The following is a 56,879-nucleotide window of genomic DNA, read 5'->3' on the forward strand; positions in this document are numbered from 1 at the left end:
CGTCGGCGCAGCCGGAGCGGCGGCGCGGCGCGGCGCGGCGCGGCGCGTCAGCGCCACATGCGCATCGCGGCGCTCCGCACGAGCAGCTCGAGCTCGCGCTCGCGCCGCTCCCGGTCGAGCCGCTGACGGGTGGCGTGGTCGACCGACGGACGCACGTGGTGCGTCCGACGACTCCAGATGATCAGCGACATGCCGATCCGGAGGGCGATGCGGTCGGCGAGCGTGACCCGGCGGCGCACCGCGCGGGTGTCGGGGGGACGGACGTCGATGTCGTTCGACACGATGGTGCCTTTCGTGGGTGCCCGAGGGCATGACGGAGATCCCGACCGCCGACCGCGTGGATGCGTCGGGAACGGGTTCGCGAAGAACGCCCGGTGAATGCGGGCGAGAATGATCGGAAGGGCGCGCAGGAATGCGCGCGGCTGCATTGTCGGTGACCGATCGGGTCACCGAGTGGAATCGTCGGAGAGACGTCCGCCGCTCGCGGTCCGATCTCGATCCACCACGCCGCGCCCCCGGCCGCCGTCCGCAGGACGGGCGTCCGTCAACCGGACGGGCGTCCGTCAGCTGGACGGGCAGCCGTGGCCTGCACGGCGTGTGTGGTGCGGCACAGCGGGGCTGTGCGACGACGATCGGGACCGCACCACCGCGTGCTCAGGGCAGCGACGAGCGGGACCTCGGTCGGTCGAGGAGAACGGCTGGAGCGGGACGTCCCGCGTCAGTGCGAACGGAGCGGGGTGCCGCCAATCCCACGGATTCCACGGAACGGGTTCGTCATGGCGATCATCATTGTCGGCCCCCTCTCGGTCTCGTACAGCCGGTGATGCTCGTGAACACTATCGGCGTCGGGAATGCGAGCGCAACCCCTTTCTCGAACATTTCCGGAATTGCATCCGAGAACACACGAGGACGTCGCAGGACGCGGAACGGCCCCGGTACCGCTGGGGTGCCGGGGCCGTTCCGTGTGAGCGGGTCGGATCAGACCGTCGCCGGGGCTGACGCTCGGGCGACGAGCCGGCCGTCCTCGAGGTCGATTCGGACGGTGTCGCCGGCGTGCGCCTGCTCGTCGACCACCAGGGTCGCGATGCGGTCGTCGACCTCGCGCTGGATGAGTCGACGGAGCGGACGGGCGCCGTACTCGGGCTCGTACCCGTGCTCGGCGAGCCAGTCGGTCGCCGCCTCGGACACCGCCAGGGTCATCCCCTGGGTGAGGAGCCGGAGCGCGGTGTCCTGCAGCAGCAGGTCGACGATCGACCGCAGCTGCTCCTGCGACAGTTTGCGGAAGAGCACGATCTCGTCGATGCGGTTGATGAACTCGGGCCGCATCGACTCGCGCAGCCTGCCCATCACACGGGCGCGCAGGTCCTCCTCGGAGTAGCCGCCGTCCGCCGAGGCCGAGAACCCGAGCGCTCCGGAGCGCGATGCGAGGAACTCCGAGCCGATGTTCGACGTCATGATGACGACGGTGTTCCGGAAGTCGACCGTCCGTCCCTGTCCGTCGGTGAGGCGGCCGTCGTCGAGCACCTGCAGCAGCAGGTTGAAGACGTCCGGGTGCGCCTTCTCGACCTCGTCGAGCAGGACCACCGAGTACGGGTTGTGACGGACGCGCTCGGTGAGCTGCCCGGCCTCCTCGTGACCGACGTACCCGGGAGGGGCACGGACCAGGCGAGAGACGGTGTGCCGTTCGCCGAACTCGCTCATGTCGAACCGCAGCATGGCGGACTCGTCGCCGAAGAGCGATCCGGCCAGGGCCTTCGCGAGCTCGGTCTTGCCGACGCCCGTCGGGCCGAGGAACAGGAAGCTGCCCACGGGACGACGCGGGTCGCCCATGCCGGTCCGGCTGCGTCGGACGGCGGTCGCGATGGCGCGCACGGCGTCGTCCTGGCCGACGACGCGCTCGTGGAGTTCGTCCTCGAGCGCGGCGAGGCGCGAGCGGTCACCCTGCGAGATCCGGGTCGCCGGGATGCCGGTGGCACGCGACACGACCTCGGCGACGTCTGCCTCGGTGATCACGCGGTCGGCGGTCGACGGCCGGGAGGCACTGCTCGCGTCCCCCTGCGAGGCGGCGGTGATCTGCGCCTCCAGTCCGTCGATCTCGTCGCGCAGGCGCGACGCCTCCTCGTACAGCTCCTCGGCCACCGCGCGGTCCTTGTCGGCCTGCAGCTCCGCGACCTGGTCACGGAGCGCCTCGACGTCGACGTCGCCCGACAGGGCGAGACGGCGTCGTGCCCCGGCCTGGTCGATGAGGTCGATCGCCTTGTCCGGCAGGTGCCGGTCGGTCACGTACCGGTGCGAGAGCTCCACCGCGGCGCGCAGGGCGTCGTCGGTGTAGGTCACGTCGTGGTGCTCGGCGTAGCGCGGGGCGAGGCCGCCGAGGATCGCGACGGCGTCCTCGATGCTCGGCTCCCCCACCCGGACCGGCTGGAAGCGCCGCTCGAGCGCGGCGTCCTTCTCGATGCGGCGGTACTCGCGCAGCGTCGTCGCGCCGACCAGGTGCAGGTCGCCGCGGGCCAGGCGGGGCTTGAGGATGTTGCCGGCGTCCATCGAGCCGCCCTCGCCACCGCCCCCGGCGCCGACGACGGTGTGCAGTTCGTCGATGAAGACGATCAGCTCGTCCGCGTGCGCCGCGATCTCGTCCATCGCCGTCGTCAGGCGCTCCTCGAAGTCGCCGCGGTACCGGGTGCCGGAGAGCATGCCGGCGAGGTCGAGCGCGACCACCCGCTTGCCCCGGAGCAGCGCGGGCACGTCGCCGTCGGTGATCCGCTGCGCGAGCCCCTCGACGATCGCGGTCTTGCCGACCCCGGGCTCACCGATGAGGACCGGGTTGTTCTTCGTGCGGCGGAGCAGGATCTCGACGGTCTGCTCGATCTCGTCGGCGCGGCCGATCACCGGGTCGATGCGCCCGTCGCGGGCGCGTTCGGTGAGGTCGGTGCCGAACTGGTCGAGCGTCGGGGTGTCGCTCGTCGTGCCGTTCGCGGGGTCGGCGGTGGTCTCGGTGGCTCCGGGCATCGGGCGTCCCTCTCGTGCTGCTGCCGCGGCCTGCTGGGCGTGCTCCTGCAGGTGCTGCGGGGTGACTCCGGCGCTCGCGAGCAGCTGCCCGGTGACGGTGTCCTGGTCGGTGACGAGCGCGAAGAAGACGTGCTCGGGGTCGGTGTAGGTGCTGCCGAAGGCCTTGGCGGCCTGGGTCGCCTCGAGCAGGATCCGCTGCGCGGTCCCGGTCAGGGCGGGCTGCCCGGTGCGCCCGGGACGCGGGTCCGTCGGCACGGGGAGGCGCTGCTCGACCTCGGCGGCGAACTGCTCCGGGTCGACACCGGCGGTGCGCAGGACCGCGGTGAAGGGCTCGGTGCGCACGAGCACGTGCAGGACGTGCAGCGCGTCGATCTCGTGCTGGCCCTGTGCGACGGCGTACTCGGCGGTGTGCTGGAGCACCTCGTGGGTACGTCGGCTGAGGAGCCGCGTGATGTCGACCGGGCGTCCCAGCGGGACGGATCGCTGGGCACCGGACTGCTGGGCCGCGATGAGCCGCGCGAGGAACGCGTCGAACGCGTCGTCGCCACCGGTCGGGCCGAACGTTGCTGGCAAAGGGACCTCCTGGGAACTTGAGTGCCTTCGACTCAATGCAACGCTGGAGGACCCGCTCCATTCCCGGCGGGTGCAGAAACTTGCGTCAGACCGACTCAGGTCCTCGCGATGGCCGCCGTGGAGGCGCCGGTGACGCGGACCAGGTCGGCCGGCGCGACCTCGATGTCGAACCCGCGGCGCCCGCCGGAGACGAAGATGCTCGGGTGCTCGAGTGCCGTCTCGTCGACGACCGTCCGCAGGCTGGTCTTCTGTCCGACCGGACTGATCCCGCCCACCACGTACCCGGTCCGCTTCTCGGCGAGGGCAGGTTGGGCGAGCGTCGCCTTCTTGCCGCCGAGGGCAGCTGCGATGGCCTTGAGGTCCAGGCGGTTCGCGACCGGCACGACCGCCACGGCCAGCTGCCCGTCCACCGAGACGACGAGCGTCTTGAACACCTGGTCCTCACGGAGGCCCAGTGCCGCGGCGGCCTCCTCACCGAAGTTGGTCGCGGTCTCGTGGTGCTCGTAGACGTGCGGCGTGAACGGGATCCCCGCCCGCTCCAGGGCGAGGGTCGCTGGGGTGCTCGGCGATCCTGCGGTCATGCCTGCGATCCTGCCCGTCCGGGACTGCCGGTCCTCGACGGCACGCGGGGGTTACGCTGAACGGACCATGACCGTCGTCGAACTCCTGCTGCGCGCCCTCGCGGTGCTGCAGATCGGCGATGTCGGCCTGCTCGGTCCGTCGGGTTCCCCGGCGCCCCTGCTCGCCGTCGCCGCGCTCGGCCTCGCCGCCGTCGCTGTCACGGTGCTCGTCGTCCGGCTGCTCGCGACGGCGCTCGGTGTCGATCCGGGTGCCGAGGGCTCCGAGCGGACGGGCGCAGCGGTGGAGCGGCCGACCCGCATCGCGTGGAGCCACCCCGACGCCGACGGCCAGGTGCGGTCGCGAGCACCGGGAGCGCCGACCCCGGCCTGACCGCCCGCGGGTGGTCGGGTCACGTCGTCACGAACCCCTCCACTCGAACGGAACGTCATGGACATCACCACCCTGCCCGTCGTCGGCGACCTGCTGCGCGCCGGCGTCGACCTGCTCACCGCGCTCACCGCAGCCCTGTCCCCCGTCGCCGGTGGCGCCGCAGCGGCGCTCGCCGTCGTGGCGCTCACCCTGGGCGTGCGCATCGTGCTCGTCCCGCTCGCCGTCCTGCAGGTCCGGGCCGAGCGCGACCGGCGTCGACTCGCCCCGCAGCTCGCCGCCCTCCGCAGGCGCCACGGTGCGGACACGCGACGCCTCCAGGAGGCCGTGCAGCGCCTGTACACCTCCGAGCGCGTCTCCCCGCTGGCCGGGTGCCTCCCGGTGCTCGCGCAGGCTCCGGTCCTCTCGCTCGTGTACGCGCTCTTCACGCACGCGTCGGTCGCCGGTGCCGCGAACGCCCTGCTCGACGCGACACTGGTCGGGATCCCGCTCGGGCACACGCTCCTGGTGGCGCTCGCGTCGCCGCTGTGGAGCCACGCCTGGGTGGTGCTCGTGCTGCTCGTCGTGATGGCGGTGGTGGTCGAGGCGTCGCGCCGGGCCACCGTGCACTGGAACCCGACGGCGGAGCCGGCCGCCGGTACGCCCGGGGCCGGTCCCGCGGCTGCCCTGGCGCGCTGGGCGCCCTTCGCGTCGGTCGTCCTCGCCGCGGTCGTCCCGCTCGCCGCGACGCTCTACGTCGTCACGAGCGCCGCCTTTACCCTCGGGGAGCGCGCGGTGCTGCGGCGGATCGTCCGCTGAGCCGGGCAGGGGGCGCGGGGCGGCCGGTCTCAGCCGCCCTGGCCCTCCTGCTGGGGCCCCTGGTCGACGGGGTCGTACTCGGTGCCACGGCCCTGCTCCTCGTCGGGGGTCGGCACGTGCCGCTCGGTCCCGCTCCCGCCGGGGCTCGTCGCCACGTAGTCGGCCTCGCCGGACTGGGTGTCGTGGCTCAGGGGCTCGAGCGTCTCGGGATCGGCGTCGTGCCGGGTCTGGTCGTGGCCGGAGGCGTCGTGCGCGGTTCCTGCGTCGGTGCTCATGCCACCCGTCTACGCCTCGGGGACTGGACACCTCCCGCTCGGGGGGCGGACGTGCCGTCGTCCGGGTGGGAGCATGTGGGTGTCCGGTGCGTCCGGACCGGGAGTGTGCATGGCCGACGAGGACGTCACGGCGGAACGGGCACGACTCGAGGCCCTCGCGTGGGGAGCCGGGGTCGCGGCCGAGGACGCTGCGCGCGCCCGGCTCGAGCTCCGCGGGCTGCGGGACGGCAGCACCGTCGCGGGCGCGACACCGCCGGCCGGGACGACGACCGACGACGCACGTCCGGCGGCCCGCACGACGAGCGCGGCCGGACGGTCGTCCGTCGCTGCGTCGACCGCTGACCGACCGACACCGGCGGCGGGGCCGATCCGGACCGGGCCCGGCTCGGCCGGTGCGTCGGCGCCCGCCGACCCGGTCGGGCCGGAGGGCGAGCAGGAACCGGCCACGGGACCTGGTTCCGTCCGCGCCGGGGGCGGGGCGGACCTCCAGGCCGGGAGGCCCGCGTGGCGGACACGGGTGAGCGGACTGCTCTGGACCGCGCGGCCGCGCGCCTGGATCGCGCTCGGCGCGGCGGCGGTCGTCGGCCTGGCGTTCGCGGCGGGCACGCTGGTGGGCACGACCGACGGGCAGCTGGCCGCCGCGCCCAGCACGACACCGACACCCGGCGCGATCACCCTCGAGGAGCTGCTGGACATCCCGCAGACCTCCGCGGACCAGCTGCCGGGCCCGGTCGAGGCGCCCGTGAGCTTCCGCACGACCCGGCTCGTGTTCACGAACCGGGCCCTGGACGGCAGCGCCTTCGAGACCCCGTGGAACGTGTGGGCCGGGGTCGGGACCGACCGCGAGACCATCTGCCTGGTGGCGACCGCGAACCGGCTCGAGTCGACCACCGCCTGCTACCCGCGTGAGGACGCCCTGCACGGGAACGTCTCGCTCTCCGCCCAGTCGATGAGCGGCACGCTCACCGTCACCCTGCGCGGCGGCGGTGTGCAGGGCACGGTGACGAACGAGAACTGATCGGGAATGCTCGTCCGAGCATCTCGTTGGAGCGCTACAAGATTCTTCGGCGACCCCCTCGCGCGATCCGGATGCTCCGTGCAACACTGGATGTGCGCACTCGCCGTGGAGTCGTCACAACCCGACCGGGTCGTTCGACCCGGACCACACCCACCGCGAGCGCGCACCGCGCACCGCCGTCACGACGACCGGTCCGACGCGCGCTCCGGCGTTCCCCGGAGGAGGTCAGCAGCGTGTCCACCAACACCACCACCTCGGCCGTGTCGACGAGCACGCGGCCGATCACCGTCACCAACCGCTCGATCGTCGGCATCGCCGTGCTCGGGCTCGCCACCTTCTTCGCGATCACCACGGAGCTCATGCCGGTCGGGCTGCTCGGCACGATGAGCCGCGACCTCGGCGTCAGCGAGTCGACGATGGGCTTCGTCGTCACCGTCTACGCCGCAGCCGTGGCGATCCTCGCCCTCCCGCTGACGTCGCTCACCGCGCGGCTCCCCCGCAAGGCGGTCCTGGTGTCGACCCTGGTCGGCTACGCCGTCTCGAACGTGCTGGTCGCGGTCGCGCCGAGCTTCGCCGTCGTCTGCGCGGGTCGCGTCGTCGGCGGCGTCGCACACGCGCTCTTCTTCTCGGTCGCGTCGGCCTACGCGACGCGGATCGTGCCCCCGCGGCTGGCCGGACGCGCGATCGCCTTCGTCTACTCCGGCAGCTCGCTCGGCTTCGTCCTCGGCGTGCCGCTGGCCACCTGGGTCGCGCAGACGATCGGGTGGCGCCCCGCCGTCGGCTCCGTCGCGCTCGCCGCAGCCGTCCTCGCGCTGGTCGCGGTCGCGTTCCTGCCGGCGGTCAGCGGGACCGCGTCCCCGCACATCGGTTCACCCCGCGCGTGGGCCCGCACCGGACTGCTCTCCGTCGTCGTCGCCGACCTGCTGCTCTTCGCCGGGCACTACGTCGTCTACACCTACATCGGCCCGTACGCGATCGACGCCGGGCTCGACGCCGGCATGGTGAGCGGTGCGCTCCTGGTGCTCGGCGGGACCGGCATCGTGGGCCTCTGGCTCGCCGGCACCTTCGTCGACCGGGCACCGCGGCAGACGTTGATCGCCGCCGTCGCCGTGATGGCCGCCGCCTTCGCCGTGCTGCCGTTCGTGCACGGCTCGCTGTTCGGCACCATGGTGGTCGCCGGGGTCTGGATGGCGGCGAACGGCACGACCGGCACCCTCTTCATGGCCGCGGCGATCCGCACCGGTGGCGTCTCCCCCGACATCGCCGGCGCCCTCGTCAACGGCGCGTCGAACATCGGCATCGCGGGCGGGGCAGCCGTCGGCGGGCAGGCGCTCGGTGCGGTCGGCCTGCAGTACCTGCCGTTCGCCGGCGCCGTCGTGCTGATCGGCTCGCTCGGCGTCGTGCTCGCGGCGCGCCGCGGCTTCCCGGTGCACACGCACGCGCAGGAGCACCTGTCCACGACGTCGGTCGAGGCGATCACGTCCTCGCTCGCGGTCGTCACCAGCTCGGTGCCGGTCGTCAGCCGTGCGATCGCCACCATCACCGGGTCGATCGGCGTCGCCACCGGCACGGTGTCGACCGCGACGGGATCCGTGCGGACGCAGCGGCGGCGCTGAGCCCGGGACACGGGAGCGGGGCGGGCCGACCGGTGTCGACCCGCCCCGCTCCCGTCTCCCGGAGCCCGGAGCCCCGAGCCCGACGGCCGGGTGTGCGGTCAGTCCTGCGGGACCGACCGTCGACGACGTGCCGCGCGGACCGACAGCAACCCGCCGCCGGTCAGGAGCAGCAGCGCTGCGACGGCGACCGCGGGGGTGACGTCGGCTCCGGTGAAGGCCAGTCCGCCACCGGTCGGGCCACCACCGTTGCCCTGGCCGGTACCGCCCGCGACGGGTGCCGCGCTCGGGGTCGGGCCGTCGGTCGGCTGCGGCGTCACCGTCGGGGTGGGCTCCGGCGTGACGGCGACCTCGGCGAGGACGAGGCGCACGGGCTCCGGCGTGCCGCCGACCGCGGCGGTCGTGACCACCACCGGGTCCGACTGCTCGGAGCCGGTCCCGGCCGTGATCGTGTACTCGGTCAGCGGGCGGAGCCCCTCGAGCACGAAGGTGCCGTCGTCGCCGGTGGTCGTGCTGACCGGCTCGCCGTCGTCGTCACCGGTCAGCGTCGCCACGACCGGGACGGTCGCGGCGGGGGCGCCGTCCGCGTCGCTGACCGTGCCCGGCTGGTCGACGGTCGGCAGGGGCAGGACGAAGTCGACGGCGTCGGCGGCGGTCCCCGTGGCGGGCGTCGTGACCGTCCGGACGGGGGCCCCCTCGACGCTCACGGCGTACTCCGTCGACGGCGTCAACCCGGCGAGCGAGTACCCGCCGTCCGCGGTCGTCTCGACCGTGACCACGGCACCCGAACCGGCCTCGACCGGCCGTGCGGTGACGGTCGTGTCCACGACGGGCGTGCCGTCCTCGTAGCGGACGGAACCGGCCTGCCCGACCGTGACCGCCACCGGCGTCGTGAACGGGAAGTCCGCTCGGACCGTGCCGTCGGCGGTGACCTCGACCGTCAGCTCGGTCGGCTCCGGAGCACCGGCGACCGCGGCCTCGGTACGGACGGTGTAGGTGCCGGGCCGGAGCGCCAGACCGTACGTGCCGTCGGCGTCCGTCTCGACGGTGGCCACCACGCCACCGCCCTGCAGGACCTCCACGAGCGCGGGTGCGGCGGGGGCGCCGCCGTCGAGCGTCACGCGGCCCGTGATCGTCCCCACGCTGATCGGCAGGACGATCGGGTCGAGCGCAGCCACCGGGGCACCGTCGGCACCGGTCGAGCCCGACACCGGCGGGGCACCGCTCACCGTCGCGACGACCGCGGTGCCGGCCGGCAGGCCGACGGCACGCCAGCGCCCGTCCGCGTCCGTGACGACGGTGGCGAGGGGCAGCCCCGAGGTGTCCGTGACGGTCACCTCGGCGTCGGCGACGGGGCGGCCGTCGGCGTCGACCACCGAGCCGTCGAGGTCGACGGTCCCCGGGACCGTGCTGAGGACGAAGTCGGCGTCCGTGACGTCGGTCCGGAGGTCGACCACCGCGGGAGCGCGGTCGACCGCCGCGTTGTCCGGGGTCGCGATCGACACCCGGTACCCGTCGGCCTGGGTGAGCGCGGGGAAGGCGTACGCACCGTCGGGACCGGTGGTCGTCGTGTACTCGGTGCCGTTCGGAGCGGTCACGGTGACGAGTGTGTCCACCAGTGGTTCGCCGTCGAGTGCCGCAGTGCCGGAGAGGGACGAGGTCCGGTTCGCGAACCAGGTCTGGTAGACGGGGAGGCCACTGCGTTGCTGGTAGGCGATGGTCAGCGTCGCGAGCGACGCCGTCGGTGTGAACCATGCGCTCGCGCCGGCGGTGTCGTTCGCGGCGTCGTTGCCCCGCAGCACCCCCGTGGCCGGGTCCCAGGACGGCAGGTCCTGACCCGCCGCCACGCCTCCGGGATCGCGCGGGCAGCTCCACCCGCCGGGCGAGACGGTCGAGCACGAGTTGTACGAACCCGCGTAGCCGAGCTGGTCCACGGTGGCTGGGGTGCCGTCCGCGAGGGTCGCCGAGATCGTCGCCTGGTCGGCGTCGACGTCGCCCAGGACGAAGGACCAACCGCCGGCCCCTGGCGTCCCACCGTCGAACGTCCAGGTCGTGACGGCAGGGCTCCGCGCGTCGTCCGCCGCCGGCCGCTGGTTGAGGTACGTCGCACCGCGACTGGTGCCGTAGACCGTGCCGGGCGGAGTCGACGCCCCCTGCCACGTCGATGCGCCGGAGACGACCGTGGCCTGCCGGGAGGTGGACGTGAAGGTGGTGTCCGGGAACCCCGGGAGCGCGATCGAGCCGGTGTACGCACGACTCGTGCCGTCCACCGTGACGGTGGCCCAGTTCCCCGTGGTCGCGGCCGTCGCGCTCGTGACGCCGCTCACCGCCAGTCCTGCCCCGAGTGCGACGGCGATGCCGCCGGCGATGACGGTGCGCCATCTGCGCATGTGTGCTCCCCTGTGTCGGCGCCGACGAATACCCGACGCTTGCTCAGGCTATCCGGGCAGCGCGGACGAGGGACAGCCCCGGTGCGGGTCGCGGATCACCGGCCCTCCAGGGCCGCGAGCAGCCGGTCGAGCGCGACGACCTGGCCGGACACGAGCACCCCGCGCGCCTCCTCGATGCCGAACCAGCGGGCGTCGTCGACCTCGGGGACCGCGACGAACCGACCGGAACCGCGCGGGAGCTCGACCTGCACCGTGTTGCTCCGCACCTCGTCGACCTCGAAGTCGTCCGCCCGTGCCGCGAAGACCCGGACGCGCTTCCCGGAGGCCTGGCGGACCTCGCCGAGGTCGAGCACGGGTCCCGTCGGTGCGGGGACCCCGATCTCCTCGGCGAACTCGCGGCGCGCGGTGTCGAGTGCGTCCTCACCGTCCTCGACGAGCCCCTTCGGGATCGACCACGCGCGCGGGCGTCGACGCCAGAACGGTCCGCCCATGTGCGCGACGAAGACCTCCGGGATGCCGTCCACGGGCGACCGACGGTGCAGCAGGAGCCCCGCGCTGGTGACCACCGATCGACCCTACGACGAGCGGCCGTGCACGGCTCAGTCCGCGAGCCGGCGGAGCTCCGAGGCCACCTGCCCGGTCAACCACGCCACCCCGCGCCCGTTCGGGTGCAGGGCCCCGGGCACCATGTCGATGCGGCTCAGGTCGCCCGCCCCGGAGAGCGAGACACCCGCGACGTACGGGTCGTCGGTCGCGCAGGCCGAGTGCGCCTGCGACCGGGCGAACACGTCGACGAACGGGACGCCGGCCGCCTCGGCAGCGGACGCCGAGACCTCGTCGAGCGACTCCTGGACCCCGTGCAGGTACCGGACGTCGCCGTCGGTGAACGGGTAGGTGTCCCGCGGGAAGGACCCCACGAGCGAGCCGAGGTCGAGCGCCGAGCGGAAGCACCCCCGCGCCGGCGTGTGGGCCGCGTCCGGGAAGATCGCCGGGTAGCCGAGGAAGACCACGACCGCGTTCGGCGCGGCCCGGCGGACCGCGGCGAGCGTGTCCGCGATCCCGAGCGCGACCCGGGACCGGATGCGCACGTCGAGGTCGTCCACCCCGTCGTGCACGAGGGTGCTGCGGCACGACGGGGCGTCCCGACCGGAGAACACCGGGCCGCGGGAGGACAGCGCCAGGCAGGAGGCGGCGGTGCCGAACAGGTCGGCGTCGTTGCCGCCGATCGTCAGCGTGACCAGCCGGGTGTCCTCGGACAGTGCCCGGACCTGGGGCGGCACCCCGCGGAACTGGTACCCCGACACGACGTCACGACTGGTCGCCCCCGCGCACGTCACGTCGGTCAGGTCGAGTCCGAAGCGCGCCGCGAGCCGGTGGGGGTAGTCGCGCGCCGACTGCGCGCAGGCGCTCGTCGGAAGCCGGGTCGGGTCCCCCAGGCCGTAGCCGGCCGAGTAGGAGTCGCCGAGTGCGACGTACTCGCTGCCCGGCGGCAGGTCGGCGAGCGTCTCGGCCGGGTCGTCCGTGACCGGGTACGGCTCCGGGACCGGCCACATCGGCGCCGCGACGGCGCCGTCGGTCGGTGCGCCCGCGACCGGGCCCCACGGCGCGACGACGACCGCGGCGAGGACCGTGAGCACGAGGGCGACGGCGGTCGACCGCTTCGAGCGGGTGGTGCGCTGCAGGGGGTCCTCCGGGTGGACGCGACGACGGGACGGGCAAGGCTACCTGCCCGTCCCGGGTGCCGGTGTCAGCGTCGACCCAGGCGCCGTTCCCCGTTGCTGCCGGTCTGGTACTGCAGGCCGTAGTGCTCGTACAGCACGGGTTCGGTCGAGGCCTCGAGCTCACCGTCGGTCGGGATGGTCGGGGCGTCCTTGACGAGCTTCTTCGGGAACGTCACGAGCAGGTGCTTCGGCGCCACCGTCGCACCGACGAGCGGGACGAAGAGCAGCTTCTGGAACCCGGGCAGCCCGGTGGTGACGGCGCCGAAGGCGGGATCGGACGTCGCGGTGTCGTAGTAGATGCTCTCGAGCGTGCCGATCTTGTCCTCGGTCTCGTCGACGACGGGCAGGCCGATCCAGTCACGGATGTTGGCGGCTTCGAACACGGGGCGCTCCCTTCGAGCAGGACAGGTACGCCTCGACGCTACCGACGACCCCTCGGCGGGTTCACGGCGAAGTGACGGGGGCGACCGGGAGCGAGTCGACGGCGGCGAGCACGTCGTCCACGCCGACGGCCAGGAGCGCCGGGTCCGGGTCCTCCGCGAACACGTCCCCGCGGCGCACGGACGCGTCGGTGAGCACGACGTGCGGACCGGAGGCGGGCGGTCCCCAGGCCTCGGGCGGCGCCGGCCCGAACACCACGACGGACGGGATCCCGTAGGCGGAGGCGAGGTGGGCCGCCCCCGTGTCGACGGTCACGACGAGCGATGCCGATGCGATGACGCCGGCGAAGGCCTGCAGCTCCAGCGCGCCCGCGAGGACCGCCTCCGGCGGCAAGCCGGCCGACTGCGCGACGGCGGCGGCGCGCTCGACGTCGTCCGCGCCTCCCGTCAGGACCACGTCGAGGCCGCGCTCGCGGAGCCCTCGCACCACGGCTGCGAAGCGGTCGGTCGGCCAGTGCCGCGCACCGTGGAAGGCGCCGATGTGCACGACCGCGGCACCCGGCGCGGCGGACGGGGCGGCCGGGCGGGCGATGGCGACCTCGTCGGGGTCGGCGGGGATGCCGTGCCAGGTGAGCAGGTCCGCCCAGCGCTCCCGCTCGTGGACGTCGTCCGGCCACTCCGGGCCCTCGTACCCGTGGGTCGGGTCGGCGTGGCCGATCACCCGCCGGGCACCGAGTGCGGCGACGAGGTCGGACGACTCCGGCCCGGCACCGTGCAGGTTGACCGCGACGTCGACCGCTCCGGCGGGGGCGGCGATCGGGTGGTCGAGCCCGTGCTGCGCGAGGTGCACGTCGACGGGCAGCAGCTCGACGACCGGGGCGAGCCACGCGGTCGTCGCCAGGGTGATCCGGTGGCCGGGGAACGCCCGGCGGAGCGCGTGCAGTGCGGGGACGGCGACGAGCGCGTCCCCGAGCTTGATGGCGCGCAGGACGAGCAGGTCGGGGCGTCCGTCGGACGGGGGCAGGGCGGGGACGGCGGTCACGGTCCGACGCTATCCGGCCGCGCCTGGGCCGGTTCCCGGCCGGCGGACGGTACCAAGGAGCATGGCTCTCGCGAAGGACCGCGCCGTCCGCGGTCTGCTCTTCGACCGTGACGACACCCTCGTCATCGACGTCCCGTACAACGCCGACCCCCACAAGGTCGTCCCCGTGCCCGGCGCCCACCGCGCGGTCGAGCGCGCCCGGACCGCCGGTCTGCGCGTCGGGGTCGTGACGAACCAGTCGGCGATCGCGAAGGGCCTGGCGACCCGCGAGCAGGTCGACGCGACGAACGCCCGCGTGGACGAGCTGGTCGGCCCGTTCGACGTCTGGTGCGTCTGCCCGCACGACGCCGGCGACGGGTGTGCGTGCCGCAAGCCGCGTCCGGGGATGGTGCTCGACGCCGCGCGACGGCTCGGGCTCGACCCGTCCGAGATCGTGGTGGTCGGGGACATCGGCGCCGACGTCGGTGCGGCGGCGGCGGCGGGTGCGCAGGGCGTGCTGGTGCCGACGCCGCGGACGCGCGCCGAGGAGGTCGAGGCGGCGGAGACCGTCGCCGGCTCCCTCGACGACGCCGTCTCCCTCGTGCTGGCCCGGGTCCCGGCGGCCCGGGCGTGAGCCGCGCCGAGCAGCGCGGTCCCGAGGGTGCGGAGTCGACCACGGCCGACGAGCGGACCGGTCCGCGCGTCCTGGTCGTCCGGCTCGACTCGTTCGGCGACGTCCTGGTGGCCGGCCCCGCCGTGCGCGCCGTCGCCGCGGGGGCCGCGCACGTCACGATGCTCTGCGGCCCCCAGGGCTCCCCGGCCGCGGACCTGCTGCCCGGGGTCGACCGGGTGCGGGTCTGGGCAGCGCCCTGGGTGACCGAGACCGCGCGGCCGATCGACGACGCGCTGCTCGGCGAGTTCCGTGCGCTCGTCACCGAGGAACAGCCCGACGAGGCCGTCGTGCTCACCTCGTTCCACCAGTCGCCCCTGCCGGTCGCCCTGCTGCTCCGCCTGGCCGGGGTGCCCCGGGTCTCCGGTGCCTCGGTCGACCACCCCGGGTCGCTGCTCGACGTGCGGCTCCGCCCGGGCGAGGACCTGCCGGAGGACCTCCCGGAGCCGGAGCGCGCCCTCCGCATCGCCGAGGCCGCCGGGTTCGCCCTGCCGGCGGATGACGACGGGAGGCTCGTGGTGCGGATCGACGCCGTCGCACCACCCGAGGTGGCCGCCCTGGACCGCTACGTGGTCGTCCACCCCGGTGCGAGCGTCCCGGCGCGCTCCTGGCCGGAGGAGCACCACCGTGACCTCGTCGCGGCCTACGCCGAGCGCGGGATCCCCGTGGTCGTCACGGGCAGCCCCGGCGAGCGGGCGCTCACGGCCGCCGTCGCGGGCGACACCGCGGTCGACCTCGGCGGTCGGACGTCGCCCGCCGAGCTCGCCGCGGTCCTCGCCGGCGCCGAGGTCGTCGTCGTCGGCAACACCGGTCCGGCACACCTCGCCGCCGCGGTGGGGGCGCGCATCGTCAGCCTGTTCTCGCCGGTGGTGCCGGCGGTGAAGTGGGCCCCGTACGCACCCGAGGTGGAACTGCTCGGCGACCAGACCGCCGCCTGCCGCCTGAGCCGTGCCCGGGAGTGCCCGGTCCCGGGCCACCCGTGCCTGTCCGGAGTGCGCGTGCAGGACGTCCTCGACGCACACGGACGCCTGCTGGCGCGCGGCACCGGACCCGGCGCCGTCGCGGACGGCAGTGCGCTCAGCGGATGAAGCAGGAGAAGCTGCGAGGAGGACCAGCAGTGCTCCCGTAGCGTGCGCCACTGCTCCTCCTGCTCCTCTTCCCGGCACCCGCGCAGCGCGCGCGAGCGCCGGCGGGGCAGCTGTCCGGAGGGGCACCGAACCGTCGAAAGGCCCTGCATGCGGATCCTCGTGTGGCACGTGCACGGCGGCTGGTTGGACGCCTTCGTCCGCGGCCCCCACGAGTACCTCATCCCCACCACACCGGCCCGCGACGGCTGGGGGCTCGGGCGGGGCGGCCGCGACTGGCCGGCGAACGCGATCGAGATCGACCCGGCCGACGTCGCCGACGCCGAGGTCGACGTGGTCGTCCTGCAGCGCACCGAGGAGCTCGAGGAGGCCCGTCGCCTGCTCCGCGGCCGCGAGGTCCCCGTGGTCTTCGTCGAGCACAACGCCCCGCGCGTCGACGTCCCGAGCAGCCTGCACCCGATGCGCGACCGCGACGACCTGGTGATCGCGCACGTCACGCACTGGAACGCCCTCATGTGGGACTGCGGCACGACCCGCACGACGGTGGTCGAGCACGGCGTCGTCGACCCGGGCCCGCTCTACACCGGCGCGCTCGAGCGCTTCGGTGTCGTCATCAACGAACCGGTCCGCCGGGGCCGCGTGGTCGGCACGGACCTGCTCCCCCGCTTCGCCGAGGTCGCACCCGTCGACCTCTGGGGCATGGGCACCGACCGGCTCCCCGAACTCGGGTTCGGCGACCGCGTCGTCGCCCTCGGCGACGTCCCCGCAGACCCCATGCACGCCGCACTCGCGCAACGACGCGCGTACGTGCACCCGAACCGCTGGACGTCGCTCGGCCTGTCGCTGATCGAGTCGATGCACATGGCGATGCCGGTCCTCGTGCTCGCGACGACCGACGCACCACGGACCGTGCCCGCCGAGGCCGGCGCGATCGCGACCGACGTCGACGAGCTGGTCCGTGCCTCCAGGACGCTCCTGGAGGACCCCGAGGAGGCCCGTCGCCGCGGTGCCGTCGCCCGAGAGGCCGCGCTCGAGCGGCACGCGCTCGGCCGGTACCTGGCGGACTGGGACGACCTCCTCGACGACGCCGTCGCGCGTGGTGCGCGACGCGGACGCGCGGCGGACGCCGCGCTGGAAGGGAGCCTCCGATGAAGATCGCGATGGTGTCCGAGCACGCGAGCCCGCTCGCGGTGCTCGGCGGAGTCGACGCCGGTGGACAGAACGTGCACGTCGCCGAGCTGTCCGCGGCCCTCGCGGACCGCGGCCACCAGGTGACCGTGTACACGCGGCGCGACGACGCCGACCAGCCCGTCCGCGTGCTGCTGCGCCCGGGCGTCGAGGTCGTGCAGGTCGACGCCGGGCCCGCCCGCCACGTCCCGAAGGACGACCTGTTCCCGTTCATGGACACGTTCGCCTCGGTGCTCGCGGCGGAGTGGTTCGTCGACCGCCCCGACGTGGTGCACGGGCACTTCTGGATGTCCGGGTACGCCGCGCTCGAGGCCGTCAAGCAGGTCCACGCCCGCACCGGTGGCGTCCGGATCCCGGTCGTGCAGACCTTCCACGCGCTGGGCGTCGTGAAGCGTCGCCACCAGGGCCCCGCCGACACGAGCCCCGCGGAGCGCGAGTGGATCGAGCCCGCCGTGGGCCGGAGCGTCGACCAGGTCGTCGCGACCTGCTCCGACGAGGCCTTCGAGCTCAAGACCCTCGGCGTGCCGCTGCACGCCATCTCCGTGGTGCCGTGCGGTGTGGACACCGAGCTCTTCCGGCCCGACGGCCCCGTCGAGGAGCGTGGGCGCCCCTTCCGGGTGCTCACCGCGTCGCGCCTGGTGCGCCGGAAGGGTGTCGGCACGACCATCGCCGCGCTCGCGAAGCTGCTCGACGAGGGCCGCGAGGCCGAGCTCGTGGTGGTCGGCGGAGCCGGCACGGCCGGAGCCGACCTCGCCGACGACCCGGAGTACCAGCGCCTCGACGCCCTGGCCCGGTCCCTCGGGGTGCGCGAGCACGTGACCTTCCGCGGCCAGCTCGGGCAGCACGACATGCCCGCCGTCTACCGCAGCGCCGACGTCGTCGTGTGCGCCCCTTGGTACGAGCCCTTCGGCATCGTGCCGCTCGAGGCCATGGCGTGCGGTCGTCCCGTCGTCGCGTCGAGCGTCGGCGGACTCATCGACACCGTCGTGGAGGACGCCACCGGCCTGCACGTCCCGCCCCGCGACGAGGAGGCCGTGGCCGCCGCCGTGGGCGCGCTGCTCGACGACCGCGAGCGGCGCGACGCGTACGGACGCGCGGGTCGCGAGCGCGCCGAGTCCCGGTACACCTGGCACAAGGTCGCCGCCGAGAGCGAGCGCGTGTACGAGCGCCTCGTCGCCGGCGCCGCGAACGGCCTCGCCGCGCCCGCCGTCGCGGCGACCGGGACCGACACGGCACCCGTGTCGAACGACCCCGTCGGGATCACCCCCGCCACGACCATCCCGGGCGCCCGTCCCGGACGCGCCGGACGGACCGCCCGCCCGACGCCCGCGGTGCTGCCGCACCCGACGGAGAGGACCGCACGATGACCATCGAGCAGCAGACCGGCACGCGTGAGCCGGAGACCGAGAGCGCCAGCGTCCGGACCGTCGTCGACCACATCGCCGCCTCGGTGCCCGTGATCGCCTCGCTCGTCGACCACAAGGACCACATCGCGGCGTGGGCGGACGACATCGCCGCGCGGCTCGTCGCCGGCCGTCGGCTGCTCGCCGCGGGCAACGGCGGCTCGGCGGCGGAGGCCCAGCACCTCACCTCCGAGCTGACCGGCCGCTTCGACGGGGACCGTCCGGCGTACTCGGCGATCTCCCTGCACGCCGAGAGCTCCGCCGTCACCGCGATCGGGAACGACTACGGCTACGACCAGGTCTTCGCCCGCCAGGTGACGGCGCACGCGCGCGCCGGTGACGTCGTCGTGCTGCTCAGCACGAGCGGCAAGAGCCCGAACCTGCTCCGCGCGGCCGAGGCCGCTCGGGCCGTCGGTGCACGCTCGATCGCGATGACCGGCCCCGGGCCGAACCCGCTCGCCGACGCGGTCGACGACGCGATCCGCATCGAGGGCCCCTCGGCCAACGTGCAGGAGGCGCAGCTCGTCCTCGTGCACGCCCTCTGCCGTGCGATGGAGCCGGCCCTCCGCCGCGGCGGCCGCCGGTGAGCGGCACGGAGCGCACCGCCAGCGCGACGCCGGGCTCCGGCGACGGCACCCGGCGTCGCATCGTCGTCGTCGGCGACACCCTGCTCGACGTCGACGTCTCGGGCACGAGCGAACGGCTCAGCCCGGACGCCCCCGTCCCGGTCGTCGACGTCCGGACCGACGACCGTCGTGCCGGTGGCGCCGGCCTGGTCGCCTCGATGCTCGTACGCGACGGCCACGACGTGACGCTCGTCACCGTGCTGAGCGACGACGACCGTGCCGACGAGATCCGCGCCCTGCTGCCCGACGTGCACGTCGTCGCCGGTCCGTCCGGTGCGCCGACCCCGGTGAAGACCCGCGTCCGCGTGGTCGACCACGCGCTCGTCCGCATCGACGAGGGGTGCGCCACCCCGCCCGTCCCCGGCACGACCGCCGAGATGACCGCGGCGCTCGAGGGCGCCGACGCGATCGTCGTCGCCGACTACGGCCGTGGCGTCGCGGCCGCCGACGGGCTCCGTACCGCCCTCGCCGCCGTGGCCCGCACGACGCCCGTGGTCTGGGACCCGCACCCGAAGGGTGCCTCCCCCGTCGCGGGCACCGCGGTCGTGACCCCGAACACCAGCGAGGCCCGGCGCTTCACCGACCTGTCCGGCGAGGGCGTGCCCTTCGCCACGGACGCCGCGGCCGAGCTCGTCCGGACCTGGGACGTCGACGCCGTCGCCGTCACGATGGGCGACCGCGGCGCACTCGTCGCCTCGCGCCGCAGCGGGGACGGCACCCGGCCGGCCGCGCTGGACAGCCGGTTCGTCCCGGCCCCGTCCGTCACCGCCGGCGACCCGTGCGGCGCCGGTGACCGCCTCGCCGCGGGCGTCGCCATCGCCCTCGCCGAGGGTGCTGACGTCGCCGAGGCCGTCGCCGCGGGCGTGCTCGCTGCCTCGGAGTACCTCGCGGCCGGCGGCGTGACCGCGTTGTTCGCCGACGACGGCCCGGCCCCGGTGCCCGTCCCCGGCGTGGACCGCGACGCGCTGCGCGTCGTGCACGACGTCCGCAGCGCCGGTGGGACCGTCGTCGCCACCGGCGGCTGCTTCGACCTGCTCCACGCCGGGCACGCCCGCACGCTCTCCGCAGCGCGGGCGCTCGGCGACTGCCTGGTGGTCTGCCTCAACTCGGACGACTCGGTGCGCGCCCTCAAGGGGCCGGAGCGCCCGATCATGACGCAGGACGACCGGGTCGAGCTGCTGCTCGCGCTCGACTGCGTCGACGCCGTGGTCGTCTTCGACGAGCACACCCCGGACGAGGCCCTCCGCCGCTTCCGCCCGGACGTCTGGGCGAAGGGCGGCGACTACGCCGCGAGCGAGCTCCCCGAGGCGGCGACGCTCGCCGAGTGGGGCGGTCGGGTCGTCACCGTCCCGTTCCACCCCGGTCGGTCCACCACGCGGCTCGCCGCGGCACTCGCCGCGGTCGGCTGAGGACCCACCCCGACCACACGTCGGACGGGAGGCACGGCGCACCGCCGCCACGGGCCTCCCGTCCGTCACCGGTCACCACACACGTCCCGTCGGCACCGCCGACGGACCGGCACCACGCCACTCCCGGAAGGAAGTCCATGCCCGTCCCCACCACCCCCATCGGTCGCGTCCTCGTCACCGGCGGCGCCTCCGGTCTCGGCGCGGCCGTCGTCGCCGCGGTCGTCGAGGCCGGCGGCACCCCCATCGTCCTCGACCTGCGCGTCGACGGCGTCCCGGAGGGCACCGACGCCGTCGCCGTGGACGTCACGGACACCGAGGCGACCGAGCGCGCCGTCCGCGAGGCCGCGGAGCGCCACGGCGGACTCGACGCCGTCGTCACCGCCGCTGGCATCGACAAGCCCGCGCCGATCGGCGGGATCTCGTCGGGCGACTGGGAGCGCATCGTCGGGGTCAACCTGCTCGGCACCGCCGCCGTGGTGCGCGCCGCGCTGCCCGCCCTCGAGGCGACGCACGGCCGCGTCGTGACGATCTCGTCGTCGCTCGCGCTCAAGGGCGTCGGCGACGGCACGGCCTACTCGGCGTCGAAGTTCGGCGTGCGCGGCTTCTCGCAGGCGCTGGCCGCCGAGACCGCCGGGCGCATCGGTGTGACGAACATCATCCCCGCCGGCATGCGCACCGCGTTCTTCGAGGGCCGGACCGAGCAGTACAAGCCGGGCCCGGACGCGCAGCTCATCGAGCCGGAGTACGTGGCGAACTCGATCCTGTTCGCGCTGTCGCAGCCGGCCGGCTGCGAGATCCGCGAGCTGTCGATCATGCCCGCGACGGAGCCCAGCTGGCCGTAGGCCCCGCTGACGACGCAACGGGAGGCGCGGTGCCGGTCGGTACCGCGCCTCCCGCCGTTCGGTCCAGCTGCCCGGCTGTCCGCTCGGTCTGCCCGCTCGGTCTGCCCGCTGGGTCTGTCCGCTCGGTTCTCCGAGCGGGCCCGATCCGTCACGCTCGGCGCCGCCCGGCGACGGATCGCGCCCGCTCGGCGCAGTGCGCGTGGCACGTCCCGCCCGATCGCGCGGTTCTCCACGGGGCCGGAGCCGGCGTCCGGGTGCACTCCAGCGCCGGCTCAGACGACCGGTGCGGCCGTTCGCTCCCGGGGTCGCACGGTCGCGAGGAGGTCCTCGACGTCGGTGAGCACGGCCTCGGGCTGCACCTCGTCGACGTACGACGGGTCGTGCTCGCAGCGCTCCGCGGTCCACCCGACCTGGGTCACGTCGATGCCGCACACCGGGCAGCGCGTGACGAAGGACATGTGCACCCGGTGCCGTCCGCGGTCGATCGGGCCCGCGTTCACCACGTTGCCGAACCAGAACACGCCGACCGTGGGGGTGCCGACCGCGACGGCGAGGTGCCGCGGGCCGGAGTCGTCACCGACCATGACGTCAGCGGCCGCGAGCACCGCGGGGAGCTCCGCGAGCGGCAGGGCGTCGGTCAGGTCGTGGAGACGGTCGCGCAGGGCCACCGGCACGGCACTGCGGATGGCCTGCGCCGCCGGCACGTCCGTCGCGTCGCCGACGAGCACGACGTCGTCGCCGGCGTCGAGCCGCGCGGACACCACGGCTGCGAACCGCTCGGGGCTCCACCGGCGCCGCGGGTCCGTCGCGCCGGGGTGAACGGCCACCAGGTGGCCGGCGACGCCGAGGCGGTCGCGCACGGCACGGCGCTCCTCGGCGCTCACGTGCACGCGCGGGTCCAGGGTGACCGGGGCGGCACCGGCGAGCGAGACGACCTCGAGCCCGCGGAGCACCTCGTGCTGGTAGTAGACGTAGCGGACCCACCGCTCCAGGACCTCGGCGTCCTCGGTCGCGGTGCCGACGGTGTGCAGTGCGGCGAGGCGCAGCAGGAACGGGTTCGAGTTCCGACCGCCGCCGTGCAGCTGGACGGCGAGGTCGAACCGGCCGCGGAGCCGCGACTCGAAGTCGTGCAGCGCCGGCGCACCCTCCCCGGCGTCGCGCACCCCGGGCGACACCGGGAGTTCCTCGAACGCGTGCACCGCGTCGGTCCGTCCGCGCAGGACCGCCGGGGCCAGCGGGCTCCCGAGCAGCGTGATGCGGGCGTCGGGGTACGCGGCGTGCAGCGCCTCGATCGCGGGGACCGCGAAGAGCAGGTCCCCCAGGCCACCGCCGCGGAGCACCGCGATCTCCCGGACGTCGTCGAAGCGTTCTCCACCGTTGCCGATCAGTTGCACCACACCCGTCTACCGGAACCGAGCCGAGAGCGCTGCCGGGCCGACGCCGTCCCGGACCCGACCGGTGCGCTCTCCGGACCGAGCACCCGAAACCGGCACCCCGCACAGGTCCCCGGGAGCAGCGTGGAACCGTACGCCCGTCTCCGGAAGGACACCATGACCCTCGCCACCCCGTCAGCGACCGCGACCGACACCGACCACATGGTCGTCACCGACCCCGTCGACGGGTCGATCGCCACGACGACCCCGCGCTCCACGAGCGAGGACGTCGCGAACGCTGTCGCGCGCGCACGGGCGGCCGCACCCGCGTGGGCGCGCACCGCACCGGCGGAGCGCGGAGCCCTGCTGCACGCAGCAGCAGCGCACCTCCGTGACCACGCCCAGGAGCTCGCCGACCTGAACACCCGCGAGACCGGGAAGGTGCCCGGCGACGCGATGGGCGGCGTGCAGGCCGGCATCGGGACGCTCGTGCAGTACGCCGAGCTCGGCCCGGTCCACCGCGGCGAGGCGCTCCGCGGGCAGTTCGGTGCGGCCGACTGGTCGGTCCCCCACCCCCGCGGCGTGGTGCTCGCCCTGACGCCGTGGAACGACCCGGTGGCCGTGGCGCTCGGGATCCTCGGTGCCGCGCTCGTCACCGGGAACACCGTGGTGCACAAGGGCAGCGAGCGGTGCCCCGGCACGTTCGCCCGGCTGAACACGCTGCTGGCCGAGGTCCTGCCGGAGGGCGTCCTGGTGGGCGTCGACGGTGACGCCTCGACCGGCGAGGCGCTGCTCGAGCAGGACGGCATCGACGTGTACGCCCACGTCGGCTCCACCGCCACCGGCGACCGCCTCTCCGAGGTCGCCGCGAGCACGCGCGCGCACGTCATCCGCGAGAACGGCGGCAACGACGCGGTCGTCGTGGACGCCGACGTGGACCCCGCGTGGGCCGCCGCACAGGTCGCGCTCGGCGCCTTCGCGAACACGGGTCAGATCTGCACGAGCGTCGAGCGCGTCTACGTGCACCGCGACGTCGCCGAGGAGTTCACCGCGGCGCTCGTCGCCGAGGCGGAGCGACGGACGGCATCGCCCGCCGCCGAGTTCGGTCCGCTCGTCGACGACCGGCTCCGCGGCACGGTGCAGGCGCACGTCGACGACGCCGTGCAGCGCGGCGCCACCGTGCGCACTGGCGGGACGACGCCCGGCGGTGTCGGCACGTTCTACCCGGCCACCGTCCTGACCGACTGCACCGACGACATGGTCGTGATGACCGAGGAGACCTTCGGTCCCCTCGCACCGGTCCGCGTCGTCGAGTCGTTCGACGAGGGCCTGCGCCTCGCCGCGGCCGACCGGTACGGCCTCGCCGCGACGGTGCTCACCGGCGACACCGGTCACGCCCTCCGCGCCGCAGCCGAGCTCCCCGTCGGCACCGTCAAGGTGAACGCGGTGTTCGGCGGCGCACCGGGCGGCAGCGCCCAGCCGCGCGGGGCCTCGGGCGCCGGCTTCGGCTACGGCCCGCACCTGCTCGACGAGATGACGACCACCACCGTCGTGCACCTCGAGTCCGCCCCCGCACGCACCACCGGAGGAACCCGATGACCGCCGACGTCCGTCTCGTCCGCGACCTGGTCGCCTCGGTCGACGACCGCGAACCGCTCGTCGTCGTCATCGGCGACTGCATCCTCGACCGCTGGACCGTCGGGGAGGCCGAGCGCGTCTCCCGCGAGGCCCCGGCGCCCGTGGTCCGTGTGACCGAGACGGTCGCCGTCCCGGGCGGCGCCGCGAACACGGCGGTGAACGCCCGCGCCCTCGGCGCCCGTGTCCGCATGGTCGGACTCATCGGTGACGACGAGTCCGGACGCGTCCTCCGCGACCGGCTCGAGACCGCCGGCGTCGACACGACCCACCTGGTCGAGGTCGCCGGTGCCCGCACCACCACGAAGTCGCGGGTGGTCGGCGGCGACCGCGTGGTCGTCCGCGTCGACGAGATCGCGGCGACGCCGGACGCGCACGCCGGTACCCGCCTCGGCGAGGCCGTCGCCCGCGCCGTCCGGGGCGCCGACGCCGCCGTGGTGTGCGACTACGGCCTCGGTGTGCAACCCGAGGACGTCGTGCCCGTCCTCGACCGCGACCGCCCCGGTACCGTCGTCGTCGATGCCCACGACCTGACGCGGTGGGCCGACCTGCACCCCGACCTGGTCACCCCGAACGCCGGCGAGACCGCCGGCCTGCTCGGTCGCGACCTCGGAGCCGGCTCGGCCCGGGTGCCGGTCGTCGTGGACGCCCGGCAGGAGGTCCTCGCCCGCAGCGGCGCCCGTGCGGCGGTCGTCACCCTCGACCGCGACGGCACCGTCCTGCTCGAGCCCGGCGCGGACCAGGCCTTCCGAACCCGCGCGACGCCGGCGTCGGAGCAGCAGGCATCCGGCGCGGGCGACACGTTCTGTGCCGCCGCCACGGTCGCCCTGGCCGTGCGTGCTCCGCTCCGTGACGCGATCGCGGTGGCGCAGGCCGCCGCCGACGTCGTGGTCCGCGAGGCGGGCACCTCGGTCTGCACCGCCGCGGCCCTGATCGACTCCGTGACGGCCCCCGCCGCGACCGTGGTCGACCACGACGACCTCGCCCTGGCCGTCGACGCCGCCCGTGCCGCCGGCCGTCGCGTGGTCTTCACGAACGGCTGCTTCGACGTCGTGCACCGCGGGCACACCACCTACCTCCGGCAGGCCCGCGAGCTCGGCGACCTGCTCGTGGTCGCCCTCAACGACGACGACTCGGTCCGCCGGCTGAAGGGTCCGGAGCGTCCGATCAACACCGCCGAGGACCGGGCGGGCGTGCTCGCAGCCCTCGCCTGCGTCGACCTCGTGACCGTCTTCGCGACGGACACCCCGATCCCGCTCATCGAGCGCCTGCGCCCCGAGGTCTACGTCAAGGGCGGCGACTACTCCCCCGAGATGCTCGAGGAGACGGGGGTCGTCCGGGCGTACGGCGGTGAGGTCGTGATGGTCGACTACGTGCCGGAGCACTCGACGACCGCGGTCGTGCGGCGCATCCGCGAGGCCACCGCCGCCGCGGCCGCAGCCGCCGGCACGGCTCCGGCGACCGACACCGCGGACTCCACGGCACCCGCCGTCGAGCCCGACCCGGCACCGTGACCGCCGCCCGCTGGTCCGGTGCCTGGGCACGCCCCCGGACGGACGACCGCGGTCCGGCCGAGGTCGACGTCCTGGTGCCGACCGTCGGGCGGCCGGCCGAGCTCGCGACGACGCTCGCCGGGCTCGCGGCACAGACCGACGTCGACCTGCGCCTGGTCCTCAGCGACCAGTCAGCGGGCCAGGACGCCGCCTCCGAACCGGCGGTGGCCGCGATGCTCCGCGTCCTGGAGGCACAGGGCCGTCCCGTCACGCTCCTCGCCCACCCGGAACGGCGTGGTCTGGCGGAACACCGCCAGCACCTCCTCGACCACGCGACCGCTCCCGCGGTGCTCTACCTCGACGACGACGTCTGGCTCGAACCGGGCACCGTCCGCCGGATGCTCGACGCGCTCCGCGACCTGGGGTGCGGCTTCGTCGGCAGCGCCGTCCAGGGCCTGTCGTACCTGGAGGACCGTCGACCGCACGAGACCGCCGTGTTCGAACCGTGGGACGGCCCGGTCGTGCCCGAGGTCGTTCGCCGCGGGACGCCCGGCTTCGACCGGCTGTCGCTGCACAACGCCGCGAACCTGGCACACGTCGCAGCGGAGCTCGACGTCGAGACCGGAGGGTGGGTGCCCTACCGGGTCGCCTGGGTCGGCGCGTGCGTCGTCTACGACCGTGACGCCCTCGAACAGGTGGGGGGCTTCCGGTTCTGGGACGCCCTGCCCCCGCAGCACTCCGGCGAGGACGTCGTCGCGCAGTGGCGGGTGATGGAGCGCTTCGGCGGCGCGGGCATCCTTCCGTCCGGCGCCGTGCACCTCGAGAGCCCGACCACCGTGACCGACCGCCGGGTCGACGCTCCCGACGTCCTGTTCGACGACCACGAGACGAGCGCGCACCGGCGCTGACGTGCTCCGGCGCTGCCCCGCTCCGGCGGAGCAGGACCGGGGCACGTCAGCCCTCGTCGGGGGTCCCCTGCCCCGCGCCCGCGATCGTTGCCGCGTCGATCCCCAGCTCCTGGGACAGGAACCGCCACATCCACGCGAGCGCGACCGCGTTGGTGAGGGTCGGGACGCCCTGCGCGATCTGCGTCGCGACACCGTCGCTGTAGGCCGCGAGTCGCAGCGCCACGACCTCCGGGCCGTCGTCGGTGTGGAACACGCCGTCGGCGAGCCCGCGCTCGACCACACGGACGAGGCACGCCTCCCACACGCGGATCCGTTCGGCGTACTCCGCTGCGACCTCCGGCCGTCGGGCGACGGCGGTCCAGTAGTCCGACCAGATGCGCCAGTGCTGCCGGACCTGCTCGGTGTCGCCGAACAGTGGTCCGACGAGCATGCGGAGTCCGACCACGGGGTCCGGCTCGGCGTCCACCGCGGCGACGATCGCACCGTAGAAGCGCTCCGTCTCGAGCACGACGACCTCGTTGAGGATCTCCGCGACGCTGCCGAAGTGGTAGGTCACCGTGCCGACCGACACGTCCGCCGCCGCCGCGATGTCGCGGAGGCCCGTCGCGCCGACGCCGCGCTGCACGATGACCGCGCGCGCCGCGTCGACGATCATCGCCCGGCGCACCTCCGGACGCTGCCGGACGCGGGAGGCCCCGGTCACGCCGACGTCCTCGGGACCTCGTCGGTGAAGGTGTGCTCGGCGACGAGCACCTCGGGCGCTCCGGTCGCGCCGTCGCGGGCCCAGGCGCGCACGGTGTTCACCAGGTGGAAGGCGTCGGCCGTCGCGGTCACGTCCGACGTCGTCTCGACCCGTGCCGCCCAATCCGGCTGGTCGAGCCCGATCGCCCAGCGCGAGGTGGCACGAGCGCTCGTCGGGTCGTCCTGTCGGATCCGGTACGTCTCGCGCGCGTCCTCGGTGAAGACGAGCCCGTCCGGGTAGACGCGGCCGCCGCCGTACCCCGGGTCGACGTCGAGGGTCCACTCGCCGGTCTCCACGTCGTGCGTGACGGTCCGCTGCGGTAGCGGGTCGACGGGCGAGGTCCGCTCGATCGCGAGGGGGGTCGACCGGACCGGCTCCTCGAACCGCACACCGTCGTCCGTCGCCCTCGTCCACGTGGGCAGGGTGACCGACGACGTCGCCGGGTCGAGCGTCACGGTCGCCGCGGCACCGTGCGGCCAGACCCATGGCCAGTACGACGAGGACACCGCGAGCCGCACCCGGTGGCCCGCGGCGAAGCGGTGTCCGGTCGAGACGAGCCGGACGTCCAGCTCGGTCGGCACGCCGGGCTCGAGCGGGTCGGCACGGTCGGCTCCGGCCCGCTTCGCGGCGTTGCACACGCCGCGGGTCACGAGTGTGGAGGACCCGTCCGGCGCGACGTCGCACAGCCGGACCGTGAGCGTCGCCCGCGGGAGGTCGCTCGTCACGGTGAGGCGCACCGTGACGTTGCCGAGGACGTCGAACGCCTCGTCGACGGGCAGGTCGAAGCACACCGAGCGGCCGTCCTCGGCGCGCTGGTCCGGCGGCAGGTCGGTGGCGTTGCCGAACGGGAAGAACCGACCGGCGTCGACCCCGGTGTGCTGCGGCGACCGCACGACCACCGGGCCGTCCCCACCACCGCGCAGCAGGTCGAGGGGGACCGTGCGGTCGGCGGAGGCGGTCGACGGCCAGGCCTCGGCGGCGACCCACCGGCCCCGGCGCTCGGCGTAGTGGGTGGCGGGGGCCTCGCCCTCGTTGATCCAGGCGCGGAGGGCCGGGTCGTCCTCGACCCCGGTGTCGACGTCCTGCAACCACCGGTCCCACCACCGGAGCGTCTCCTGCAGGAACCCGATGGACGGCCCCGGCGCGAGACCGCGGTCCGGGTACTGGTGCGACCACGGACCGACGATGCCCTTCACCGGTGCGTCGACGTGCTCCACCAGGCGGAGCACGGCGTCCCGGTAGGGGTCCGCCCACCCGCCGACCGCGAGCACCGCTGCCCGGATCGCCGAGTGGTCCTCACCCGCGCTGCCGTGCCGCCAGTAGTCGTCGCGCTCCTGGTGCGACAGCCACACGGGGGTCATCGGCCGGTTCCGGTCCAGCCGTGCCCGCCACCGGTCGACCCAGTCCGGCCCGACGACCTCGGGACGCGGCGGTCGCGAGTTGAAGGCGAACATGGTGGCGCCCCAGGCCGTCATGTCGATGCCGAGGACCGCACCGCCGACGTAGTGCACGTCGTTGTCGTACCGGTCGTCGGTCGAGCACACCGTGACGATCGCCCGCAGGGCCGCCGGGGCCCGTGCGGCGAGCTGCAGCGCGTTGAAGCCACCCCACGAGATGCCGAACATCCCGACCGCACCCGAGGACCACGGCTGCGCGGCGAGCCACGCGATGACCGCCTCGCCGTCACGGAGCTCCTGCTCGCTGTACTCGTCGTCGAAGAAGCCGTCCGACGACCCCGTGCCGCGGATGTCGACCCGGACCGACGCGTACCCGTGCTGCGCGTACCAGGGGTGCCGTTCGGAGTCGCGGGGGGCGGTCCAGTCGTCGAGCCGGTACGGCAGGTACTCCAGGAGCACCGGCAGCGGTCCGTCGGGGTCGGCGGGAGCCCAGGTGCGCGCGTGCAGCCGGACGCCGTCGGGCATCGGGATCCACTCGTCCCGGACCGTGACGCCCTCGGGCAGCCGCAGGTCGGGACCGATCGCGGTCAGGTGCGGGGTGCTCATGCGTCCTCCCAGTTCCTCGTGCGGTGTCCGTCGCCGTGGTCCGTCCAGCCCGGGGCGTCCCGCCAGCGCTGCACGCCGTCGCCGACGTCGGGGAGCTCGGTCTGCCCCGGTTCGAGCGTCGCCCGCAGCAGGGTGCGCGTGTACGGGTGGTTCGTCCCGGTGAAGACGCGCTCGGTCGGACCGACCTCGACGATGCGCCCGCCGGTCATCACCGCCACCCGGTCGGCGACGCCCCGCACGACGGCGAGGTCGTGGCTGATGAACAGGCAGCTCAGCCCGCGCTCGCGGCGGAGGTCGTCGAGCAGCGCGAGGATGCCGGCCTGGACCTGCACGTCCAGCGCCGTGGTGATCTCGTCGGCGATCACGAGCCGGGGCTCGGCTGCCAGAGCGCGGGCGATGCCCACGCGCTGCCGTTGTCCGCCGGACAGCTGCGCCGGCAGCCGGTCGGCGTACTCCGGGCCGAGTCCGACCTGCGTGAGGAGTTCGCCGACGCGCGCCCGCGAGGAGCTCCCGGTGAACAGCCGGAGCGGCCGACCGACGGCGGCACCGACGGTGCGACGGGGGTTGAGCGAGGTGTCGGCGTTCTGGAACACGAGCTGCACGGCACGTCGGAGCTCCTGCGACCGCGCCGCGACCTGTTCGCGGAGGTCACCGCGCACCGTGCCGTCGTCGTAGGTGAACGAGCCCGACTCGGCGGGCACGAGGCCGGCGAGGGTCGTCGCGAGCGTGGACTTCCCGCTGCCCGACTCCCCCACGACCGCGAGGGTCTCGCGCGGCGCGATGGCGAACGAGACACCGTCGACGGCGGCCGGCAGGCCGCGTCGGTACCGGACCACCAGGTCCTGGGCGTCGACGACGGGGCGCTCGACCGCCGGCTCGACCGGCGACCCGGGAGGCGCGCTGCCGGTCGCGGTGTCGGCGACCGTCCCGGGGACGCGCGCGTCGCGCCGGGGGCGGTCCGCGCCTCCCGTCCGGCGCTGCTCCGGCCGTCGCTGCTCCGGCCGTCGCTGCTCCGGCCGTCGGCCGTCCGGTACCGCGGCGAGCAACGCGCGGGTGTACTCGTGCTGCGGCGCGGCGAAGAGCGCCGCCGTCGCGGCGTGCTCGACGACCTCACCGGCGCGCATGACGGCGATCTCGTCCGCCATCGCGGACACCACCCCGAGGTCGTGGCTCACGAGCAGCACGGCCATGCCGAGCTCGCGGCCCAGATCGGCGACGAGGTCGAGGACGGCCGCCTGCGTGACCACGTCCAGCGCGGTCGTCGGTTCGTCGAGCACCAGGACGCGCGGGCGCGCGGCGACCGCCATGGCGATGGCGACGCGCTGCTGCTGCCCACCGGAGAGCTGGTGCGGGAAGCGCCGGACGATGGTGTCGGGGTCGGGGAGCCGGACGAGCCGCAGGAGCTCCACGACGCGGTCGGGCCCGTCGGGCTCGCCGTGTGCGCGCAGGGCCTCGCGGACCTGTTCCCCGACGCGCATCGACGGGGTGAGCGCCTGCCCGGCGTTCTGCGCCACCACCGAGGCCGTCCCGCCCCGCAGCGCCCGACGCCCCGCGGCCGAGAGGGCGAAGACGTCCTGACCGTCGACGAGGACGCGGCCGTCGGTGATGCGCGACCCGGCGCGCAGGTGTGCGAGCAGGGTGCGGGCCACGGTGGACTTGCCGCTGCCCGACTCACCGACGAGGCCGAGCGTGCGACCAGCGGCGACGCTGAAGGACACGCCGCGTACGACGGGCACCGTGCGACGCCCGGCGGCGTAGGACACGGCGAGGTCCTCGACGCGCACGAGCGGCCGCTGCTCGGGCTCCCCCGCCTGCGGGCGGTGGACGGTCTGCTGGTCGGTCATGCGCCCGCTCCCTGCTGTGCGCGGTCGACGCCGAGCGACTTGGCCAGCCCGTCGGCGGCGAGGTTGAGGCCGACGACGAGCGTCGCCAGCGCCACGATCGGCGCGAGGGTGCCGAGCGGCACCACGGTCAGCGCCGTCCGGTTCTCCTGCACCATGAGCCCCCAGTCGGGCGTCGGTGGGTTCGCCCCGAAGCCGAGGAAGGACAGCGACGCGACGAGCAGGACGATCCAGGACGCCCGCATGGCGAACTCGACGAGGACGACGTCGAGCACGTTCGGCAGGATCTCACGGAACACGATCGACACGGCGCGCTCGCCGCGGGCGCGGGCCGCGGTGACGTAGTCCTGCGTGATCACCGTCCGCGCGGCACCACGGACGACGCGGGTGACGGCGGGTGCGTAGACGACGGTCACCGCGAGCACGATGACCCAGAGTCCGGCGTCGAAGACGGTCACGACGACGAGGAGCGCGAGGATCGAGGGCACGCTGAGCAGCGCGTCGACCACGCGCATGACGACCTCGTCGAACCAGTTGTCCGCGTACGCCGTGACGCAGCCGACCACGGTACCGACGGCGACGGCGATGGTGGTGGCGAGGAAGGTCACGAGCAGCGCGTACCGGCCGCCGTTGAGCGTGCGCGACAGCAGGTCGCGTCCGTACTGGTCCGTGCCGAGCCAGTGGGCCCAACTCGGGCCGGCGAGCACGTCCGTGGCGTCCGTCGCGACGGGGTCGTGTCCGGCGATGACGGGCGCGAGCACCGCCAGCACGAGGTGCACGGCGATGAACGCGAGGCCGACGCCGAGTGCCGTCGAGCTGCGGAACGGCGCGACGGCCGCGCCGAGGACGCTGCGGGAGCGTGGGGCGACGGCGGTCATGCGTGGGCCTTCCGTGTGCTGCGGACCGGGCGGGTCCGGGTGCGGCGTTGCCGCGTGCGGAGCTTCGGGTCGAGTGCGAGGGCGACGAGGTCGGCCGCGAGGTTGCAGACGACGTAGACGAGGGCGCTCAGCAGCGCGATCGCCTCGATGGTCGGCAGGTCGCGGTTCGAGACCGACTCGAGCATGAGCTTGCCCATGCCCGGGTAGTTGAAGACGTTCTCCACGACCACCACCCCGCCGAGCAGCCAGGCGACGTTGAGCGCGATGACGTTGAGCGTCGGCAGCAGCGCGCTCGGCAGTGCGTGCTTCCACACCACCCTGCGCATCGTCAGGCCCTTGAGCTCGGCGGTGGTCACGAACTCGGACGCCATCACGTCGATGGTCGACGAGCGCGCGGTGCGGAGGATGTACGCCGCCATCGCGAGCGTCAGCACGACGATCGGCAGCCAGACGGTCGGCAGGAGCTCCGCGACGGTGGCGTCGCTCCCGCGGAGCACGACGGCCGGGAACACCGGCAGGCCGATCGCGAACAGCAGCACGAGGACGGTCGCGACCATGAACTCGGGGACGCTCATCACGAGGAGGCTGACGGTCGAGACGACCCGGTCGGTCGCACGACCGCGGCGGACACCCGCGAGCACGCCGAGCGCGAGCGACAGCGTCACGCCGACCAGCATCGCCGGGAGGGCGATGAGCATGCTGTTCCGGAACGCCGTGAGGAGCGTCGGCGCCACCGGCTCGCCGCTGACGAGCGACGTGCCGAAGTCGCCGTGTGCGGCGCCGGCGAGCCACTGCAGGTACCGGAGCCAGACGTTCTCGTCGAGCCCGAGGGTCGCCCGGAGCTGCTGGACCGCCTCGGGCGTGGCGTTCTGCCCGAGCAGCTGCTGCGCGACGTCGCCGGGCAGCGCCTGCACCGCGAGGAACACGAACAGTGACGCGAGGACCACCGTCAGCACGGCGATGCCGAGTCGACGGAGGGCGGGGACGAGGACGTTCATCGGCGCAGTCCGATCCGGAGCCAGTCGAACTCGAAGCCGTACTCCGAGTAGTTGACGACGTCGCGGGACAGCCCGACCAGGCGGTCCCCGAACATCGGGGTCATGTCGGCGCCGTCCTCGACGACGAGCCGCTGCGCGTCCTGGTAGAGCGTCCGGCGCTTCGCGTCGTCCATCTCGGCGCGGGCGTCGTCGAGGAGCGTGTCGAAGGTCGGGTTCGACCAGGCGCTCTCGTTGTAGGAGGATCCGGTGCGGAAGATCTGGTTGAGCAGCTGGTCGATCGGTCGCCCGGTGAACCAGTAGCTCACCATGAGCGGCTTCTGCATCCAGATCTGGGTGTAGTAGGAGTCGGCGCTCGCGTTCCGGATCGTCAGCCGGATGCCGGCGTCGGCGACCGCGTCGCGGTAGGCCACCGCCATCGGGGTGAAGACCGACTCGTAGGACGACGTGTAGATGGACGTGCGGAGTCCCTCGGCACCGGCGGCCCGGAGCAGTGCGCGCGCCTTGTCCGGGTCGTGTTCGCGGTGCTCGTCGACGAAGGCGGCGAGCTGCGGAGGCACCGGGTTGTCCCAGCCGGGCGCCCCCGTGCCCTGCAGGGCCGTGTCGACGATCGTCCGCGGGTCGTACGCGAGCTTCATCGCCTGTCGGACCCTCGGGTCGGCGAACTCGTCGCTCGTCGCGAGCATCGGGATCGTGTACCACTGCGCGTTCGTGGAGCGGGCGATCGTCGCGCGGTCCGAGGCCGCGACGACCCGGGCGGTGGCGAAGTCGAGGTTCGTCTGCGAGATGAGGTCGACCTGGCCCGCGAGCAGGGCGTTGACGCGCGCGGTGGTGTCCTGGACGGAGAAGAAGTCGATGCCGTCGAGCGTCGGGCGGCCCGCGAAGTGGTCCTCGAACGCCTCGACGCTCCCGGCACCGGCGGGCGTGAAGGACGAGAGGCGGAAGGGACCGGTGCCGATGCCCGTCCGGCCGATGTCCGCGACGGCGCCCGCCGGCACGATGTAGCACTGGTAGGCGGTGAGCAGCGACGGGAACTCGGCGTTCGGCTTCGTGAGCGCGAACCGGAGCGTGTACGGGTCGACCGCGGTCATCGACGAGGCGTCCATGACCTCACCGAGGACCCCGGCCTGCGGCGACGCGGTCGCCTCGTCGAGGATGTGCCGGATGCTCGCGATCGCGTCGTCCGCGGTGAACCGTGCGCCGTCGTGGAAGCGCACGCCACGCCGGAGACGGAACGTCCACTCGGTGCCGTCGGCGTTCGCGGACCACTCCTCGGCCAGGTCGGGCACGGTCGTCCCCTGCTCGTCGAGCCTGACCAGCCGGTTGTACAGGGCGCCGAGGTACTCGTAGGCGGACAGCGAGCTGGCCGAGTCGAGTGTCTCCGCGGCGGAGGCAGCGGGGCGTGCCACCCGGAGCCGTCCCCCCGCTCGGGTCGCGCCGGTCGCGGCGGCCTCGGGCAGCGCCGCGGTGCCGGCTGCCGCGCCGGAGCTGCACCCGGTGAGCGTGAGCAGGCCGAGCCCGGCCAGCCCGGCGGCACCGGTCAGCAGTGTGCGCCGGCTGGGACCGCGGACGTCGCGGTCGTCGTGGACGATGGGTTGCATTCGGGGTGACCCCTCCTGGTAATCGTTCCGGTGAACGATAGAGGGAGCCGGCTCGGAGCGCGAGCCCCGCTCCTCGGCCCGACGGCCGCTCGGCGCCCCCTCGATGCCCGTGGGCGCACCGATCCGAGGGCATCGGTACGCTGGTGACGACGCGCTCCAGTGTTTACCGATCCGTTACACGGCGGGTCCGCGGGAGCGCCGGACCGAGCGGGAAGGCGGGAAGCCGCCGCACCGAGACGAGGAGCTTCCATGGCGACGTTCACCCGGGGCTTCGGCGGCCGCCGCGACGACCGCGACGACCCGCGCATCCCGCCCGGACAGACCCTCGTGCGCGACTGGCCGGTGCTCTCCGCCGGGGCCACCCCCGACATCGAGCCGGCCGACTGGAGCTTCTCCGTCCGCACCGAGACGGGGCTCCGCACCTGGACCTGGGACGAGGTGCACGCCCTCGGCGTCGAGGACGTCACCGTCGACATCCACTGCGTCACCCACTGGACGAAGCTCGACATGCCCTGGCGTGGCGTCTCCCTCGACCGCCTGTTCGCGGACGTCGAGACCTCGCTCGACTTCTGCACGGTGCACAGCTTCGGGGGCTACACGACCAACGTGCCACGCGCCGAGCTGCTCGGTGGACGGTCGTGGATCGCCTTCGAGGCCGACGGCGCGCCCCTCACCCCCGAGCACGGTGGCCCGGCCCGCCTGCTCGTGCCCCACCTGTACTTCTGGAAGAGCGCGAAGTGGGTGCGCGGCATCGTGATGCAGGCCGAGGACGAGCCGGGCTTCTGGGAGAACGCCGGCTACAACATGCACGGCGACCCCTGGAAGGAGGAGCGGTACTGGTGAGCGGTCCCTCCCCCGTCGACGGCCTGGAGGCGCGGACCGCCCCGAGCGCGTCGGCCCCCGCCCGCAGACGGCCGGCCTGGCACGCCGCCACGGTCGCCTCCGTCGCACCGGAGACCCCGGTGGCGCGCCGCATCGTCCTCGACGTCCCGACCTGGCCGGGCAACGACCCGGGGCAGCACCTCGACCTGCGCCTCACCGCCGAGGACGGCTACCAGGCGTCGCGCTCCTACTCGATCGCCTCGTCCGGTGCGGGCACCCGGGTGACGCTCGCGGTCGACCGGGTCGAGGGCGGCGAGGTCTCCCCGTTCCTGGTCGACGCGATCGAGGTCGGCGACGCCCTCGACGTGCACGGGCCTCTCGGCGGGTGGTTCGTGTGGCGACCCGGCGCGTCGACGAGGCCCGTGCAGCTGATCGCCGGCGGGTCGGGCATCGTCCCACTGCTCCCGATGGTCACCGCGCACGCCGAGGCCGCCGACCGGACGCCGTTCCGGTTGCTGTACGCCACCCGCACGCCGGAGGACGTGTTCTTCCGCGAGGAGCTCGCGGACGCCCTGCGCGCGGCCGCGCCGCTCGAGGTCACGCACGTGTACAGCCGGCGCGCTCCGGAGGGGTCCGACGAACCCGTGGGGCGTCTCACACGGGAGCGACTCGACCGGGCCGTCCTGCCGCCCGGGTCCGGAGCGCTCGTGTACGTCTGCGGGTCGACGCCGTTCGTCGAGCAGGTGCTGCGGTGGCTCGGCGAGCTCGGCCACGACCTGTCCGACGTCCGAGCAGAGCGCTTCGGCGGCGCGTGACAGTCCTGGTCGTCCCGGTTCTCCGAGGAGACCGGGCCTGAGACGACGAAGGCCCTGGTCGGTGACCAGGGCCTTCGTGTTCCGAGCGGATGACGAGATTCGAACTCGCGACCCTCACCTTGGCAAGGTGATGCGCTACCACTGCGCCACATCCGCGTACACCCACACTCTACCCCGAACCGTTCCCGCGACCGAGATCCACGGCGCAGCCGGGCGCGTCGCACGCACCGTCGATCGCCGTCGGGTGCGGGATTGCGGGAAACCGCAAGCCTCGGGCGCCGACCGATCCGAGCCGCCGTCGGCTCCGGATGCTTCCTCGGTGCCCCGAGTCCGTCCGGGCAGGGCGCCGGGGGCCACCCACCCCTCGTCCGGCCGATCGCGGCGACCCGAACCCTGCGAGCGGCCGGACGGTCCCGGACTCCCAGGCCGACCGGGTTCACTCGGGGCATGAGCTACGTGCACGACAACCCCGGTGGCACCGAGGCACACGGTGTGGACCTGATCGACGGCGACTCGCCGGCCGTCCGCATCCTCGTGCACGGCAACCTGCCGACGACCATCGAGCACGAGGGTCGCACCTGGCTCGCCACGGGCGACGCGCACGACGACGGCGACCCGTCCGCTCCCCCGATCGCGATCTACCGTCCGGTCTGACGAGCACCGTCCGCGCCCGTCGTCGGGCTGGCGTGTCCTGTCAGGCGGGCGTCTTCCGTCAGCCCGGCGCTGTCGCAGCTGCCTGGCTCAGCAGGGCGACCACCGTCAGGTACAGCCCGGAGGAGAGGACCGCCCCGGGCAGCAGGGCGACGACGGCGACCGGGATCGCCCACAGCTGGTGCGCCCCGGGGTTCCCGTCAGGTGGCGTGCTCGCCATGGCGGCGAACGAGGACGCGGAGACGAGCACCGCGAACGCCGCCGTCATGCAGACGATCGGCCACGACCGGTAGCCGCCGGAGAACATCGGGACGAGGAGCGGCAGGAAGAACATCGCCGGAGCAGCGGTGAAGCCGATGCGGGAGACGATCCGGTAGGTCCGTCGGTCCCGGTCGGTGCCTGGATCGCGACGCTGGTCGCCCTTCATCTGTTCCCCCTCCGTTGGCGGTACCAACACGGTGCGCGCCGCGCTCCGCGTGTCCGTACACCGGGACAGCACATCGCCCGGCTGAACGCGCCGTCCGACGTTCCGCAGCCCGCGTCGCGACGCCGGTCACCGGGCAGCCGGGAACTCCTCGTCGCGGAGATGCGAAGCGTCACCTACCGCGCAGGTGGACACGCCCGAGATGCTGTACCGGGCCGGGCGCGCGTCGTAACCGATCGAAGTGACCGGGCCGCCCTTGCCGCGGATACCGAGTACGGGGTCGTCGCCATCGGTCCGAGTATCGAAGAATTCGATACCCTCGTCCTTCCAAACGTCCTTCACAGCATCGATGTCCGCCTGTTGGCCTTCCGCCGCGGCCGTTCGTTCCATGATGAAGACGTACCGCACGCGCTCCGGCGCATCGCCACACGGCTCCACGGCGGGGCCCCGGTAGACCTGCCAACTGCCGCCGACCGCGGCGGTCGAGCGCTCGACCACGTCGACGACGGTCTTCTTGGCAACCGATGGGTTTGCACTACCGCCGTCAGAACTTGTGCTGCGAGCGCAGCTGGTCAGTGTCGTCGACAAGACTGCGACCACGGCGATTGCGGTGCTCCTTCGGGCCAGACGCCCCGTGCGCGTCGTCGTCACGTCGTGCGGCCGCGTCAGCCCGCGCCGCGGAGATCGTCGACATCCCCGTCGAAGCACACCGACTCGCCGGTCACGCTGTAGCGCTGAGGGAAGGCGTTGAACCCGATCGAGGTCACCGGGCCCCCGCTACCTCGAACGCCGAGGAGGGGATCCGCCGATCCGCTCTCGAAGCGCTCGACGGCAATACCCTGATCCTTCCAGGCCTGCTCGACCCGTTCGACATCAGCGGCCGGGTCGACTCCGTCCAGCGCCTTCCGCTCGACGATGTAGCTCCAACGAGCTCCAGACCCAGCGCCGGGACGGTCGCAGCTCTCTGCCGCTGGACCGCTGTACACGTTCCAGTCGCCGCCGATCGACTTCGTCGTGTGCTCGACCACATCGACGATCGACTTCTTTGCCTCGGACGGTTTCATGCTCTCTCCTCCGGGGTCAGCGCTGCATGCTGACAGGATCGACGTGGTCGCCAGCAGCACGACGACGACGTTGCGCAGTCTGCCGCTGACGCGGGCCGGTTCGTGTGGTTTCAAAGGGTCCACTGCGGGTTCTCCAGAAGGGACTGCTGGAACTGTGTCGGGCCGAGGTCCTTGCGCTTCGTCAAGTCCTCCGGATGTCCGGTGGTCGCGAAGGCGATGTTCTGCAGGGATTCGGTGTTCTGGTCGAGATAACCGCGCTTCGACTCCGTGAGCGTTCCGTGGTCTTCCACCGGGTTGAGGCCCTCGGTGCCGTCAGCTCCGAACACGGTGGCGTCGAAGTCCGGATCCGTGGGGTCTTGGCCGTGCTCGGCGCTCAAGCGACCGGTCCAGGCCCACTGGTCCCCCTTCTCCGGGTCGATCAGCCAGACATCGCGTGCCTGAGCGGCGTACACATGGCCGGCGTTCAGGTCGTCCGCGTTGTCGACCGAGTTCGGCAGCCCGGCTGAACCGATGGACGTGAAGGTGTCCACGTGGATGCCCTCCTGAGTCAGGCCGTACGCTGAAGCGGTCGTGCCGTAGGAATGCGCGACCACGTTCGTCGTCGGCATGTCTCCGGCGCGGACCGCGTCGAGACCCTTGATCGAAGCGGCGAGGTTGTCACCGCCCGGTTTGGCGTAGTCGCTCCCGAGCACGCCGAAGTCGAGCTTGCCGCTGATCACGGGCTGCGGGGGCGTCTCGTACTCGATCCACCCGATGACGGCCCGGTCTGCAGGTCCGAGCCCTTCCTGCGCGTCGTAGAGGTGTTGCGCACCCTCGGTCCACCCCACCATGTCCTTCGCGGTGGTGCCCATTCCGGGAACGGCCCACGTGACGTTCTGCGCCGTGTCGAGGTCCCCGATCGAGACAGCAGCCAGCGGTGGGCGGTCGTCGGTCAGCGCCATCACGAATCGCCGCCCCTTCGTCTCGTCACTCGGTCGACTCGCGGTCTCGATCGCGCGCAGGGCCTCGAGGTTCTCCGACGCCCGACCCCAAGCCGTCCCGTTGTCGTACGCGATCGTCGACTGCAGCGCCTCCACCTCCTGCTCAGCCTCGGTGATCCGGGCGTCGAGCACGGTGCGGTTCGCCGTGTCGCGAGCCCAGTAGGCGACACCCTCGAGGTTACCGAGGCGAGCGAGTACCGGCAGGGGCAGCGCTCGGACGTCCTGCCTGCGGGAGGACGACCATCCGAGCTGTGCCCAGAGTGCCGCGACCTCGCTCGCGGTCAGGTCTGGATCGAGCATCTGCTGCAGCGCCGGAGGCAGGTCGGCCGGTGCTGCGATGTCGAGTGTCGCGTTCGAGAGCTCGCCGGAACCACCGGCCCGGTCGAAGGCGTCGGCGATCCGCTCGAGCCACGCTGCATCCTCGCGGTTCTCGTCGAGCAGCCGGTCCGCACCCGCCAAGAACGACGCGCTCGCGATGCGCACCCAGCCACAGCTCCCGGTGAAGCCGTGCCACGCGGTCCGCAGCGTCGTGAGCTTCTCCTCCGCGGCGCGATCTGCGGCGCGGCTGTCGCTCGCGAAGGACCGGAGCGAACCGGGGACAGCTGAGCTCGTCCCCTCTGCCGTCCCGCCACCGGTGCGGGTCCGACCCCGCGCCGAGAATGCCACAGTGATGGTCGGCGCAGCGATCGGCGTCTCCGACGGCTTGAAGTCGAAGACACCGAGCGACGGACTCCCGCGCAATCCGAGCGGATCGGCCGCGACCTGGCGGTCCCGCTCGTCCTGCCGGAGCTGCCACGCCGCGAGCTGCTCACGGCGTTGCCGTTCCTGCTCCGCTGCAGCGGTGGCCTCGGTCACCTGTTCGACGAGGTCGTCGAGCGCGGACGTGAGCTTCGGCCGGTCGTCGGCTTCGATCTGCACCGACTCCTCGAAGCGCTTCGCGTACGCGCCGCGGAAGTCGTCCAGGGCTGATTCGGCGGCGCTCCGACGCGCTGCCCCCTGCCCGCGCAGGCGATCGGCGGCCGCGCTGGCTGCCCTGACGACGGCATTCGCCGCCGCTTCGTCGTACTGGATGTCCCCCATGCGCTCCCCCTTGCGGGTCCACTGTACGCAGATCGGCCCGGGACGTGCGGGCCCACCCGCACGTGTGCGCACCTCGATGTGCCTTTTGTACGGGCTCTCGTCGCGACGCAGACTCCTCGGACGCACCTTCGCAGGCCCACCCGTCAGGAACCCGCCGCGAGCCGCCCGCGGCCGCAACAGAACAGGAGCAGCCCATGCCCACCATCGCCATCATCGGAGCCGGCCCCGGCCTCGGTCTCGCCATCGCCCGGACGTTCGGCCACGAGGGCTTCTCCGTCGCGCTGGTCTCCCGCACCCAGGAGAAGCTCGACCGGCTCGCCGCGCAGCTCGGTGAGGAAGGCATCACCGCTGCCGGGTTCGCCGCTGACGTCACGGACCGGCCGAGCCTGACCGCAGCGCTCGGGGCTGCGACCGAGCACTTCGGGTCCGTCGACGTGCTGGAGTACTCCCCGGCCGACACCACCGGTGGTGCCCTCGCCCCCGCAGACGTGCGGTCGACCACCCCGGACAACGTGCAGCCGCAGATCGAGTACTCCCTCTACGGCGGGATGTCCGCGGTCGAGGCGGTCCTGCCCGCGATGCGTGCAGCCGGCGCCGGCACGATCATCGTCACCACCGGCGCGGGCTCGGTCCGACCGGCGCCGATGTTCGGCAACGTCACCGTCGGCGGTGCGGCGCTGCGCAACTGGGCGCTCAACCTCGGTGCCGCCCTCGACGCCGACGACACCGGTGTCCACGTCGCGCACGTCGCGATCGGGGTGTGGGTGACCGACAGCAAGCCCGCGGACCACCACGTGCCGAGCCTGTCCCCGTCCGAGATCGCTCCGCGCTACTGGGACCTCCACACCGGACGCTCCACCCACGAGATCGTCATCGAGGGGTAGGCGCATGCGGTCATCCGGCCGGGTGCGTGTCCGCGTCGACGGACCGTGCCCGGCCGACTCCGATCCGCTCGTGCAGCGCCCGGTTCGCGGCGACGGCGGCGTGGTTCTCTGCAGCCCACTGCGCCAGCTGCATCACCGCGACCTGCAACGACCGACCCAGGTCGGTCACGCCGTAGTCCACCCGGGGCGGCATCTCCGCGGGGGCCTGCCGGACCACGAGTCCGTCGCGCTCGAGTGCCTTGAGTGTCACGGTCAGCATCCGCTGCGAGATGCCGGGGATGCTCGCCAGCAGGTCCGAGTAGCGCAGGGTCCGGTCGCCGAGCGTGGTCATCACGAGCACGGTCCACTTGTCACCGGTGCGGTCCAGGACCTCTCGGATGAAGCTGCTGTCCTCCGGCCACGCCACGCACGGACCGGCGAGCACCCGTTCCACGGTCACGGCATCCTCCTCGTCACCGACACCGTACAAGGTGGTCCGGGCACCTTCGTGCGAGCGGAGGACGACGACGAGGCCGCCGTCCTCGCGGTCCCAGGAGGTGCCGATGACGCTGCGCTCGGTTCGACGGCGGTGCGGAAGCGCTTCGAACAGGACCTCGCCGCGCTCCGGGCCGCCGACGAGTTCGTGCTCGTGCTCCCTGCGGGCGCTGCCGCGCACGTCGAAGCAGGCATCGCCTCCGGACTCGGCAAGCGGTGCTGGGCCGTTGGCCCCGTCGACCGGCTCAGGGCACTGCACATCGTCCAGTAGTCGTTCCCGACCGGCCGACGACGGCCACCACCTCGGCGACGGCCACGGGCGATGGAGGGGTGTCGTCGCGGATCCCGTGTTCCGACCGCAGGAACGAGAAAACCCCCGCCGGAGCGGGGGTTCTCGGATGGTGGGCGATACTGGGATCGAACCAGTGACCTCTTCCGTGTCAGGGAAGCGCGCTACCGCTGCGCCAATCGCCCAGAGATCTGCTGACCAGGGTCGTGCAGGATCTTGGAGGGTGTTGCTGGAGGTGGGGACGGGATTCGAACCCGCGTGGACGGCTTTGCAGGCCGCTGCCTAGCCTCTCGGCCACCCCACCATCGAGGTTCACGTCTCCGTGAGTACCCGAACGGTGGGATACCCTCTGGTGAGTCGTGGTCGTCCGGAGACTCCCACACTCGAGCGGATGACGAGATTCGAACTCGCGACCCTCACCTTGGCAAGGTGATGCGCTACCACTGCGCCACATCCGCATTTCGGCGACCCGAGGGCCGCTCCTGTCTCTCCGCTGTCGCGGCGACGAGAAGAACTCTATACGAACCGGACGCCTTCCGCCAAAATCCTCCTCGTTCACCGGGCGTGTCCCCCGCGTTCATGCGGATCGCGGGGCTTTTCGAGTGCCCGTTCTTTCCCATGACGGCCGCAGTGCACTGTGGAAACGGGCGTACCTGGTCGTCGCGGAGCACCAGGTACGCCCGTTCCCATCAGGTACGCCCGTTCTCACCCGGCGCCAGCACGCATCAGCACGAGCGCGAGCAGGAGCACCACGCACGAGCACGACGCACCAGGCACCACGCACGAGCACGACGCACAAGGCACCAGGCACGACGCACGGGCACCGAGGGCACCCGCGCCACACCCGGGTGACGCGCCGTGTTCGGTGCAGGCCCGAACGTCCGCTACTATCGACTGGCACGCAAGTGCAGGGGGCGATTGGCGCAGTTGGTAGCGCGCTTCGTTCACACCGAAGAGGTCATCAGTTCGAGTCTGGTATCGCCCACGTGCCCATTCAGGGCCTGAAGAACACCCGAGCAGAGCCCGGCGCACACGCGTCGGGCTCTTCTCGTTCCTCGGCCCGGACCGTCACGACACACCAGCGAGCAAGGACCCATGACCGACGTCGACCTCGAGTTCTCCCGCGTGCGCGCGGTGCTCGACCGCCCGACCCTCCGGCTGATGTCCCGCCCGACGAGCGCCGCCGTCATCGCGGTGTTCCGCACGGTGTTCGACCGTGACGTGCAGTACGTCCCGGCCGACCGCATGCACCTGCAGGTCGAGGAGCACGTCGCCCGCCTGCAGTCCACCGGTGCCCGCGTGCCCGCGAGCGAACACGGGGAGAACGAGGCCGACGCCCGCCCGAACGGCCGCGCGCTCTGTCGCGACTGGGTGGCGGCGCAGTGGCTGGTCCGCTCGAACTCCCCCGACGGCGACGAGCAGTACTCGCTGACGAGCCACGCCCTCGAGGCACTGAACCTCGTCGACGCCCTGAGCGCCGACCGGGCGCTCATCAGCGAGAGCCGCCTGGCGATGATCGTCGAGGCCGTGCACCGCTGGGCGGCCAGCGCGGAGCCGGACCCGGACGTGCAGGTCCGTCGCATCGACGCCCAGATCGCGGAGCTGCAGGCCGAACGCGAGCGGATCGCCCGCGGCGAGGTCACCGAGGTCGACGACGCACGGATGCACGACGGCTACACGAACGTGGCCGACCTCATCCGGCAGCTGCCCAGCGACTTCAAGCGCGTCGAGGAGGCGGTCGCGACGATGCACCGCTCGATCGTCGAGGACTTCCGGCAGGAGGTCCGTCCGATCGGCGAGATCCTCGACGACTACCTGGCCCGGACGGACGACCTCATGCAGGCGACTCCCGAGGGTCGGGCGTTCGAGGGCGCGTTCGAGCTGCTGCGCGACGACGCCCTGCTGCTCCGGCTCCGGGACGACATCGCGACGATCCTCGCGCACCCCTTCGCCGAGTCCCTCGGGGCGGGCGAGCGCCGGGCGTTCCGCAACACGGTGAGCATCCTGCGCCAGGGCATCGAGGACGTGCTCGCCCAGCGACGCCAGCTCACCGCGACGCTCCGCGACCAGATCGTGGCCCACGACGTCGTCCGCGACCGTGAGCTCGACGCGGTGCTCCGCTCGGTGAACCGCGGGCTCGCCGCGTGGATCGACTCGGGGTCCGCCCGCGACCGCGTCCCGCTCGGACTGCTCCCCGCGACCGCCGAGGTCGGCACCCTGCGCGAGCGCTTCTACGACCCCGACAACGAGGCGGTGCCACCGCCGATCGAGGAGCCCGACGACGACGTCTTCGAGGAACTCGACGTGGAGTCGCTGCGCCGCCACGGCGGACCGCTGCTCGCCGAGCTCCGCGCCGCGCTCCGCAGCGCCCCGGACAGCGTCTCGGCCTTCCACGCGCTGCCGCCCGAGCAGCGCCGTCCGGTCGAGCTCTTCGGCCTCGCGCACCTGCTCACCGGCAACGACGACTTCGAGACCGCCACCCACCTGGTCCCGCACCGCACGGTGCGACCGGACGGCGAGACGGTCACCTTCCGCATGCCCTCGGCGTCCCTGACCGGCGCAGGGGCGGACGACCAGCACGACGACGACAACGGCCTGGAGGCACGGTGAGCGACACCACGACGGCTCCCGTCGACGAGACGGACCCCGAGGGCTCCGACCCCGTCCTCGACGAGCGTCACGACGAGGACGAGGAACGCGACGAGTCGAGCTTCGCCCTCTTCGAGGGCGACGAGGGCCGGCTCGACGAGCCGCAGCGCCGCGCCCTGGTCGCGCTGCTCCGCCACACCTACGTGAGCGCGCGGACGCACGCCGACGAGTGGCGCGCGATCACCGACGGTGAGCACCAGCTCCGGTCGCGGCTGAACGACCTCTTCCTCGAACTGCACGTCGACCGCGACCGCGAGGTCGCCTGGAAGCGCCAGGCACGGTCCGAGAGCCAGCGCCGGGCCTTCCCGACGCTGCTGCGTGACGTGCCGTGGACGCGTGAGGAGACGATCGTCCTCGTCTACCTGCGCATGCGCCTCCGCGCGGACGCCCGGCCGGGCCTCGACCAGGTCGTGGTCGACCGGTCCGAGATCATCGGGCACGTGTCCGGCTTCCTGCCGGCGACCACCGACCGCACCCGGGACGAGTCCCGTGTCGCGAAGGCCGTCGAGCGACTCGTGACCGCGCGCATCCTCATCCGCACGACCGATCCCGACCGCTTCCGCGTGGCCAGTGTCGTCGAGGTCCTGCTCCCCCTGGAGCAGCTCCGCGAACTGGACCGGTGGCTGCGCGACGCGACCACCGACGGCGGTGCGCCGACCGACGGAGCCGTGACGGGCCTCCCGGCCGAGCCGACCGACCCCGACGACGAAGGCGAGACGGACGCATGACCGACACCGCGATCGACACCGGCGCCCTGCCGGCGCTCTTCGACACCGTCGCGCAGTGGCGGGCGGAGTCGATGCAGGTCGTCAACTGGGGCGGCTTCCACGGCCACCGTCAGGTCGAGCTGTCCGGGACCGCGACGCTGATCTCGGGCGCCTCCGGCACCGGCAAGTCGACCCTGATGGACGCTTACCTGGCCGTCATGATGCCGTCCGACGTGCCGTTCAACGGCGCCTCGAACGACGCGACCACCGGGCGTGCGCGGAGCGCCGACCAGCGGAACCTGCTCACGTACCTGCGCGGCAAGGTGGACACCCGCCGCGACCCGGAGACGGGCGCCCTGCGCGACGTGAACCTGCGCGGCGACGACCAGACCACCTGGGGCGCCGTCGCCGTGACCTTCCGGAACGACGACGAGCGGCGCTTCACGGTGCTGCGGGCGTACCTCGTGCCGAAGCGGGCGCGGGGCGTCGGCGACATCCAGATGACCATGGCGACGGTCGACGACACGTTCGACCTCCGCCGGCTCGAGGACTTCGTGCCGTCGCGCTTCCACCACCTCGAGCTGACCGGACGTGTGCCGGGGCTCGTCGTGCGGGACACCTACCAGGAGCTCGCGTACACGCTCCAGACCCGGCTCGGGATCGGCGACTCCGGTGGCGGCAACCGAGCCATGCGCCTGCTCGCGCGGATCCAGGCCGGGCAGCACCTGCCCACGGTCGACGCGCTCTACAAGTCGCTCGTGCTCGAGACCCCGGGGACGTACGAGGCGGCCGACCGCGCCCTCGCGCACTTCTCCGCGCTCGACGAGGCGTACGAGGCGATGGACACCGAGGAGCGCAAGGTCCGCATCCTCTCCCCCATCGTCGAGCTGTACGACGAGATCGCCCGGTCGAGGGCCGCGGCGGACGCCCTGGACGGCATCGCCACCGGCGCCGAGGTCTCGCCGTTCGCGCACTGGACGGCATCGCGGAAGCGTGCCCTGCTCGACGCCGAGGTCGAACGCAACGCACGCGAGCGCACCGCAGCCCGGGCCGACGTCGCTGCGACCGAGGCCCGGCACGCCGCCGTCGAGGTCGAGCTCCGCGAGGCGGAGGGACGCCTCCGTGACCAGGGCGGCAACGCCCTCGCGCAGCTCGAGGACCGCATCGACCGCCGGACCCGGGAGCGCGACGCGGTCGCCCGGGCGCGCGCGACCTTCGAGGAGCGCACCACCGCGCTCGGACTGACGCTCACCTCCGAGCGCACGTTCACCGAGGCGCAGGCGGCGTCGCACGCGTTCCTCGGGTCGTACGCGACGGCACGCGCCGAGCTCGACGACCGTCGGGATGCCCTGACGCGCGAGGAGTACCCGCTCCTCGACCGCGAGCGGACCCTGCGCCAGGAGCGCCGGTCACTCGAGCACCGGCAGGGCGCGATGCCGCTGCCGATGCACGAGGCGCGGTTGGCGATGGCCCGGGCTGCCGGCATCTCCCCCGACGCGCTGCCGTTCGTCGCCGAGCTGCTCGACGTGCTCCCGGCCGAGGAGCACTGGCGGACGGCCATCGAGTCCGTGCTGGCGCCCGTCGCGCGCACGCTCCTCGTCGACGAGGACCAGCTGTCGTCCTTCAGCGAGGCGATAGACGCGCTCCAGCTCCCGGTCCGCGTGCAGTTCGAGGGCGTGCCCACCGGCCCGCACCTCGACCTCGACGGCGACCCGGCGATGGTCTCCGGCAAGCTGACCATCAAGGACTCCCCGTTCAGCACCTGGGTCCGCGAACGCATCGAGTCCGACCGGATCGACGCGCGGTGCGTCGACTCCGCCGCGGAGCTCGGCGGTGGCGGCCGCCGCGTGACCCCGTCCGGTCAACTCCGGGACGGCCGTCGCGGCGCGCACGGCGACCGACGCCAGTCGAACGTCATCGGCTTCACGAACGAGGCCCGGATGGCCTCCGTCGAGCGGGAGCTCGCCGCGATCGCGCAGGACCTCGCGACGCTCGAGGCCCGACGCACCGACGTCGCGCAGGACATCGCGACCCTCGACGCCCTGCGCGCCGCACACCAGCAGGTCGTCGACACCACCTGGGACGGCATCGACGTCGCCGGGCTCGACGAGTCCCTGGCGCGGCTCGACGCCGAGCGACAGGCGCTGCTCGCGGCCGACGACGGGCTCCGGACCCTGCGCGAGTCGGTCGCCCGGCTCCGTCGTGCCCTGGACGAAGCCGCCGACCGTCGAGCCGGTGCACGGCTCTCCGTCACGCGGCTCGAGGAACGCCACGCGGTGCTCGTCGACGGCCAGGACGCCGCGGCCGAGATCCTCGCCCGCTTCGAGGACACCCCGGAGTCGCTGCCGGACGACGAGCAGTCCCGGCTGCTCGCCGAGACGTTCGAGGAGGTCGGCGCCCCGGACGGCATCGACGGGTTCGACGACGCCGCGCGCCGACTGCGACGCCGGCTCGAGGAACGGCTCGCGCAGGCGCTCGACGGCGCCGCGGCCGCCTCGACCGCGCTCACGCTGACGTTCCAGCGGTACCAGGACGCCTGGCCCGACCCGAACCTCGGCACCGGTGTCGCGTCGTACCCGGACTACCACGCGATCCTCGACCAGATCCTCGCGACCGGGTTGCACGCGCGCCGCAGCGAGTGGCGTCGGCGGCTGTCGCAGTGGAGCGGCGAGGACCTCGTCCCGCTCGCCGGTGCCTTCGACCGCGCGGTCGTCGAGATCGAGGAACGGCTCGAACCGGTCAACGAGATCCTGCGCGAGCTGCCGTTCGGTGCGAACCGGGACCGCCTGAAGATCCAGATCCGCCGGGTCACCCGCGAGGACGTCACCGCCTTCCGACGGGAGCTCCGCGCGCTGTCGGCGTCGGTCGACACCGAGCTGACCGACGACGTGCTCGAGACCCGCTTCCGACGCCTGCGTCGGTTCATGGCGGTCATCCGCCCCGACCCGGCCGCAACACGTGGACGGACGACCCAGCGCGACGCCGTGCTCGACGTCCGCCGTCACATGGAGATCACGGCCGTGCGGTACGACCCCGAGGGCAACGACCTCGGCGTGTACTCCTCGCTCGGGGACAAGTCGGGTGGCGAGACGCAGGAGCTCGTGGCGTTCATCGTCGGTGCGGCGCTGCGCTACCAGCTCGGCGACGAGACCCGGCCGCGGCCCCGGTTCGCGCCGGTGTTCCTCGACGAGGCGTTCATCAAGGCGGACTCGGAGTTCGCCGGGCGTGCCGTGACGGCGTGGCTCCGGCTCGGGTTCCAGCTCGTGGTGAGCGCTCCGCTCGACAAGGTCACCGCACTCGAGCCGTCGATGGAGCGCCTGCTGTCGATGCGGAAGCACCCTGACACGGGCCACTCGTCCGTCACGGAGATCGCCCGGGCGTAGGCGCCGCGGCGCTGCGGCGCTGCGGCGCTGCGGCCGGTCGGCGGCCGGTCGGCCGGCGCGGCAGGCGGGTACACGGAGGCAGGTCCTGGTCGCACGACCTGCCGCTCACCTCCCGACGCGACGGCAGGTCCTGCCACCGGAGCGGGAGCGGACGGCACGTCGTGCGACCGCGGTGGGCGCCGGCGACGGGTGCGGGTCGGGGCGGTGACCAGGGCTCCATCCGCGAGCGGGCGAGATCTGTCACAGTCGAATCCGGCGGACGACGGATCAAGCCCGCTCGGCGGCCTGCGCGCGGCGTGTCCTGCCCACTCGTCGGACGGGAGGCGCGGCGCGGCGCCGCCGTGCGCCTCCCGTCCGACGCCGCCGGCGCCGACCCCGCCGCACCGCCGCCGCACCGCCGTCTGCCCGCCACCGGCCCGCCGCCGGCCTGTGCGAGCGGGCGCGAGCGGGCGGGATCTGTCACGGTCTGGGCCGCCGGCCGACAGGTACCGCCCGCTCGGCGTCCTGCGGGCGGCGTGTCCTGCCCGCTCGAGCGGAGGGCGGAGGGCGGAGGGCGGAGGGCAGAAGGCGGGGGGCGGAGTGCGGGACCGGCGTCCGCCGATCGCCGTGCGGGGCGCGGTACGGTGGCCGGGTGTTCGGACGTCGCACTCGCAGCCCCCGCCCCGACGACGGAGCGCGCCCGGGCGACCCCGGCGGCCTCGGCATCGGAGCCCTCGTGCAGGTGGTCGACCTCGAGCGCGGGGGCGAGCAGTGGGAGGGCGAGCCGATCGGGGTGATCGTCGCTCCGGGAGGGGTGCAGCTCGGTGGGACGCAGCGCACCTGGACCATCGCGTTCGACGAGCCCGCGTACACGAAGGACGGCCGCGGCCCGTTCGAGCGCGCGACCGTCCTGGGTCGTCAGTTGGTGCCGGTCATGCCGGACACCGCGGACGGAGTCTAGTACTCCTCGTTGCCGCTCTTCAGCATGGCGGCGACGGCCATGCACATGCCCACGCCACCGAGCACGCCGATGCCGATGATGACGCCTGCGATGAGTTCGAGCATTGGTGACTCCTTGGGTTGCGGGGCCGGTGTGGCGGTGGCCGTCGTGGCCGTGTCCAGGCTACCGGATGCGGCTCGGGGCTAGCGGATGCCGCGCATGAGGCGCAGGACGGGCTTCGCGCAGACGAGCAGCACGACCCCGACCGCCACGGCGACCAGGCCGAGGACGGTGAAGTACGGGACCTCGTTCGTCGGCGAGTAGTACTGCGAGAGCACCCCGGTGGCCGCCGTGCCGAGGGACACCGAGAGGAAGAAGAGCGCGACCATCTGGGTCTGGAACTTCGGCGGCGCGAGCTTCGTCGCGACGGACTGCCCGACCGGGGAGAGCAGGAGCTCGGCGATCGTGAAGACGAGCAGGATGCCCACGAGCGCGATCAGGGGCGTGCCGTTCTCGCCCGTGCCCGAGAACGGCAGGAAGAGCAGGAACGCGATGCCCATGATCCCGGTGCCGAGCGCGAACTTCGTCGGGGTGGAGGGCTGGCGGTCACCGAGCTTCGTCCAGATCGCGGCGGCAACACCGGACAGCACGATGATGAACACGGGGTTGATCGACTGGACCCACGACACGGGCATCACCCAGTCGCCGAGCGATCGGTCCAGGCGCTGGTCCGAGTACTGGGTCACGACCGTGAACTGCTGCTGGTAGAGCGACCAGAAGACGGCGCTCGCGATGAAGAGCGGGATGAAGGCGAACACCCGGGAACGCTCCTCGGCGGTGATCCCGCTGGTCAGGATCACCACGAAGTACGCGATGGTGGCCACGATGACGATCACGACGACGACCGTCGGCAGGTTCGTCACCGTGAGCAGTCCGGTGAGCACCGAGACCACGACGACCGCGAGCGCGACGACGACGAGCACGGCGACGAGCGGCAGGCGGCGACGCTCGACCGGGTTGGTGACGTGCCGGACCGAGTCGGGGAGCTTCCGACGGCGGATGCCGTACTGCACGAGCCCGGCCGCCATGCCGACCGCGGCGAGCCCGAAGCCGTAGTGGAACCCGAGCGAGGACTGCAGCAGCCCGGTCAACAGCGGACCGAAGAACGCCCCGAGGTTCACCCCGAGGTAGTAGAGCGAGAACCCGGCGTCGCGACGAGGGTCGTCGCGGCTGTACAGCCCGCCGACGATCGTCGTGGCGGTGGCCTTGAGCCCGCCGGAGCCGAGGGCGATGAGCACGAGGCCGACCCCGACGCCCGCGACCCCCGGGATCAGCGCGAGCCCGATGTGGCCGAGCATGACGACGACCGCGCTGGTGAAGAGGGTGCGGTCGGCGCCGATGAGCCGGTCCGCCACCCAGGCGCCGATGATCGTGAACAGGTACACGGCGCCGCCGTACGCGCCCATGATCCCGTTGGCGATGCCCTCGTCGATGCCGAGGCCGCCGCGCGTGACGGTGTAGTACATGTAGATCAGGACGATGCCCTGCATGCCGTAGAACGAGAACCGCTCCCAGAGCTCCACCGCGAAGGGCGTGGACAGCTCGAAGGGCTGCCCGAAGAAGGTGCGTTGCTGCGCCGGAGCGCTGGGTGGGGTGGTGCGAGACATCCGTCCACTGTGCCCCCGGGCACCCCGCTCGTCCGAATCGGAGCGGGGCGCGTACAAACTTCCGCGGGCGGGCCTTGGAGGATTCCCACCACCCGTGTCCGGCCCCGCGGTCTGCCGTTGTGCGCCCGCACGGCGTTCGAGCAACACTCGGCCGAGGTGCCTAACGTGTGGAGTGCAACACGGACAGAGCAGTTCAGGAAGGCTCCCCCATGGTCGACACCGCCCCCGCACGCCCCACCTCGACGACCGAGGCCCCGAACGCCGACGCCACGGGCGACCCGGCGGCCGGCACGCCGACGGGCGGGACGGACACCGACGTCCGCATCGACACCACGTTGCTCGGGGAGCTCCTGCTCGGCCGCTGGGCCGAGGACCGGCGCATCTCACGGCGCCTGTCCCGCGACCCCGGGCTGCACAAGATCGAGGGGCAGCCGATCGCGGAGCACCGGGCCCGCGTCCTCGAGCAGCTCCGGGTGCTCGTCGACGCCGGTGCGATCCAGCGTCCGTACCCGACCGAGTTCGGCGGCCAGGAGAACCACGGCGGGAACCTCGCGGCGTTCGAGGAGCTCACGACGGCGGACCCGTCCCTGCAGATCAAGGCCGGCGTGCAGTGGGGCCTGTTCGGGTCCGCGGTGCACCACCTCGGCACGGAGCGCAACCACCGCGAGTTCCTGCCGGGGATCATCCGCTTCGACGTGCCCGGCTGCTTCGCGATGACCGAGACCGGGCACGGCTCGGACGTGCAGAGCATCGCGACGACGGCGACCTACGACCCGGACACGCAGGAGTTCGTCGTGCACACGCCGTTCCGGGGCGCCTGGAAGGACTACATCGGGAACGCGGCGCTGCACGGGCGGGCGGCCGTCGTGTTCGCGAAGCTCGTGACGCAGGGCGTCGACCACGGTGTGCACGCGTTCTACGTACCGCTGCGCGACGGCGACGGTGCGTTCCTGCCCGGCGTCGGTGGCGAGGACGACGGCGTCAAGGGCGGGCTGAACGGCATCGACAACGGGCGGCTCTGGTTCGACCACGTCCGGGTGCCCCGCACGAACCTGCTCAACCGGTACGGCGACGTGGCCGAGGACGGCACGTACACCTCCCCCATCGCGTCGCCGGGTCGACGGTTCTTCACCATGCTCGGCACCCTCGTGCAGGGTCGGGTCTCGCTCGACGGCGCCGCCGTGGTCGCGCAGAAGGTCGGCCTGCAGATCGCGCTGACCTACGCCGCCGAACGCCGGCAGTTCCCGACGGGCGGCGGCGACGAGGGCGTGCTGCTCGACTACGGCCGTCACCAGCGCCGACTGATCCCCCGGCTCGCGACCGTCTTCGCCCAGTCGTTCGCACACGAGAAGCTGCTGCAGACCTTCGACGACGTCTTCAGCGGGCGCGAGGACACCCCGCAGCGCCGCGAGGACCTCGAGACGCAGGCGGCGGCCTTCAAGGCGATGTCCACCTGGTCGGCGCTCGACACGCTGCAGGAGTGCCGCGAGGCCTGCGGCGGCGCCGGGTTCCTCGCCGAGAACCGGCTGACGAGCCTCCGCGCGGACCTCGACGTCTACGTCACCTTCGAGGGTGACAACACGATCCTGCTGCAGCTCGTGGGCAAGCGCCTGCTCACCGACTTCCGCGCGAAGGCGCCGCGCGACGCCGCCTCGACCGCCCGGTTCGTCGCTGCGCAGGCAGCGTCGAAGCTGGCCGACGCGTCCGGCATCCGTCGACTCGGGCAGACGGTCGTCGACCGGGGATCGCTCGCGGCGAGCGTCACGGACCTGCAGGACCCGCGCACCCAGCGCGCGCTGCTGGCCGGTCGTGTCGACACGATGGTGTCCGAGATCGGGGTGCGCCTCGCCTCGGCCGGCAAGGACCGGGCACGGGCCGCGAAGCTCCTCAACCGCTCGCAGCACGAGCTCATCGAGGCCGCGAAGGCGCACGCCGAGCTCATGCAGTGGGATGCGTTCACCGATGCCATCGAGGCCGTGGCGCCCGGTGACACCCGCCGCGTGCTCGTCTGGCTCCGCGACCTCTTCGCCCTCGGGCTCGTCGAGCAGCACCTCGACTGGCACCTGGTGCACGGACGCCTGTCGGCGCAGCGTGCCCGGGCGGTGTCGGCGTACGTCGACCGGCTCGTGGCCCGGCTCCGCCCGGTCGTCCCGCAGCTCGTCGAGTCGTTCGGCTACGACCCCGAGCTCGTCCGCGCGCCGATCGCCCTGGGCGAGGAGCGCGCGCGGCAGGAGGAGGCGGCAGCGTGGTTCGCCGCCGAGGCCGCTGCGGGACGGCTGCCGGAGCAGGAGAAGAAGCCGCGTCCGTGATCAACCCTGCAGGGTTGATATCGGAAGAATCAACCTTGTAGGGTTGACGGCGGAGGTGCGATGTACGCGGTGACGGTGGACCAGGTGGGCAGTCGTTCGGACGACGACCGGGTCGAGCAGGCCATCGACGTCGTCCGGACCGCGTCCGCGGGGCACGTGGTGCTCCCGCCGGAGCGGACCGCCGGCGACGAGTTCCAGTTCCTGCTCGACGACGCGGAGACCCTGCTCGACGTGGTGTTCGCCCTCGCCCGGACGGACGGCTGGAGCATCGGCATCGGCATCGGTGACGTCGAGGAACCGGTGCCGAGCTCGACCCGGGCCGCGCGCGGCGACGCCTTCGTGCAGGCACGCGCCGCGGTCGACCGCGCGAAGGACGTCCCCGAGCACCTCGCCCTCGAGGTCGCCCCGGGTCGCCGGCTCGGTACCGCGGACGTCGAGCCCCTCGTCGCCCAGACCGTCCGGGCCCGTCGCCGCCGGTCGCGGGAGGGCTGGGAGCTCGCGGACCTCCTCCGCGCCGGCCACTCGCGCACCGAGGCCGCCGAGCTGCTCGGCGTGACCCCGCAGGCGGTGGCGAAGCGCTGGCTCGCGGCCGACCTGCGCTCCGACGACGCCGTGCACGCGGCACTCGCGAGGCTCCTCACCGAAGCGGACACCCCGGCATGACGGTCTGGCTGGTCGGTGCGGTCGTGCTGCTCGCGGTGGCCGCGCTCAGCGCCGTGCACCGCGTCCCGCCACTCGCCCGCGCGGTGCCGGCGGTCGTGGTCGTCGCGGTCGTCCTCGCCGCCGAGCTCCTCGACCTGGCACCCGCCGCACCGACGACCGCGCTCCGCGTGCTCGGCACCACCGCGGTCGTCGCCGTCGGCGTCCTCGCCGGGAGTGCCGTCACGGGGACCGTGCTCGGCTTCGCCATGCGCGAGGGCGTCGAGCGGGGTCGGCACGGCGGCATCCTGGTCTCGCGCGCCGACGAACCCGCCGTCGAGCGTCGACGCCCGGAGGTGCTCCGGGGCGGGGCGGCGATCGGGTTCCTCGAACGGTTCGCGGTGATCGGCGCGGTGCTGGTGGGCCGGCTCGAGATCGTCGCGGCGGTCGTCGCGGTGAAGGGCCTCGGTCGCTTCTCGGAGCTCGACTCCGCCGAGGCGCGAGAGCGGTTCATCGTCGGGACGCTCACGAGCACGTGCTGGGCCGGACTCGCCGCCTGGACCGCGATCGGCCTGCCGGGCTGATCGCACAGCCACACGGCCGCACAGACGCACCGCCGCACAGACGCACCGCCGCACAGACGCCCAGCCACAGAGCCGCACGAGCGTTGCGCACGAGCCGGCGGACACCGCCCGCCCGGACGCCACCGCGGCGCTCAGCCCTGGTCCGACGCCCGTCCCCGGTCGCCGAGCGCAGCGCGCAGTCGCGCCTCGGCGTCGTCGGCGCCCTCGGCACCGGACGCAGCGGCCGCCGCAGCGGCCTCCGCGTTCGCCTCGATCACGGCGCGCACGACCTCCTCGCGCTGGATCTTCACCCCGCGCGGTGCGTCGATGCCGATCCGGACGCCGTCGCCGCGGCTGTCGAGGACCGTGATGACGACGTCGTCACCGACGAGGATCCGCTCGCCGACCTTCCGCGTGAGTACCAGCACCCCGTCAGCCTAGCGACACCACCGGCAGGCCCAGCTGGTGGACGGACTCCGGCGTGGCGGTCTCCCCCGCACCGATGGCCACCACACCCGCGACGGGTACCCGCCCGGCGACCGCGGCCACGACGGCCCGGGCGTCCTCGGTCTTCCGACCGACGTCGACCACGACCCACACCTGGTCGGCGGCGAGTCCCTCGATCGTCGTCGCGTCGTCCCACGCGGAGACGCCCAGCAGCGCGTGGCCGTTCCGCACGCCCTCGGCGCGCGCGAGGATCCCCGCCCGCCGGTCGGCGGCGTCGGTCGGGCGCAGTGCGTACCGTCCGGCGAACACCCCCGCCGCCGCGTCGACGTCGGTGGCACGCCCGACGAGCAGCACGAGGTCGCCGTCGGCCGACCGCACGGCCGGGACCGGCAGCACCGGACGGACGGACGCCGGGGCGGACACCGCGGTGACCAGCGGGACGACGGGAGCCGGTCCCGCGACCGGCAGCGGGCCTCCCGGCCGACCGTGGTCCTCGTCCGTGCCCGGCACGGCCGGCGACGGGCCGTCCTGGAGGCGCGGCGCGGCCGGGTCGACCCGACCCACGTCCGTCCCGGGGCGGCCGGGGCGCGGGGCGGCCGCGGCGATCCCGTCGGCCGCGAAGCCGTCGAGCACCGAGGCGAACGCGTCCGCCCGTGTCGACGCGGTGCCGTCGCCTGCGGCGATGCGGGCCTCGGCAGCCTCGGCGTCGGCGAGGAGCGCGGCGATCCCGATGCGGGTGGCCGGGCCGTCGGCGATCGCAACCCGGGCGGTCGGCGGGTCGAGCGGGTCCGGCACCTCGACGACGGCCTCGACGTGGGTGCGGCGGAAGAGCCCACCGATGCCGGGCGTGGACACGCGTTCGGCCGAGACGATCCGGGCTCCCGCACCGAACTCGGTGCGGAGGGCGTCGCGGACCGCCTCGAGCGTCGGGCCGCTACGCAGCGATCGGGTCGGCGGCACGGACCACTCCCACGGTCTCGATGGTGGAGCCCGCGGCGGTGGCCTCCTGGTAGGACAGCACGGGCAGGCCGTTCGCCTGCGCGGACACCATGCGGTGCACGGCCGGTCGGAGCTGCGGGGCGCAGACGAGCACGGCGGACAGGCCCTGCTCCTCGACGCTGCGCACGGCGTCGCGCAGGGACCCGAGGACCTGCTCGATGCGGTGGGCGTCGAGCACGATCTGGGTGCCCTGCTCGGACGGGCGGAGACCCTCGAGCATCGACTGCTCGAGCAGCGGGTCGATCATGATGACGCGGAGCGTGCCGGCCTCGGCGTGGCGGGCGGGCAGGGCGGGGCCGAGGGCGGCGCGGGCGGCCTCGACCAGGCCCTCGGGGTCGGTCGACACCTTCGCGCGGAGCGTCAGCGCCTCGCAGATGCGGCCGAGGTCGTTGATCGGCACGCGCTCGGCGAGCAGGCCCTGGAGCACGCGCTGCACCTCGGCCAGGGACAGCATGCCGGGCACGAGCTCCTCGACCGCCGCGGGGTTCACCTGCTTGACGCCCTCGGTGAGCACCTTGACGTCCTCGCGGGTGAGCAGCCGGGCCGCGTTGTCGCCGATCACGGCCTGCAGGTGCGTGACGAGCACGGAGACCCGGTCGATGACGGTCGCGCCGGTCATCTCGGCCGCGTGCCGGAGCTCGGCGGGGACCCACTTGCCGGCCAGACCGAACACCGG

At 73.5% G+C, this 56,879-nt stretch carries 51 protein-coding genes and 5 tRNA genes (1 of these 56 running past the window's edge); 27 read left to right on the forward strand and 29 right to left on the reverse strand.

Annotated elements, in window-relative coordinates:
* Window positions 1-47 precede the first annotated feature (47 nt).
* The 3 genes from PIJ49_RS06455 to ybaK form a co-directional block, all read right to left on the reverse strand.
* Complete coding sequence (locus tag PIJ49_RS06455; RefSeq protein ID WP_209682613.1) at window positions 48-281, reverse strand: hypothetical protein; 234 nt, start codon at window positions 279-281, stop codon at window positions 48-50.
* Window positions 282-978: 697 nt separating this feature from the next.
* Window positions 979-3,582: an ATP-dependent Clp protease ATP-binding subunit gene (locus PIJ49_RS06460; RefSeq protein ID WP_271826123.1), complete on the reverse strand. Its 2,604-nt coding sequence runs from the start codon at window positions 3,580-3,582 to the stop codon at window positions 979-981.
* Between the two features lie 95 nt (window positions 3,583-3,677).
* Complete coding sequence (gene ybaK, locus PIJ49_RS06465) at window positions 3,678-4,163, reverse strand: Cys-tRNA(Pro) deacylase (RefSeq protein WP_066654277.1); 486 nt, start codon at window positions 4,161-4,163, stop codon at window positions 3,678-3,680.
* A 67-nt stretch (window positions 4,164-4,230) separates the two neighbouring features.
* Here ybaK and PIJ49_RS06470 point away from each other — a divergent pair, with 67 nt between their 5' ends.
* Window positions 4,231-4,533, forward strand: coding sequence for a hypothetical protein (locus PIJ49_RS06470; protein WP_271826124.1), 303 nt, complete (start codon window positions 4,231-4,233; stop codon window positions 4,531-4,533).
* Window positions 4,534-4,590: 57 nt separating this feature from the next.
* A complete protein-coding gene (locus PIJ49_RS06475) occupies window positions 4,591-5,328 on the forward strand; it encodes a YidC/Oxa1 family membrane protein insertase (protein WP_271826125.1) in 738 nt (245 codons plus the stop codon).
* Window positions 5,329-5,357: 29 nt separating this feature from the next.
* On the opposite strand, the gene PIJ49_RS06480 is transcribed toward PIJ49_RS06475, so the two are convergent.
* Window positions 5,358-5,603 (reverse strand): hypothetical protein, encoded by a 246-nt coding sequence (locus PIJ49_RS06480; protein WP_251160225.1) that lies wholly within the window; start codon window positions 5,601-5,603, stop codon window positions 5,358-5,360.
* A 109-nt stretch (window positions 5,604-5,712) separates the two neighbouring features.
* Between PIJ49_RS06480 and PIJ49_RS06485 the strand changes: the two genes are divergently transcribed.
* Entirely contained in the window at window positions 5,713-6,621 is a 909-nt protein-coding gene (locus PIJ49_RS06485) for a hypothetical protein (RefSeq protein ID WP_271826128.1), read from the forward strand.
* 233 nt (window positions 6,622-6,854) lie between these two features.
* The gene (locus PIJ49_RS06490) at window positions 6,855-8,237 is read left to right on the forward strand and encodes an MFS transporter (protein WP_066654264.1); all 1,383 of its coding nucleotides are present in this window, start codon (window positions 6,855-6,857) and stop codon (window positions 8,235-8,237) included.
* Between the two features lie 98 nt (window positions 8,238-8,335).
* On the opposite strand, the gene PIJ49_RS06495 is transcribed toward PIJ49_RS06490, so the two are convergent.
* From PIJ49_RS06495 to PIJ49_RS06515, 5 genes are all read right to left on the reverse strand, one after another.
* Window positions 8,336-10,624 (reverse strand): carboxypeptidase-like regulatory domain-containing protein, encoded by a 2,289-nt coding sequence (locus PIJ49_RS06495; RefSeq protein WP_271826129.1) that lies wholly within the window; start codon window positions 10,622-10,624, stop codon window positions 8,336-8,338.
* A 95-nt stretch (window positions 10,625-10,719) separates the two neighbouring features.
* A complete protein-coding gene (locus tag PIJ49_RS06500; protein WP_271826130.1) occupies window positions 10,720-11,190 on the reverse strand; it encodes an NUDIX hydrolase in 471 nt (156 codons plus the stop codon).
* Between the two features lie 33 nt (window positions 11,191-11,223).
* Window positions 11,224-12,261 (reverse strand): SGNH/GDSL hydrolase family protein, encoded by a 1,038-nt coding sequence (locus PIJ49_RS06505; RefSeq protein ID WP_271826131.1) that lies wholly within the window; start codon window positions 12,259-12,261, stop codon window positions 11,224-11,226.
* A 110-nt stretch (window positions 12,262-12,371) separates the two neighbouring features.
* The gene (locus PIJ49_RS06510; RefSeq protein ID WP_209682631.1) at window positions 12,372-12,728 is read right to left on the reverse strand and encodes a PRC-barrel domain-containing protein; all 357 of its coding nucleotides are present in this window, start codon (window positions 12,726-12,728) and stop codon (window positions 12,372-12,374) included.
* Between the two features lie 61 nt (window positions 12,729-12,789).
* Window positions 12,790-13,767, reverse strand: a complete 978-nt coding sequence (locus tag PIJ49_RS06515) for a glycosyltransferase family 9 protein (protein WP_271826132.1) — start codon at window positions 13,765-13,767, stop codon at window positions 12,790-12,792.
* 61 nt (window positions 13,768-13,828) lie between these two features.
* On the opposite strand from PIJ49_RS06515, the gene PIJ49_RS06520 reads away from it, so the two are divergent.
* From PIJ49_RS06520 to PIJ49_RS06550, 7 genes are all read left to right on the forward strand, one after another.
* Window positions 13,829-14,380, forward strand: coding sequence for a D-glycero-alpha-D-manno-heptose-1,7-bisphosphate 7-phosphatase (locus PIJ49_RS06520; RefSeq protein ID WP_066654254.1), 552 nt, complete (start codon window positions 13,829-13,831; stop codon window positions 14,378-14,380).
* 71 nt (window positions 14,381-14,451) lie between these two features.
* Window positions 14,452-15,504 (forward strand): glycosyltransferase family 9 protein, encoded by a 1,053-nt coding sequence (locus PIJ49_RS06525; RefSeq protein WP_251155513.1) that lies wholly within the window; start codon window positions 14,452-14,454, stop codon window positions 15,502-15,504.
* Window positions 15,505-15,651: 147 nt separating this feature from the next.
* Window positions 15,652-16,653, forward strand: coding sequence for a glycosyltransferase (locus PIJ49_RS06530; RefSeq protein WP_271826134.1), 1,002 nt, complete (start codon window positions 15,652-15,654; stop codon window positions 16,651-16,653).
* Window positions 16,650-18,056 carry a glycosyltransferase gene (locus PIJ49_RS06535; protein ID WP_271826135.1) on the forward strand — a complete coding sequence of 469 codons (1,407 nt, stop codon included), beginning with the start codon at window positions 16,650-16,652 and terminating at the stop codon, window positions 18,054-18,056. Before PIJ49_RS06530 ends, PIJ49_RS06535 begins: the two co-directional genes overlap by 4 nt.
* The gene (locus PIJ49_RS06540) at window positions 18,053-18,679 is read left to right on the forward strand and encodes a D-sedoheptulose-7-phosphate isomerase (protein ID WP_066654250.1); all 627 of its coding nucleotides are present in this window, start codon (window positions 18,053-18,055) and stop codon (window positions 18,677-18,679) included. The genes PIJ49_RS06535 and PIJ49_RS06540 overlap by 4 nt, the downstream gene beginning before the upstream one ends.
* Window positions 18,676-20,127, forward strand: coding sequence for a PfkB family carbohydrate kinase (locus tag PIJ49_RS06545; protein WP_209682638.1), 1,452 nt, complete (start codon window positions 18,676-18,678; stop codon window positions 20,125-20,127). Before PIJ49_RS06540 ends, PIJ49_RS06545 begins: the two co-directional genes overlap by 4 nt.
* 137 nt (window positions 20,128-20,264) lie before the next feature.
* Window positions 20,265-20,969 (forward strand): SDR family oxidoreductase, encoded by a 705-nt coding sequence (locus PIJ49_RS06550; RefSeq protein WP_066654246.1) that lies wholly within the window; start codon window positions 20,265-20,267, stop codon window positions 20,967-20,969.
* Window positions 20,970-21,241: 272 nt separating this feature from the next.
* Here PIJ49_RS06550 and PIJ49_RS06555 read toward each other — a convergent pair whose 3' ends face one another.
* Window positions 21,242-22,363, reverse strand: a complete 1,122-nt coding sequence (locus tag PIJ49_RS06555; RefSeq protein WP_271826136.1) for a glycosyltransferase family 9 protein — start codon at window positions 22,361-22,363, stop codon at window positions 21,242-21,244.
* 156 nt (window positions 22,364-22,519) lie between these two features.
* On the opposite strand from PIJ49_RS06555, the gene PIJ49_RS06560 reads away from it, so the two are divergent.
* From PIJ49_RS06560 to PIJ49_RS06570, 3 genes are read left to right on the forward strand one after another with little or no spacing between them, the layout of a single operon-like run.
* On the forward strand, window positions 22,520-23,941 hold the full coding sequence (locus tag PIJ49_RS06560) for an aldehyde dehydrogenase family protein (RefSeq protein ID WP_271826137.1): 1,422 nt from the start codon (window positions 22,520-22,522) through the stop codon (window positions 23,939-23,941).
* On the forward strand, window positions 23,938-25,491 hold the full coding sequence (gene rfaE2, locus PIJ49_RS06565; protein WP_209682645.1) for a D-glycero-beta-D-manno-heptose 1-phosphate adenylyltransferase: 1,554 nt from the start codon (window positions 23,938-23,940) through the stop codon (window positions 25,489-25,491). The genes PIJ49_RS06560 and rfaE2 overlap by 4 nt, the downstream gene beginning before the upstream one ends.
* Window positions 25,488-26,378, forward strand: a complete 891-nt coding sequence (locus tag PIJ49_RS06570) for a glycosyltransferase family 2 protein (RefSeq protein WP_066654242.1) — start codon at window positions 25,488-25,490, stop codon at window positions 26,376-26,378. The genes rfaE2 and PIJ49_RS06570 overlap by 4 nt, the downstream gene beginning before the upstream one ends.
* A gap of 46 nt (window positions 26,379-26,424) precedes the next feature.
* Here PIJ49_RS06570 and PIJ49_RS06575 read toward each other — a convergent pair whose 3' ends face one another.
* Genes PIJ49_RS06575 through PIJ49_RS06600 form a run of 6 tightly spaced genes read right to left on the reverse strand, consistent with a single transcriptional unit; the run spans window position 26,425 to window position 34,438 of the window.
* On the reverse strand, window positions 26,425-27,081 hold the full coding sequence (locus PIJ49_RS06575; protein ID WP_251160230.1) for a TetR/AcrR family transcriptional regulator: 657 nt from the start codon (window positions 27,079-27,081) through the stop codon (window positions 26,425-26,427).
* On the reverse strand, window positions 27,078-29,123 hold the full coding sequence (locus PIJ49_RS06580; RefSeq protein ID WP_251160231.1) for a CocE/NonD family hydrolase: 2,046 nt from the start codon (window positions 29,121-29,123) through the stop codon (window positions 27,078-27,080). Before PIJ49_RS06580 ends, PIJ49_RS06575 begins: the two co-directional genes overlap by 4 nt.
* Window positions 29,120-30,967: a dipeptide ABC transporter ATP-binding protein gene (locus tag PIJ49_RS06585; RefSeq protein ID WP_271826139.1), complete on the reverse strand. Its 1,848-nt coding sequence runs from the start codon at window positions 30,965-30,967 to the stop codon at window positions 29,120-29,122. Before PIJ49_RS06585 ends, PIJ49_RS06580 begins: the two co-directional genes overlap by 4 nt.
* On the reverse strand, window positions 30,964-31,842 hold the full coding sequence (locus PIJ49_RS06590) for an ABC transporter permease (RefSeq protein WP_271826140.1): 879 nt from the start codon (window positions 31,840-31,842) through the stop codon (window positions 30,964-30,966). The genes PIJ49_RS06585 and PIJ49_RS06590 overlap by 4 nt, the downstream gene beginning before the upstream one ends.
* A complete protein-coding gene (locus PIJ49_RS06595) occupies window positions 31,839-32,840 on the reverse strand; it encodes an ABC transporter permease (RefSeq protein WP_209682659.1) in 1,002 nt (333 codons plus the stop codon). Before PIJ49_RS06595 ends, PIJ49_RS06590 begins: the two co-directional genes overlap by 4 nt.
* Entirely contained in the window at window positions 32,837-34,438 is a 1,602-nt protein-coding gene (locus PIJ49_RS06600) for an ABC transporter substrate-binding protein (protein ID WP_251160233.1), read from the reverse strand. Before PIJ49_RS06600 ends, PIJ49_RS06595 begins: the two co-directional genes overlap by 4 nt.
* 249 nt (window positions 34,439-34,687) lie before the next feature.
* Here PIJ49_RS06600 and PIJ49_RS06605 point away from each other — a divergent pair, with 249 nt between their 5' ends.
* Complete coding sequence (locus PIJ49_RS06605; RefSeq protein ID WP_271826141.1) at window positions 34,688-35,281, forward strand: molybdopterin-dependent oxidoreductase; 594 nt, start codon at window positions 34,688-34,690, stop codon at window positions 35,279-35,281.
* Entirely contained in the window at window positions 35,278-36,075 is a 798-nt protein-coding gene (locus PIJ49_RS06610) for an FAD-binding oxidoreductase (protein WP_271826142.1), read from the forward strand. Before PIJ49_RS06605 ends, PIJ49_RS06610 begins: the two co-directional genes overlap by 4 nt.
* An 84-nt stretch (window positions 36,076-36,159) precedes the next feature.
* Here the strand turns inward: PIJ49_RS06610 and PIJ49_RS06615 are convergent.
* Window positions 36,160-36,231 (reverse strand) — tRNA-Gly (locus tag PIJ49_RS06615).
* Between the two features lie 291 nt (window positions 36,232-36,522).
* Between PIJ49_RS06615 and PIJ49_RS06620 the strand changes: the two genes are divergently transcribed.
* Window positions 36,523-36,729: a hypothetical protein gene (locus PIJ49_RS06620; protein WP_066654223.1), complete on the forward strand. Its 207-nt coding sequence runs from the start codon at window positions 36,523-36,525 to the stop codon at window positions 36,727-36,729.
* 58 nt (window positions 36,730-36,787) lie between these two features.
* Here PIJ49_RS06620 and PIJ49_RS06625 read toward each other — a convergent pair whose 3' ends face one another.
* From PIJ49_RS06625 to PIJ49_RS06640, 4 genes are all read right to left on the reverse strand, one after another.
* Complete coding sequence (locus PIJ49_RS06625) at window positions 36,788-37,153, reverse strand: hypothetical protein (protein ID WP_209682666.1); 366 nt, start codon at window positions 37,151-37,153, stop codon at window positions 36,788-36,790.
* Between the two features lie 126 nt (window positions 37,154-37,279).
* A complete protein-coding gene (locus PIJ49_RS06630; RefSeq protein ID WP_209682669.1) occupies window positions 37,280-37,648 on the reverse strand; it encodes a hypothetical protein in 369 nt (122 codons plus the stop codon).
* A 167-nt stretch (window positions 37,649-37,815) separates the two neighbouring features.
* Window positions 37,816-38,337 carry a hypothetical protein gene (locus PIJ49_RS06635; protein WP_209682672.1) on the reverse strand — a complete coding sequence of 174 codons (522 nt, stop codon included), beginning with the start codon at window positions 38,335-38,337 and terminating at the stop codon, window positions 37,816-37,818.
* Complete coding sequence (locus PIJ49_RS06640) at window positions 38,325-40,274, reverse strand: alpha/beta hydrolase (RefSeq protein WP_271826143.1); 1,950 nt, start codon at window positions 40,272-40,274, stop codon at window positions 38,325-38,327. Before PIJ49_RS06640 ends, PIJ49_RS06635 begins: the two co-directional genes overlap by 13 nt.
* A 194-nt stretch (window positions 40,275-40,468) precedes the next feature.
* On the opposite strand from PIJ49_RS06640, the gene PIJ49_RS06645 reads away from it, so the two are divergent.
* Window positions 40,469-41,158 carry an SDR family NAD(P)-dependent oxidoreductase gene (locus PIJ49_RS06645; protein WP_209682678.1) on the forward strand — a complete coding sequence of 230 codons (690 nt, stop codon included), beginning with the start codon at window positions 40,469-40,471 and terminating at the stop codon, window positions 41,156-41,158.
* A gap of 10 nt (window positions 41,159-41,168) precedes the next feature.
* Here the strand turns inward: PIJ49_RS06645 and PIJ49_RS06650 are convergent, their stop codons facing one another.
* The gene (locus PIJ49_RS06650) at window positions 41,169-41,597 is read right to left on the reverse strand and encodes a winged helix-turn-helix transcriptional regulator (RefSeq protein ID WP_209682681.1); all 429 of its coding nucleotides are present in this window, start codon (window positions 41,595-41,597) and stop codon (window positions 41,169-41,171) included.
* Between the two features lie 48 nt (window positions 41,598-41,645).
* Between PIJ49_RS06650 and PIJ49_RS06655 the strand changes: the two genes are divergently transcribed.
* The gene (locus PIJ49_RS06655) at window positions 41,646-41,903 is read left to right on the forward strand and encodes a hypothetical protein (protein ID WP_209682684.1); all 258 of its coding nucleotides are present in this window, start codon (window positions 41,646-41,648) and stop codon (window positions 41,901-41,903) included.
* A 128-nt stretch (window positions 41,904-42,031) separates the two neighbouring features.
* Here the strand turns inward: PIJ49_RS06655 and PIJ49_RS06660 are convergent.
* The 3 genes from PIJ49_RS06660 to PIJ49_RS06670 form a co-directional block, all read right to left on the reverse strand.
* A tRNA-Val gene (locus PIJ49_RS06660) sits at window positions 42,032-42,106 on the reverse strand.
* Between the two features lie 45 nt (window positions 42,107-42,151).
* A tRNA-Cys gene (locus tag PIJ49_RS06665) sits at window positions 42,152-42,225 on the reverse strand.
* An 82-nt stretch (window positions 42,226-42,307) separates the two neighbouring features.
* Window positions 42,308-42,379, reverse strand: a tRNA-Gly gene (locus PIJ49_RS06670).
* 454 nt (window positions 42,380-42,833) lie between these two features.
* Between PIJ49_RS06670 and PIJ49_RS06675 the strand changes: the two genes are divergently transcribed.
* The 5 genes from PIJ49_RS06675 (at window position 42,834) to PIJ49_RS06695 (ending at window position 49,600) form a co-directional block, all read left to right on the forward strand.
* Window positions 42,834-42,906 (forward strand) — tRNA-Val (locus tag PIJ49_RS06675).
* A 110-nt stretch (window positions 42,907-43,016) separates the two neighbouring features.
* Window positions 43,017-44,531, forward strand: a complete 1,515-nt coding sequence (locus tag PIJ49_RS06680; RefSeq protein ID WP_209682687.1) for a DUF3375 family protein — start codon at window positions 43,017-43,019, stop codon at window positions 44,529-44,531.
* Window positions 44,528-45,298, forward strand: coding sequence for a DUF4194 domain-containing protein (locus PIJ49_RS06685; RefSeq protein WP_066654213.1), 771 nt, complete (start codon window positions 44,528-44,530; stop codon window positions 45,296-45,298). Before PIJ49_RS06680 ends, PIJ49_RS06685 begins: the two co-directional genes overlap by 4 nt.
* Entirely contained in the window at window positions 45,295-48,660 is a 3,366-nt protein-coding gene (locus tag PIJ49_RS06690; protein ID WP_271826145.1) for an ATP-binding protein, read from the forward strand. The genes PIJ49_RS06685 and PIJ49_RS06690 overlap by 4 nt, the downstream gene beginning before the upstream one ends.
* Before the next feature lie 631 nt (window positions 48,661-49,291).
* Window positions 49,292-49,600: a hypothetical protein gene (locus PIJ49_RS06695; RefSeq protein WP_271826147.1), complete on the forward strand. Its 309-nt coding sequence runs from the start codon at window positions 49,292-49,294 to the stop codon at window positions 49,598-49,600.
* Window positions 49,601-49,782: 182 nt separating this feature from the next.
* On the opposite strand, the gene PIJ49_RS06700 is transcribed toward PIJ49_RS06695, so the two are convergent.
* Window positions 49,783-51,246 (reverse strand): peptide MFS transporter, encoded by a 1,464-nt coding sequence (locus tag PIJ49_RS06700; RefSeq protein ID WP_209682692.1) that lies wholly within the window; start codon window positions 51,244-51,246, stop codon window positions 49,783-49,785.
* Between the two features lie 209 nt (window positions 51,247-51,455).
* On the opposite strand from PIJ49_RS06700, the gene PIJ49_RS06705 reads away from it, so the two are divergent.
* The 3 genes from PIJ49_RS06705 (at window position 51,456) to PIJ49_RS06715 (ending at window position 54,778) form a co-directional block, all read left to right on the forward strand.
* The gene (locus PIJ49_RS06705; RefSeq protein WP_209682695.1) at window positions 51,456-53,555 is read left to right on the forward strand and encodes an acyl-CoA dehydrogenase family protein; all 2,100 of its coding nucleotides are present in this window, start codon (window positions 51,456-51,458) and stop codon (window positions 53,553-53,555) included.
* Window positions 53,556-53,639: 84 nt separating this feature from the next.
* Window positions 53,640-54,218 (forward strand): DNA-binding protein, encoded by a 579-nt coding sequence (locus tag PIJ49_RS06710; protein ID WP_209682698.1) that lies wholly within the window; start codon window positions 53,640-53,642, stop codon window positions 54,216-54,218.
* Window positions 54,215-54,778, forward strand: coding sequence for a hypothetical protein (locus PIJ49_RS06715; RefSeq protein WP_066654204.1), 564 nt, complete (start codon window positions 54,215-54,217; stop codon window positions 54,776-54,778). The genes PIJ49_RS06710 and PIJ49_RS06715 overlap by 4 nt, the downstream gene beginning before the upstream one ends.
* Window positions 54,779-54,909: 131 nt before the next feature.
* Here PIJ49_RS06715 and csrA read toward each other — a convergent pair whose 3' ends face one another.
* The 3 genes in view from csrA to PIJ49_RS06730 are tightly spaced (at most 4 nt apart) and all read right to left on the reverse strand, a layout consistent with a single transcriptional unit that may run on beyond the window.
* A complete protein-coding gene (gene csrA / locus PIJ49_RS06720) occupies window positions 54,910-55,185 on the reverse strand; it encodes a carbon storage regulator CsrA (RefSeq protein ID WP_066654202.1) in 276 nt (91 codons plus the stop codon).
* 4 nt (window positions 55,186-55,189) lie between these two features.
* Window positions 55,190-56,164 carry a hypothetical protein gene (locus PIJ49_RS06725; protein WP_209682701.1) on the reverse strand — a complete coding sequence of 325 codons (975 nt, stop codon included), beginning with the start codon at window positions 56,162-56,164 and terminating at the stop codon, window positions 55,190-55,192.
* On the reverse strand, window positions 56,139-56,879 hold the end of the coding sequence (locus PIJ49_RS06730; protein ID WP_209682704.1) for a flagellar biosynthesis protein FlhA. Its footprint extends 1,314 nt past the window's final position; 741 of the gene's 2,055 nt are visible here — the last part of the coding sequence; the start codon falls outside the window, past its right edge; it ends in the stop codon at window positions 56,139-56,141. The genes PIJ49_RS06725 and PIJ49_RS06730 overlap by 26 nt, the downstream gene beginning before the upstream one ends.

The sequence above is a fragment of the Curtobacterium uvaldense genome, assembly GCF_028307415.1.
GTDB lineage: Bacteria > Actinomycetota > Actinomycetes > Actinomycetales > Microbacteriaceae > Curtobacterium.

Coding starts and splice junctions, on each gene's coding strand:
- PIJ49_RS06560 (WP_271826137.1), top strand. CDS start 22,520: ATGACCCTCGCCACCCCGTCAGCGACCGCGACCGACACCGACCACATG.
- PIJ49_RS06690 (WP_271826145.1), top strand. CDS start 45,295: ATGACCGACACCGCGATCGACACCGGCGCCCTGCCGGCGCTCTTCGAC.
- PIJ49_RS06645 (WP_209682678.1), top strand. CDS start 40,469: ATGCCCACCATCGCCATCATCGGAGCCGGCCCCGGCCTCGGTCTCGCC.
- ybaK (WP_066654277.1), bottom strand. CDS start 4,163: ATGACCGCAGGATCGCCGAGCACCCCAGCGACCCTCGCCCTGGAGCGG.
- PIJ49_RS06535 (WP_271826135.1), top strand. CDS start 16,650: ATGAAGATCGCGATGGTGTCCGAGCACGCGAGCCCGCTCGCGGTGCTC.
- PIJ49_RS06585 (WP_271826139.1), bottom strand. CDS start 30,967: ATGACCGACCAGCAGACCGTCCACCGCCCGCAGGCGGGGGAGCCCGAG.
- PIJ49_RS06495 (WP_271826129.1), bottom strand. CDS start 10,624: ATGCGCAGATGGCGCACCGTCATCGCCGGCGGCATCGCCGTCGCACTC.
- rfaE2 (WP_209682645.1), top strand. CDS start 23,938: ATGACCGCCGACGTCCGTCTCGTCCGCGACCTGGTCGCCTCGGTCGAC.
- PIJ49_RS06620 (WP_066654223.1), top strand. CDS start 36,523: ATGAGCTACGTGCACGACAACCCCGGTGGCACCGAGGCACACGGTGTG.
- PIJ49_RS06550 (WP_066654246.1), top strand. CDS start 20,265: ATGCCCGTCCCCACCACCCCCATCGGTCGCGTCCTCGTCACCGGCGGC.
- PIJ49_RS06700 (WP_209682692.1), bottom strand. CDS start 51,246: ATGTCTCGCACCACCCCACCCAGCGCTCCGGCGCAGCAACGCACCTTC.
- PIJ49_RS06625 (WP_209682666.1), bottom strand. CDS start 37,153: ATGAAGGGCGACCAGCGTCGCGATCCAGGCACCGACCGGGACCGACGG.
- PIJ49_RS06530 (WP_271826134.1), top strand. CDS start 15,652: ATGCGGATCCTCGTGTGGCACGTGCACGGCGGCTGGTTGGACGCCTTC.
- PIJ49_RS06705 (WP_209682695.1), top strand. CDS start 51,456: ATGGTCGACACCGCCCCCGCACGCCCCACCTCGACGACCGAGGCCCCG.
- PIJ49_RS06605 (WP_271826141.1), top strand. CDS start 34,688: ATGGCGACGTTCACCCGGGGCTTCGGCGGCCGCCGCGACGACCGCGAC.
- PIJ49_RS06485 (WP_271826128.1), top strand. CDS start 5,713: ATGGCCGACGAGGACGTCACGGCGGAACGGGCACGACTCGAGGCCCTC.
- PIJ49_RS06715 (WP_066654204.1), top strand. CDS start 54,215: ATGACGGTCTGGCTGGTCGGTGCGGTCGTGCTGCTCGCGGTGGCCGCG.
- PIJ49_RS06470 (WP_271826124.1), top strand. CDS start 4,231: ATGACCGTCGTCGAACTCCTGCTGCGCGCCCTCGCGGTGCTGCAGATC.
- PIJ49_RS06520 (WP_066654254.1), top strand. CDS start 13,829: ATGGCTCTCGCGAAGGACCGCGCCGTCCGCGGTCTGCTCTTCGACCGT.
- PIJ49_RS06600 (WP_251160233.1), bottom strand. CDS start 34,438: ATGCAACCCATCGTCCACGACGACCGCGACGTCCGCGGTCCCAGCCGG.
- PIJ49_RS06580 (WP_251160231.1), bottom strand. CDS start 29,123: ATGAGCACCCCGCACCTGACCGCGATCGGTCCCGACCTGCGGCTGCCC.
- PIJ49_RS06640 (WP_271826143.1), bottom strand. CDS start 40,274: ATGGGGGACATCCAGTACGACGAAGCGGCGGCGAATGCCGTCGTCAGG.
- PIJ49_RS06540 (WP_066654250.1), top strand. CDS start 18,053: ATGACCATCGAGCAGCAGACCGGCACGCGTGAGCCGGAGACCGAGAGC.
- PIJ49_RS06475 (WP_271826125.1), top strand. CDS start 4,591: ATGGACATCACCACCCTGCCCGTCGTCGGCGACCTGCTGCGCGCCGGC.
- PIJ49_RS06480 (WP_251160225.1), bottom strand. CDS start 5,603: ATGAGCACCGACGCAGGAACCGCGCACGACGCCTCCGGCCACGACCAG.
- PIJ49_RS06595 (WP_209682659.1), bottom strand. CDS start 32,840: ATGAACGTCCTCGTCCCCGCCCTCCGTCGACTCGGCATCGCCGTGCTG.
- PIJ49_RS06680 (WP_209682687.1), top strand. CDS start 43,017: ATGACCGACGTCGACCTCGAGTTCTCCCGCGTGCGCGCGGTGCTCGAC.
- PIJ49_RS06590 (WP_271826140.1), bottom strand. CDS start 31,842: ATGACCGCCGTCGCCCCACGCTCCCGCAGCGTCCTCGGCGCGGCCGTC.